The sequence below is a fragment of the Vibrio sp. RM-41-2B genome (genome assembly GCF_024744415.1).
In the GTDB taxonomy this organism is placed as follows: Bacteria; Pseudomonadota; Gammaproteobacteria; order Enterobacterales; family Vibrionaceae; genus Vibrio; species Vibrio diabolicus.
In genome coordinates this window covers 115,343-173,013 of record NZ_JAMQWD010000051.1, presented here as the reverse complement: position 1 = coordinate 173,013, position 57,671 = coordinate 115,343, and the positions used below count along the sequence as shown (strand labels likewise).

The following is a 57,671-nucleotide window of genomic DNA, read 5'->3' as shown; positions in this document are numbered from 1 at the left end:
CAAGAAGGCAAAGAGCTACAGCCATGGCAAGTTCAGGCGATGACGCACGCATGTCGCGATGCGAAAGAAGCGCTATTGAACGACAGCGAGCTGCAGTCAGTGCCAATCGTGGTACCAAGCCGCGGTTCTAAACTGCTTGGCGCAACGTTGAAGACAGAACTGACTCAAGAAGAAGTACAACAAACATTGGTTGACGGCTTTTTCCCTCAAGTTTCGATTACGGACCACCCTGTTCAACGTAACCGTGGCGCACTAACGCAAATGGGTCTGCCTTACGCACAAGATGCGGGTATTACTCGTCACATTGCAGCGTTCTTGTCTAAGCAAGCACACGCGCAAAGCGGTGGTGAATCAGCGCAAGCTCAAGATTTCAACCCATTTGCAAACATGCCAGGTATGCCAGGCGCGGATGCAGCGCAATCGGCTGACTTCATCAAGCCAACAGCAATCCTATTCAACGGTGGTGTGCTGAAATCAAAACTTCTAGCCACTCGTCTAGAAGACACGGTCAACGAATGGCTAATTGAAGCAGACGCAGAAATGGCGAAACGCCTAACAGGTGTGGATCTAGACCTTGCAGTTGCTAGCGGTGCGGCTTACTACGGCTCTGTGCGTCGTGGTCAAGGCGTTCGTATCCGCGGCGGTATTGCTTCGGCGTACTACGTGGGTATCGAAAGTGCGATGCCTGCGATTCCGGGCATGGCGCCTCCAATGGAAGCACTGTGTGTAGCACCATTTGGTATGGAAGAAGGCTCAAGCGTTGACGTACCAAGCCAAGAGTTTGGTTTGATCATCGGCCAGCCAGTTAACTTCCAATTCTTCGGCTCAACCGTTCGTCGTGACGACCTAGCAGGTACTCACCTTGACTACTGGGCACCAGAAGAGCTTGAAGAGCTACCAGAAATCCAAGTAACGCTGCCTGTATCTGAAGGTCGTCGTGAAGGTGAAGTGGTTCCAGTTACCCTAGCTTCTCGCGTAACAGAGCTTGGTACGCTTTACTTAGAAGCCATTGCCGCTGATAACGGGCAAAAATGGCATGTTGAGTTCGATGTGCGCGAAGACGCGAAAAGTGACTCAAACGAAGAACAATAATTAGAAGTCAAACGGCATCCAATCGGGTGCCGTTTTTAAATACACGAAGGTTTGGTTTTGTATGGCATCTCCTCGTTTCCTTGTTGGTATTGACCTCGGCACCACAAACACTGTGGTGGCCTACTGTGAAATCACCGACAACCTTGAACAATCCGAAGTATCCCTATTTGACATAGACCAACTGATTGGTCCGGGCGAAGTCGTTCGTAAACCACTTCTGCCCTCTTTCCGTTATCATCCAGCTGTAGGTCAAATCTCCCCTTCTGACCTCACTCTTCCTTGGGACAACGAACCTGTTGCTGGCGACATTAACAATGTCATCGTTGGTGAATGGGCTCGTGAATTAGGCGCGAAGGTGGAAGGACGTCAGGTATCCAGTGCAAAAAGCTGGCTATCGCACCAAGCGGTAAATCGTAGCTCAGACATTCTCCCTTGGGCTGGCGCGCAAGACGTAGATAAAGTCTCGCCCGTCATTGCCAGCGCAAGCTACCTTAACCACATTCGTCAAGCATGGAACTACCGACATCCTAGTAACAAGCTAGAAGACCAAGATGTGGTTGTGACCGTTCCAGCGTCGTTCGATGAAACCGCTCGTAAGCTCACGCTTGAAGCCGCAGAGTTGGCAGGTTTAAAGAAAATCGTCCTGCTCGAAGAGCCACAAGCCGTATGTTACGACTGGTACGCACGCCATCAGAAAACCGCAGCTGATGAGCTCAAAGGGTTACCGCTGATTCTGGTGTGCGATGTGGGCGGTGGTACCACCGACTTAAGCTTGATTGAAGCAAGTTTCTCTTCTCAAGATCAGCTAGCACTTGATCGTATTGGCGTTGGCGAGCACTTGATGCTGGGTGGTGACAACCTCGACCTAGCATTAGCGCACCTTGCGGAAAGCCGCCTTTCTCAGAATAAAGGGGAACAAAGTAAGAAGCTCACTGCAGCAAGCCTGACTAAACTGATTCAGCAAACGCGTAAAGCGAAAGAGAACCTGCTTTCAGCGAGCGCACCTGACGAAGTGAAGATCACCATGTTAGGTAGCGGCTCTAAGCTACTTGGGGGCACAAAGAGTATTGCTCTAAGCAAACAAGAAGTGCACCAAATCGCATTAGATGGCTTCTTCCCGCTTTCTGATTTCAGTGACGTACCAGACAAACGTCGTAGCGCGGTTGTCGAGTTTGGCCTTCCATACGTTGCTGACCCAGCGGTGAGCAAGCACGTTGCCGAGTTCTTAACTCAGCACCAGCAAGTCGCTCGTGCCGCTCTTGGCATTGAAGACGATAAACAAAACGCGATTCCAGTTGGCGTGTTGTTGAACGGAGGCGTGTTTAACAGTGATCTGGTGACTGAACGTGTCACCGCCCTACTTTCTGACTGGCGCGGCGCACCAGTTACGGTATTAGATAACCCACATCCAGATTGGTCTGTTGCATTAGGTGCTGTAGCATTTGGTAAAGCGCGTCGTGGCGCACAACTGAAAATTGGTGGTGGTGCAGCGCGTTCTTACTTCTTGCATCTTCAAGAAAAAAACAAAATGGGTAAAGCCCTCTGTTTACTTGCAAAAGGAACAGAAGAAGGCCATGAGATCCGTTTAAGCGGTCGTCGTTTCTCGCTCACTCTTGGAGAGCCAGTCCGCTTTAACCTGCTGACTTCTACCCACGATACCTTAACCAATAACACCGCCATTCAAAATGGCGTGATGGTTGATGTTGACCCAGACTTGTTTGCTCCGCTACCGCCTTACATCACGACACTTGAAGGTGAAGGCGCAGAGTTACAAGCTAACCAGAAAGAACGTGTCGAAGTGCAATTGGCTTGTCAACTAACAGAAGTTGGCACTCTTAAGATGGAGTGTGTCAGTGCAGAAGACGACAACAAACGTTGGGAGCTGGAATTCGAAGTTCGTAACAAGCAAACCGACGACAGTGAACAAGTTAAACTTCACCCTAAGTTGAACGAATGTAAGGAGCTGATCGCTCGCCTTTACAGCGGCAACAAGAAAAGCGCAGAAGGCAAAGAGATCAAAACCTTAGCCAAAGACCTTGAGAAGAAGCTCGGCAAACGTGACGAATGGGACTTCACCACACTCCGTCAACTTTTCGATACTTTTTCACAAGGTCGTAAGCGTCGCCGTCGTTCTGAACAGCACGAGAAAAACTGGCTTCGTTTGGCAGGTTTTGCACTGCGTCCAGGCTTTGGCGATCCAACAGACTCTTGGCGCATTGAGCAAGTTTGGGGCCTCTACCAACAAAACATTCAGTTCAAAAACCATCAAGGCTGGACAGACTGGTGGGTATTCTGGCGTCGTATTGCCGGTGGTTTAAGCCAAGAGCAGCAAGAGACCATCTTGGCGGACATTGCGAAATACCTACACCCTGGCGCGATGAAAAACCCACAGTCAGCTAAAGCGGCACAAGACATGGGTTATGAATCCATGGTTCGATTGGCGGCGTCGCTTGAACACCTAGAAGTCGAAGACAAAGTTCTATTGGCAACGTGGTTCTTGAGCAAAGCCATCAACCAAAACCAGTTTGAACAAGCGCACTGGTGGGCATTGGGACGCTTGGCATCGCGAACGCCACTTTATGGCAGCCAGCACAACGTCATTCCTCGTGAACAAGCGGAACAGTGGCTACCTAAATTACTGGAACAAAACTGGCAGAAAGAACCAATGATCGCTTTCGCAGCCGTAATGATTTGTCGTAAGACGGGAGACCGACTATTCGATATCTCTGACGACTACCGTGAGCAGGTCTTGGTTAAGTTGAAGCAAAGCAAGGTGCCTGAATCTTGGGTATCACTGGTTGAAGAAGTGAAAGAGCTCTCAGAAAGTGAGTCAAAACGTGTCTTCGGTGATGCTTTACCAAGCGGTTTAACGCTGGTTCATCATTAAATCCACTCTACACAAGAACACGAGTTAGACGTACAAAGCCCTTCCGACGAAGGGCTTTGTTGTATCGCATTCTTTTGGTTTTGGTCGTGTACAACGCGCTAATTCATTTCTGTCGTAATTACTACATCACGCGTTTCGTTATCCATATCACTAATACCGACCACCGACACTTCTCTGTCCGATAGAGTCTCAATTAAGCTGTCTTCTAATCCGCCATCAGCCAGCCAAGTATAAAATTTATCCGCGATACGCTCCGAACCTTCCCCGACAAACGTTAATGTGACCTTCTTCATTTGTGACACTCCATCAATTTACGATTCAGCCACTTAAGCGTAGTATGTTTCGCAAATATCGACATAAACTAGGACTAACTTCTTTTATGAGTATCGAAAAATTTGACGCGATTTATCAACGTGCTGCTGAGCGAAAAGGCGGAGAAGATCAGCTTGAAGCGCTATTGTCTCACCCATTAAGTAAAGAGGAATTAGCAGCGATTCCCGATGACCGTTGGCTCGCCGCTTTTTCGATGAAGGTGTTCCAAAGTGGGATTTCGTGGAGCGTGGTTCGCAATAAGTGGCCGAACTTCGAAGAAGTGTTCTTCGGATTTAAGATTGAGCCGCTATTGATGCTGTCTGACGAACAATGGGAAACCAAAGCAACGGACAAACGCATTATTCGCCACCTCACAAAAGTCATGTCGATTCCGGCCAACGCTCGCATGATCCACGAAGCAAGAATCGAATATGGCTCGTTCAGTAACATGATTGCTGAATGGCCTCGGGAAAAGATCACGGATCTATGGGGCTACTTGAAGAAGCATGGTAGTCGTTTGGGGGGAAATACAGGCCCTTACACTTTACGCCAAATGGGCGTGGACACTTTTATTCTGTCTAACGATGTCGAAGCTTATTTACGCAACTGCAAGATCATTGAAGGCGGCAAAGACACGAAAAAGTCCTTGGACTCTGCTAATAAAGCCTTTATTCAGTGGCAGCAAGAAAGTGGAAGAAGCTTGACCGAAATCAGTCAAATTATCGCGTTTAGTACTGGTGACAACCGAATTTAAACAAGCACTTTGTAGCTCTGGGGGCGAAATTCCGGCCCCCCTATAACGCATGATATTTGCACGAATTACTCTACTTTAGCTCTTACTGATATTACTACTTTCTCGATTCCTCCAAAAAATCCCTCCTTAAAGTGGCAAAATCCCCCTTCAAATCACAAAAAGTTATCATATCGACAAATTATTTTTCTTGTTCAATATTTTTATTTATCAAATATTTAATTACAAGTGCCCAGTTTTTAGGCACTAAATATTGATGACGCTCAATTGCATTGCGCTGACAAACTGACTAGGATACACGCCCTTCCTGAGTGAACTATCAGAAACTTGATCGAGGAATTTATTCAAATTTCTCAACACTTCGTGAGCACTCACAACAATTGCACTCACTTTATAGATTTAAGGATCAACAGATCCGTTAATACAAATTCGACAGCGCAATAGAGTGCTGACTAGAACAACCATGACGCGATGTCACATGAGTGACTATTTTCGTGGTTTTGTGCTGGAAGTTATTTATTACATCAAGGCTGGTTAAAAGGATGAGCCCCTTGAACGCATTTACTGGAGGACAAGAAATGCCAAAAGGTCTAATGCTGACTGACTTAGCCATCGCTGGCTTACTATTAATTGCAGCAAAAGTAATTCGTGTACATATGCCTTTACTACAACGCATGTACATTCCATCAGCTGTATTGGCTGGGTTATTTGGTCTTATTTTTGGCCCAGCTCTGCTTAACGTATTACCTTGGACAGATACCTTTACCGCAAACGCAAGCCTCTTAACTGCTGCACTTTTTTCTGCGTTGGGTTTAGCAACAGATGTCCCGTCACCAAAAGTGGTTGCTCAACGAGCAGGCTCATTGTGGGCGTTTAACCAAATTGCATCCGTGTCGCAATGGCTGTTTGCAGCAATGTTTGGTTTAGTACTTACCACCTTCTTTTGGCCTGAGATTAATCCTGGGTTTGGCGTAACCATGTCCGCTGGATTCATGGGCGGACATGGTTCAGCATCTGTAGTCGGTGAAATCTTCACGGGACTTGGTTGGGAAGATGGCTTCACGCTCGGTTTAACGTTCGCCACAGTTGGGATCTTTATTTCAATCTCTGTGGGCATGTTAATGCTTCAGTTTGCGTTGAAAATGGGCTGGATTCGTAGCTTTACGACATTCGACAGCATGGACGAACACGAACGCAAAGGCTTAGTGAAACCTGACGATCAAGAACCTGTGATGAAAGATACGATGTCATCATTGTCAGTCGATTCTTTCGCGATTCACGCGGCGCTGGTTGTAGTGGTAACCGCTTTCTCTTATGTAGCAGCCAACTACTTATCTTCTTTCCACGATAAGGTACAAATTCCGACTTTCGTTACTGGCTTTCTAGGCGGTATGTTAGTTCGAATTATCGCTAAGCAAACCAAGGCATCTCATTACCTATGTGACGGCGCATTCAAACACGCAGCGGGTATTAGTACGGATTACCTGATCATCTTTGGTATCTCAGCGATTAAGATCACGGTTCTAGCGCAGTATTTAATGCCAATGGTAGTGCTCGCAATTGGTGGTATCGCGTTCACGCTATGGCTTATCTTTTGGGTTGCACCTCGCATCATGGGAGATGACTGGTTTGAGAAAGGCATTTTCTCTTGGGGATGGTTAACAGGTACAGTCGCTATGGGTATCGCGTTATTACGCATTGTCGACCCCAAAATGCGCAGTAAAGTGTTAGACGACTATGCTATCGCTTATGTTCCAGGCTCAATTACGGACATTTTCATCATCTCGCTTATGCCAATCGCAATGTATAACGGCATGCACTGGCAAGCTTTAGGTGTTGGTCTAACCTATATTGCCGTTGTCTTATTTATTTGGCGATTTGTGTTTAAGCGCAGCGGTCAAGCCGTCGCAAACGAGTCTTAATTGCTCATTTCGGGAGGTATTTTATCCTCCCGAATTTAACTCTCTCCCCTTATTCGATAGCCGCCTCCTAACAGCATGCAACAAATAAGCAACTTGTTTTATATTTAAGATCTGCAAGCTTGGTCACCACTTCCCATCCTTTTTTAATACTTGACCTACGCATTTTTATATCAAAATAGCCGCCAAACTATTCATGACTCATGGAGAAAAGGCAGTGCATCGCTCTCAAGGATTTACCCTCATTGAACTCATTGTGTGCATCATTATCCTTGGTGTCGTTAGTGTTATTGCCCTTCCTAAATTTCTTGGTCTGCAAAAAGATGCCCGAGTGGCAGTACTATATGGCGCGAGGGAAGCGCTCATGACTGCAAACAACTTTGTGTACACTAAAGCCGTTATTCAATCTCAAGAGACGGTAGATGGCGGCAAACAATATAACATTGATCTAGATAATGACGGCAATAACGACCTAATTGGTTACTTTGGATTTATTAAGAATGTCATTCCCGCAAAAGAGTTGGCAGGTTTCGACCCTCAACTCACTATCAATACTTGGTACGGGGTAGACAGCCCGGACGAACCCTATTTCCTTATCGGCTTTGCAAACAAACCTGTTGGTCCAGACCATATGTGTTATGTCGAAGTTTACTACCCAGAAACTCCAGGTGGCCAAGTCAGCTACAAAATACAAACTGACGACTGCTAGTTCCCCTAGTGAGTGAAAGTGACAGTTGCACTTTTGGTGCTTTCATCGCTTTTAGCAGAATACTGGCCCCAAAATCCATTATTAACAACTATTTCACATAATGTTGTTTCATAGTTAGCTTGCAGCGAGAAAACAAGTAATTCGCGACCGCACGCGCCCGTAATCGAAACAATCTATCGTTTTTCCGACCACCAATAATTTGTGCTTGTAAACTCATCATTTCGCTCAATAATAGTTCTATAACAAATTCAATAATTTAAAGCGGGAGGCATGATGAGAATATTCTGGCAGTTACGTTGGTATTTCCAACAAAAGTGGAAGCATTATGTCGGATCGATTTTGCTTTTCGCTGTGATATCAACTCTACAACTTGTTCCTCCTAAAGCGGTCGGTATCATCGTTGATGGGGTCGTAGATAACACGTTAGATACAAATACGCTGATTCTGTGGCTCTTGGGACTCACTGCACTGATCTTTGCCATTTATGGATGCCGTATCTTATGGCGAATTTGGCTTTTCGGCGCAAGCTGGGAACTCGGAACCATTCTACGTAATCGTCTCTATAGGCACTTATCGACACAACCACCCCGATTTTTCGAACGTTATAAGACCGGTGATCTGATGGCGCGTGGTACTAATGATGTACGTAACATCGTAATGACAGCCGGCGAAGGGGTTTTAACGGCAGCCGATTCCTTGATCACGGGTATTGCAGTTTTAATCATCATGGTAACGCAAGTTAGCTGGAAGCTCACCGTTATGGCACTTCTTCCAATGCCGTTTCTTGCAATCATCATCTTTTTTATCGTCCGTATACTGCATCAACGTTTCCGCATTGCTCAGGAAGCCTTTTCTACCATGTCAGACATGACGCAAGAGTCACTTAACGGCGTGCGAATGTTGCGAGCTTTTGGGTTAGAGAATCAAGAACAACAGCGCTTTGACGATGTAGTCGATGATACCGGTCAGAAAAATATCGCCGTCGCTAGAGTCGACGCGAGATTTGATCCAGCTATCCAACTCACCATCGGCCTCTCTTTCCTTCTCAGTGTCGCTGCTGGTGCTTACCTTGTCGATAAGGGAGAGATCACGCTTGGTGATCTAACAGCCTTTACGATGTATTTAGGGTTAATGATATGGCCTATGCTGGCCTTCGCTTTCTTATTTAATATTTTAGAGCGAGGCTCCGCAGCATGGAATCGCCTACAAGAGATCTTTGATGAAACACCAGAGATTGTCAGTGGAAATAAACCATTAGAAGATAAACCACTGCCATTAAAAATTGATATCGATGCTTTCCACTGGTCCAGTGATTTACCACCAGCTTTAGCCGAAATAAAAATCGAACTTGAACCCGGTAAAATGTTGGGAGTAGCTGGCCCTGTCGGAAGCGGAAAATCAACCCTGCTAACGCTGCTTTTGCGTCAGCACGACCTAACAAACGGTTCAATTACATTCGGGGATGTTGAGATTAAAGATGCCCTACTTCCTCAGTGGCGCAACCGCTTTGCCGTGGTTAATCAAAGCCCGTTTCTATTTTCAAAATCTATCTTCGATAATATTGCCTTAGGTAACCCTAATGCAGAGAAAGAAGAAGTCTATAGAGCAGCAAAGTTAGCCTGTATCCATGATGATATAGAAAAGTTTCCTGAAGGCTATCAAACTGAAGTTGGCGAGAAAGGCATTACTCTCTCTGGAGGGCAAAAACAACGTATTGCGATAGCACGCGCTATGCTGTTGAATGCCCAAGTGTTGGTTTTGGACGATGCACTTTCCGCTGTTGATGGCCGAACCGAACATCAAATCCTTAAGAATTTGGAAACACACTACCGTGATCAAGCCCTAATCGTTATTGCACACCGCCTCACCGCATTGGAAGCAGCAGACGAGATCATTGTCTTGAATCACGGCCACATTACTGAACGTGGGCAACATAGCGCTTTATTAGCGCATCAGGGATGGTACGCCGAAATGTTCGAGTATCAGAAACTAGAGCAGGCGATGGAGGAATAATGAATGAACCAGACCAGTACGTTTAAACGGTTGATGTCTTACCCATTATCTCAACCAAAGCCAATGATTAAAGGACTTGCTTTACTGTTTATCGCAGCGTTAGCTAGCGCTGGCGGCCCTTGGTTGATTCAATATTTCATTGATGAGCACATCGCTAAAGGTGACTATTCACAGAATGTTCTGATTTCGCTAGCAGTAGGTTATATCGCTCTTCAGATTGTATCGGCAACATTCCAGTATTTTCAGTCATTGCAATTTAGCATTGTCGCGGCTAACACGATCAAAACGATTCGTAAGCAAGTATTTTCTGGCGTGATTAAGCAGCCGTTATCTGCGTTTGATTACACTCCTGCGGGGAAATTGGTATCGCGAATCACCAACGATACGGAATCTCTACAGCAATTTTATGAGCTCTTGATCGCGACCGTGGTGAAAAACGTGGTCATGATTGTGGTGATGCTTGGCGTTATGTTTTTCATGAGCTGGAAACTCACACTTGTTGTGCTTGTATTGCTACCGATCGTCATCGGCTTTATGTACTTATTTAAGCAGCTAAGTACAGAAAGCTACCGAAAGATGCGTGACCTATTGACTGATATAAATGCGAATCTGAGTGAATCCATTCAAGGGATGAGTGTCATTCAATTAATGCAACAAGAAGAGCGTTTTAATAAACAGTTCAACGAGCTAACCGCAGAGCACTTGGTGGCATCTAAACGAGTGATTCGGCTAAACGGCTATCTGCTAAGACCATTAATGGATTTGCTCGCAGGTCTTGCGTTGCTTTGCTTGGTTGCGATCTTTGGTTTTAATGGTATTGAGTTGATTGGTGTGGGGGTACTGTATGCATTTATCAGTTATCTTGCGCGAGTTACTGAACCACTAATTGAAATGACTCAGCAGCTTGCTCTACTTCAGCAAGCGTTAGTATCAAGCGAACGTGTGTTTGAATTGATTGATGTGAAAGAACAAACTTATGGGGACGATCATCAGCCATTAAGGTCAGGTGCTATCGAACTTAAAGACCTCACATTTAGCTACGATGGTAAACAGGACGTCCTAAAAGACATTTCGTTGAGAGCCAACCACCAAGACTTTATCGCGCTTGTCGGGCATACAGGAAGCGGTAAAAGCACATTAGCGTCACTGTTAATGGGCTTTTATCCAACGCAATGTGGTGAACTGCTCATCGATAGTCGTCCACTTAAAACACTAGGGAAAGACGTACTTCGCAAAGATGTGGCAATGGTTCAGCAAGATCCGCACATTCTCCCTGCTTCAGTCAGAGAAAACATCTCCCTCAGTCGGGCGGTTGATGATAATCAAATATGGGATGCGTTAGACAAGGTAGGTTTGGCAGAGCAAATTCACCGTTATCCTAATGGGCTAGACACGCAGTTAGGTCAAGGTGAAACCAATCTATCTGCTGGACAAAAACAGCTCTTAGCGTTAGCACGTGTGCTTGTGGTAAAACCTAAAATATTGATATTAGATGAAGCAACGGCCAATATTGACTCAGGAACAGAAGCTTTAATACAAAAGAGTTTGGCGGTACTCAGACAAGATATGACACTAGTCGTTATCGCTCATCGACTTTCAACTATTTTGGATGCGGACCAAATCATTGTTCTTCATCATGGGGAGTTAGTAGAGAAAGGTACACACAAAGCACTGTTGAAACAAAATGGTCGTTATGCCCAAATGTATCAGTTACAGCAAGCAAACCGACATTTACAGCAGATTGAAGAAGAAACCAAGCAACTCGAAGAAGCGGTGTAATTTTTATACCCATGCCTTCTTTTTATTTGGTAGGCATGGGCATAATCGGCCCAACTTCAAAAGTTAGCCTGATTAGCTTCCAATTTCTTCATAATGTGAACTAATTTTCTATTTCTTACCTATTATTGACATAACCCCTCGCTATATCACGCAAGGTCGTTGTAAAATCGTACGGTACTTCAGTCTGGTGCCCTTTGCACTAGACTGTTTTTCACTTTCTAAAAATGCATATTAATCTCATGACACAAGTCCATGGACAAAGATAAGTTTACTAACATCTATCGCTTGCCTGGTTCGATTCAAATTCGTATCGGTAAATGGCAAAAAACGTTCCGCGGCACCTCTGATTTAGTTTTACATCAGGCGCTAATGGAGCGTAATAAGCAATTTAAGAAGCCAGACTTTTTACCTAAAGGCTGGTGCGTCACTCCTATTGACGAAAAAGATATTACTGTCACGCACCACGGTAAATATATCCAAACCGTCATGCGCACAATGTTGGACAGAAAGGTCTCGTACAAGCGATTATTCCTATCTCGAATGAGTGCGGAAGAAGGTGAAAAAGTGCTCCACAATTACAAACTGGAGTGGGTAAGAAAACATAACCAGATCGCCAAAAAGTACAATCAAATTAAGAAGAAACAGTACATGAACTTTGCAAGAGAAGAAGAGGAAACCCTCTACCCTTCGATTCCAAAGGGTGAGTTTGACAAAACGTTATGGAACAAGCTCGTCGTATCATCGTTTGGTCCGCAGAAAAAGTACAAAAACCCACATTTTGTCCGCAAAGCCGATTTCTAAATAAACACCCCTACACTAGGGGTGTTTATTTATCCGTTAAATCACCAATCGTAAGTTAAACTTGCAATAAAATTTTGTCGATCACCATACCAACAAAAACCATCACATGTCGCTATGTACTCTTTATCAGTGATATTTTTGGCTGCGACTTGTAGCTTGTAATCTCCAATGCGATAGCTGACCGTCGCATCCATTAAAAAGTAACTTGGTACTTTTAGTCTCTCTTCATTATCTCCGTATGACTCACCTGTATAGCGCGCACCTAAGCCAACCGCAAAGCCATCAAAAGGTCCATCAAAGAAACGATAATGTGCCCAAGCTGATGATACGGTATTCGCCACTTGGGAAGGTGTTTTGCCAACCCATTCGTTATTAACGTCTTCTTTTATCTCAGCGTCAACATAGGCTATGTTTCCGATTAATGTTAAAGAAGGTGTCACATTGGCTACAGCTTCAAACTCAACGCCGTTATTTTCTATTTTTCCTATTTGCGTCAATTCACTCAAGTAGATACGAGCCAAGTTTTCTTTTGTTGCTCGATACGTTGCTATATTGAAATAGCCATCGAATGAATCCGGTTGGTATTTTACACCGATTTCAAATTGATCACCGCTTTCCGGTTTCGCTGGCTTACCATTGCTATCTTCTTGAATTATTGGGTCAAAGTACTGAGAGTAACTAAAGTATGGTGTGAAGCCAGAATCAGAAATATAAGCCGTTCCCACGCTAAACGTCCACTCTCCGTTGTCGACTTTCGTGCGCGCACCCGTGGTAACATTATGTACTTCGTTACTTGTATCGTCGTAACGCGCACCCAATAACATTGCCCATTTATCGTTAATCAGCATATGATCTTGAAAGTAGACACCGAGCTGTCGGTTCTCGATTTTCGTTCTTTGCTTATCGGTTTCGCTTAATGACTGTAGCGTATTCGGATCGAGTAACATTATATTATCCGAATAAGTGGAATTAAATACATTAAACCTAGGGTCAGGCAAAGCTCCCATTGGTGTGTTTAAGAGTGCATTACCATCAGCAACGATAGGATCATTAGCAAAGTCCTTACCATCGATACTGATCATTTGAAAATCTAAGCCCAACATCAAGTTATGCTCAACGCTTCCCCAATTTACTTGGTGCATCAAACGATTATCAATATTAAAAGCATCGGATGATCCATCTTCTGTTGAAGCGCCCCTAAGTATGGTCTTGCGTTCATTTGATGGATCTAAGATCGGCCCCAAACCAGGCACATCAGCCGAGTAAACGTACGAATACATTTGTCTCAACTTAACATCCATTTCACTGTAACGAGCTGCTTGAACAAATGAAGTGGTATCATTAAACGCATGAGAAAACTCATAGCCTAAAGACACCTGCTCACGCTCAAAGGTCTCCCAGTTAGGATTACCTATCGCTAAACTATCACTGATCTTTCCATTTTTGTTTGGCGTTAACGTTCCTTCAACTGGCAAAAATTGCAGATAAGGATCTGAGTCGTCTTTTTGATAGCTCGTTAGAAAGGTAATTTCAGACGTCTCATTAAATTTGTACGTCATTGATGGAGATAGAAGAATGCGCTCTGCTTCTACCCCACTAATTCTCGTCCCATTTTTTCTCGCTAACCCTTGAAAGCGGAAAGCTAACTGCTCACTCACCTCAGAGTTTACGTCAAGAGAAAGTTGTTTACGGTCTTCAGAACCGTACTCCAAAGATACAAGCCCTGAGCCTCCATCAAATTGAGGTCGCTTACTGACGACATTGATAACCCCACCAGGAGGGTTTTGCCCATAAAGAACAGACGCTGCACCACGTAACACTTCAACCCTTTCTAACGCAAACGGATCTATTTGCCAACTATAGAAACCAGAAGAATATAAACGGGTACCATCTTGATACAGCCCGCTGTTCGCCTGTTTAAAACCACGAATAATAAACCAATCTTGCTTGTTATCTTCGCCGAAATAATTAGTTTGAATACTTGGTGTGTACTGTAGCGCGTCAGAAATGCTAATAGAGGCACGATCATCCATTTGTTCTCGCGTAACAACAGATACCGCTCTTGGGGTTTCATTGATGGCAATATCAGTTTTCGTCGCTGCCCGACTCTTCGCTCCAAGATAACTAAAATCAGGACCAACTGCACTGTCTTGCTGCTGTCCAATCACAACTATATTTTCATCTTCCTGAGCCAAGACATTTGGCGTTGATAACGCTAATACAACCGCCATTGACGTTGGTGTCAGCATAAACTGCCGAGTCATATTATTCTCCTTTTTTGTCGGCAGCCAAACCAACCCTTCATGACTTCAGCGATCGCTGAAAGAAAAGCGAGTTACGGCATCGCCAGTTGTTTCCATAAAAGACAAACCAGAGGTTTTGCATAAAGCACTCGCATAGGTTGCGAATGCCACTGCGAGTGCTTATTTGTATAATTACTTTCTTGGTTGAGGCGTAGCTCGTATCTACAAACGACGTAATCCCCACATCAGATACAAACCGCCAATGAGAGACGCCATAAGCCCTGTTGGTACTTCTTGCGGGTAAAGAACTTGTCGTCCCAACCAATCGGCCAACAACATCACGCCGGAACCCAATATCGCGGCGCATAACATGTGTTGTGACGCTTTGTTAAAGCCAAATAAGCGAGCTAAATGCGGAGCCAGTAACCCAACAAAGCTAATCGGACCAACAACCAATGTCGCACTGACCGTGAGACAAGCAACTAAAAGCAGCAGTATCGCGCGCGAACGATCAACGCGAATCCCAAGTGCTTTAGAGGAAGCGGCGCCAACAGGAAGAATATCTAGCCATCTTACGCAGAGAAAACTCAACCCTATAAAGACAAGCGCAGATAAAGACAATGGGAGTAACGTTTCAACCGAAACATAGTAGGTAGACCCAGACAACCAAGCCAATGTTTGATAACTTCTTGGGTCACCAGTGGCTAGAATAAAGCTCTGTATTGCATTCATCAGTGCGGTAATAGCAATACCAGTCAACAAAATACGCTCCGGCTGAAAACCTGATTTACGGTTTAGCAGCACAATTACCAATACCGTCGCTAATGCACCTACAAGCCCGCCTAAAGAAAGAGTGAAAATTGACGAACCAAACCCAGTAAACATCGCGATAATCAACCCCATCGCTGTCCCTGAACTGATGCCGATCACTTCTGGACTGGCCATTGGGTTTCCACTTAGGCGTTGAATCATGGTTCCAGCAATCGCTAACATTGCCCCCGCAATTGCTGCTGCAAATAATCTAGGTGCGCGCCATTCCAAAAAAATCCAATTTTGGCTAGCAAATAAGTTTGTCCACCCTTCATTTTGCACAGCAACCGTGGCAAAAAGAACAACGGAAATTAACGTGCCGATCAACGCCAATGAGATCGCTTTAGGGTTTAGCTTGTAAACATGTTGACGGTGTCGAGTTAACACTGTTTGAGTATGGCCCTGCGTCTTTTGTGATAAGCGAGGTAACAACCATAACAGTAGCGGAGCGCCCAATGCAGCCGTTGCTGCTCCCGTTGGTATAAAACTCGCCATTAGCCCCGGCAGTTGCTGAATAACCAAATCGGTTAAAGTCAATAACATGGCACCAATCAGCATCGATACCCAAAGCTTATGCTGGATTTTATTGATACCTATCAATCGAGTAATCGCTGGTGCTGCTAACCCTATGAAACCGATGATTCCTACTGCAGAAACGACCCAAGAAGTGATTAGTACCGCAAGCCCAAGACAGACAAAGCGCAGTTTGGCTAGCGAGACACCTAAACTCTTGGCACCTTGCTCGGAGAGTTCTAACAGACTTAACGGCTTTGCAAACACAAATGCGATAACCGTAGCAAGTGCGATTCGAGGTGCAAGATACGAGAAATCACCCCATCCGCTCTGAACAAGCGAGCCCGCTCCCCATATCATTAATCCATTCAGCTTTTCGGTATTCATCATCAGAATAACCGTACTTAATGATGCAAAGTACAGGTTTATCACTAACCCAGAAACGACGACAACCGTTGGAGATAACGCTCGTCGCCATGACAACAGCATCACCAACCCCATCGATGTCACACCGCCGATGAGAGCAACCAAATTAGGTGCTATATCCAACATCCAAGGGGCAAATAGCGTAGCTAACATCAAAGCAAAACTTGAACCGCTCGCCACACCAAGTGTCGTGGGTGAAGCGAGAGGGTTACGCAGAACTTGCTGCATCAATACCCCAGCAACCGCTAATCCAGCACCAGATATAATCGTGGTGAAGACTCGAGGCCACCAGCTAAAGTGAAGTAAGACGGAATCGATAGATTGAAAGTTAGGTTTCCATAAACTGCTAAGAGCCAGTGAGAATGAACTTGCTTGATACAATTGGAAAGCACCAATAGAAAAGGTAAATGCCGAAAGTAACACCACAAGGCTTAAAGGCATGGCTTTCATTGTTCTAACTCCTCGACCTTACTCGCCGTAACTAACTCCGCGAACCGAAGCGCTGAAGGCATAGAACCAAAACTCCAAACAGGCGCGACTTGCATGACCTTCTCACCAGACTGTTGAACAACGTATTGCCAAAACGGATCTTGAGAGAGCTGCTTTTCGCCACCGTGAGGCAATGGCTCAACGATAACAATTTGGGCTCTTATACCTGCTAACTTATCGATGCCGACTAAGCTGAAGCCCCAGCTATTTGTCTCTTCGTTCCACGCATTACTCAGCCCAATCTTTTCGATAGCCTGAGAGTAAAGACTATTCTGACCAAAAACACGAACGTGCTTCGTATCCATAAACTGAATCATTAAAAGCGGCGGCTGGTCTTTGTTTATGCGCTGTTTTAATAAAGAGAAACGTTCTTCATATTTTTGTATAAGTGCCTCAGCTTTCGCTTCTCTTCCTAGCTCTTCACCAAACCTCCGAGTGAAACGAGTAAGTACCGACCAATCTGTAATCCCGCTTTCATATAAGTCAATCGTGGTAACGGGGGCGATATCGACTAAGCGATGCTTCATTGAGGAGAAGTACGGGGCAATAAAAATACGGTCAGGTCTGAGCTCGTAAATACGCTCTATATTGGGTTGAGTTCTTAACCCTACATCCTTAGTTTGAGGTGGTAACGGTGGCGATTTTACCCAAGCATCGTAATCTTGCCCTTGAGCGACGCCTACGGGCACGACCCCTAACGCCAACATCGTTTCAGTTTGTGTCCAATCAACCGACATCACCCGAGGTGACGCCTCAGCTACTGCTTGAAAGGAACTGACCAAAAGCGCACTAAGTGAGAGAGCGAAAGAGAAATGCTTAAGTCGAGTGTTTGTACTGCTCATTATTCAACCTCTAGCTTGGCATCGCCACCGGATAACCCGCAGGGTGGTCAGAGATCTTCATCTCTATCCCGTATATGTCCCTCAGCTTAGGTTCAGTAAACACCTGTTCAACATTGCCTTGTGCAATCAAATCACCTTGATGTAATGCAACGATATGATCGCAAAAGCGCGCTGCTAAGTTGATGTCGTGCAATACGATAATAACGCCCAAACCCAACTCTTTACTGAGTTTAGAGATGAGCTTCAACATATCGACTTGATGGCTAATATCTAACGCAGACAAAGGCTCATCAAGAAGCAAATACTCGGTTTTTTGCGCTAATAGCATGGCTAGCCACACTCGTTGGCGCTCCCCTCCAGATAGCGTATCAACTAAGCGATCTGCGTATTTTAGTGTTCCTGTCATCGCCATTGATTCTTCAACAATGTCATGATCTTTCTTGCTCAAACGACCAAGTAAACCATGCCATGGGTAACGACCAAATCCGACTAAATCGCGACCTAAAATACTGTCGGTCACCGGAAGATGCTGAGGCAAGTAGGCAATGTGTTGGGCGAATTTTTTCGCTGAGAGATCGTTAATGCTCGTTCCATGCAGAACCACGTCACCAGCGGTGTATGGCTGTTGCTGTGCCAGCAACTTTAACAATGTAGATTTTCCTGAACCATTGTGCCCAACAAGAGCGTATGTTTTTCCGGGTTCAAATGTCACATCAAACGCTTTTAGCAATGACTTGCCTTCAATCTCAAACTGGAGTGCTTTAGCTTCCAACATCCCTACTTCACCTAATAGCCATTCACAAATGAAAGCTAATCAACCGCTTTCATTCGTTCATCACGTTTGCCGTTCTTATTCAACAGAACGATTAATAAGGGAGGTTTTATATAACAACAAAGATACAAATGCAAACCGTTGTCATTATCATTACATCAACAAGATCATTGAGAGAATTACTAAGCGTTAATGATTATTCGTTGCGGATGACTTCATTAGCGGATTGTCGGCAGGTCAACGAGAGCAGCGGTCTACCACTGCCCTCGCATAAATTTGAATGAATACTGCGGCGCATGAAGAAATGAGAAATGCCGCAGTGAATAAATTAATGACGAGCGTCAGCGCCAAACTCTACTTCTTTATAGATATCGGCCAGCGACTTTTTACCTTGTTTGTCTTTGGCTGAACGCTTTTTCTTCGTTTGATAATGGTATTCTTGCTCCTGAAGTGCTTGTTCGTGCTCTTTTGCTGACTCAACAAACTCAGGATTTGCAAGTGCTTGTTGGCGTAAGCGGTTTACTCTTTCAAGGGTTTCCCACAACATACTTCACCTCCAAACCTACTACTGTATATAGAAACAGTATTGTTTAAATATTCCTCCTCGTCAACATTTCAACTTCGTTACTGCTCTTCACATTAACCCCAAGCCTGTATAGTGCTCCGGATATTTGTGGATGATTTGCTTTATATAACCTTGATGCTCTCGCAGAGCATTAACACATTCTCGAGATAACCACCCCTGATATACCCATTTTTCAAGTTCTAACAATGCGTATGGGATGGACCACGCTTGTCTGTACGGATGGTGCGTCGTCATAAAATCAAAGGCATTCGCGACAGCCGTAATTTGCGCGGCTATTGGTATATCGCCACTGGTTAAACCATACGGATAACCAGTACCATTTAAGTTTTCGTATTGATAAGTAACCATCTGCAAAAACAAAGTCACACTCGGGTGAACCGGATTTCCGATACGAGCCACTATGTCATCGGCCGAGTCGATGCAACGCTCAATATGTTGAATCAATATCGCCTCTTGTTCTTGAGTATAATTTGTTCGGCGACTAGCAATTTCAACTGGCAGCTGAATATCACTGAGCGCATGGAATTGAGCAAAAATACCAATATCTTCGACCATTTCATCATTCAGGTGATAACGATCCGCTAACTGCGTTGCGATGACTTGGCTGTAATACTTCATTCGTTTGGTATGCGCGTAAAACTCAGGGGAGTAGCCTGGCATCATACATTGCATTCGGTTCGCCAACGTTTCTATCGCGCTAACGACGTGGTCTTCTGATTCAACCGCAAATTGAATCATTTCGAAATAAGGTTTGAGACTATTCAACGCTTCTAAGCTAAACGCATTGGGCTGAGTGGAATTTAAAAACACAAAGCCTGTAAATGCTTTATTGTCGTAACAAGGAATCGCAACCGACGACTGGTATCCGTGTTTGAGTAAGGTTTGAACCCGAGGACAGTGATTAATATCGTGAAGGTCTTCGACGATCCGAGGAATCGCGTTTTTGGAGGCAATATTGAGGTGGTGGAGTTTACGGAATGCTGACTCATGGTGGGCTAAACACCAAGTGTCGAACTCACTTTCTGCAAATGATTTGAGCACATCTTGGTCTGGGTGATATTTAGCAAATGACACCCTATCAATACACGGCAAGTGCGCCTGCATCCTGCCCTTTAGCGTTTGCAGTTGCTCATTAAGCGGTTTTGCAAACGGGTAAAAACTCCGGTGCGCCATACTTCACCTCCACACCCAAGCAGAGAAACAAGAGAAGCTCTTTGTGTTGTAAATTCAATGGTATTTTGAGCGGTTTTCTCCACTTAAATTATCGATATACCACAACTTAAGTGTACGAAATAAAAGCACATTTCTACCAATTCTTTCACCGAATATCTTACGGTAATTTGATCCAGATTAAAAAAGCCAACGAGCGAAACTCGTTGGCTTAACAATACTGATTGATTACGATGGATTCAGTAACTAGAGGTTATTCAGAGAACGTTCTAAACAACTAGCCCAGAGCAGGAAGCACACCCAGCGTAATTAACAGCTGAGCTAATACGATACCTGTGCCAGCGATACCCGTTATCACTAATGCGCCTTGGCCACCAGCTACTCGGTACTCTCCTGTAAAATCATCCGATTTACGAACCTTGATCACCATAACCAGAGGTAAAAAGATGGCTAAAATCGCTAAGGCAATCGCTGCATAGCCCAAAGCCATAATAAAGCTTTGAGGGTAAAAAAGTGCGAAGCCCAGCGGTGGGGTAAACGTCACGAGTGCCGCAACCAAGCGATTAGGCTTATCGTTGCTCCCTTTGATGGTATCACCCAAAAATTCGAATAGACCCAAACTCACACCAAGAAATGACGTTAACAGTGCCAAATCAGCAAATACACCGACAATGTTGCCTAAGTTTGATTGGTGCACCGTCTGCGATAGTTGACCAATAAGGGCGCTCAACCCGCCGTTTTCAATAAGCGTACTTTGGCTAACCACACCCAATGTCACGATCTGCCAAAAGATGTAAATCACGAGCGGGATCGTCGAGCCAATAATAACGGCTTTGCGCAAAGAAGAAGTATCGCCATCTAAGTAATTCACAATTGCCGGAATGCTTCCGTGGAAACCAAACGAAGTAAAGATAACAGGAATCGCCGCTACAATAAGACCTTGCTCAATCGGCATACTCAATAAGTAAGATTCCGTAACGTTTGGAGCAAGAAAAGAAAGCACAGCAACCATCGCAACAAGTTTCATCGCGAACAACACGCGGTTAACTTTATCGACCGTACCTGTACCAACTGTCACAACTAAAGTCACAATCAAGGTAAAGATTATCGTTGATGTAGGCCCTGAAATATCAAGGTCAAACCATTGTGCAAGGCGGTCTCCGAACTGAGCACCACCGCCAGCGATGTACGCTGCACACAATGAGTAGAACAGAAACAACATCGCAAAACTTGCCACCCACTTGCCTTTTTGGCCCAGGATCTGTTTCGCTAAAGTATGAAGAGTTGCACTACTTTCTGCATGCTGATGAAGCTCAAGCATGAGTAAGGCAGTGAAAGCCATCAGAGCCCATAAACTGAGCATGATGATGATTGAAGTTGAAAAACCAATGCCGGCAGAGGCAAGTGGAAGGGCTAGCATGCCAGCACCTATTGTAGTTCCCGCGATAATTAGAGTACTACCGAATACTTTAGAACGACTCATTGTATATTTATCTTTACACTTTATTAGGAATTATCGGTATTAGATCGGGCAACGGCGTACCGAAACCAACACCATATTTGTAATGCTGTCGATATTGTAGGATCTTCAGCAGAAGATCAAGCAAAGTGTAAGGATAAAAAACCACAAGTGTAAATCAAAACTTACACAGTACTAATATCCAACAATAGCTGAGTACATTCTTCCCTGCTCATGAACTTAGGGACAGGGTAATTCCAGTGCGCCTCTTTCAGAATTAAATCTACAAGCGCATCAGCATCTTCGCGCTTAATGAGTGCACTTTTCTGCTTAATATCAATGCTTGCAAACAAAGACTCCACGTGCGTCAAAAAGTGTTGAGCACTCGCCTCACCTGACTGCCCTTCGGCCGTCAACGCATCGAGTTTTCTTAGTTGAGGCTCTATCTCTGATAATGAAAAGCGCAGCACAGGTAATAAGGCTAGTCCGTTTGCCATGCCATGAGGTATTCCATATTTCGCACCGAATGTGTGAGCAAACGCATGAACATAACCCAAACTCGCTTTCGTAAATGCTAAACCTGCATAGTAGGATGCCATGGCCATTTTATGTCGAGCTTCAACATCATCCCCTTGCGCTACGACCCGAGGAAGATGCTTAAAAATTAACTTAATGGCGGCAACAGAGTAAGCCCTAGTTTCTTGAGTAGCATTTCTCGACACATACGCCTCAATAGCGTGAGTTAATGCATCAACGCCAGTATCAGCCGTGATCTTAGGAGGTAAACCAATCATTAAGTTCGCATCTAAAGCTGCCATTAGTGGCACCAACTTTGGATCCATCAAAGGGGTTTTAATGTGTGAGGAGGGATCTGATACGACCGCGGCGATGGTGACCTCACTTCCTGTTCCTGCGGTCGTTGGAATAGCAAACAGAGGCGCTGGCATTCGCCATACTTTCAATAGTCCAGCTAACTTTTTTATTGGCCGTTTATTGGTAACTTTCGCAGCAATGACCTTTGCGCAGTCCATTGCCGAGCCACCACCCAAAGCTAATATGCCCTCACAATGAAAACGATGGTAAGCCTCTAGACCGCTTTCTACCTGATCATAGGTAGGATCGGGCTGCACTTTCGAGAAAACATCTAACTGTAAATCGAGTTGTGCTGCCGCCTTGAGCACCTTATCGACAATACCGACTTGGACTAACCCTTCGTCGGTAACTAATAAGACGCGCTTAAATCCCAGTTCGGTCATCGATTCTAATAGCTCATTCATCGAACCAGGGCCGGAAAACAAGGTTGGTCTCGGCATAGGAAGGATAAGAGCTGCTATTTTTAGCCCTGCGGTGTAAGTCCGATATAAGCGATGCTTCAACATACGAAATCCTTTTCATTTAGAGCTATCATTCTAGCTACTTTTATCACCTATGCTTACTTTGCAATCACACATTTTTTAATTAAGTCATTTCATCAACACATAAATGCCGCTGAGGGAGCAATACCGTTATCTTGATCTCCCCACACCACATGAGCTGTAGAGAAAATTATTTTTTATGATTTTCCATTAGCGTTACCTTAATAACTCACCCCTCTTCGGCTTTGCCGATCATAAAGTGGTTATTGAAGGTGCCTTATCATTCATACAAACTCAAAAATATGGATTCTACTTAATCACATAACGGTACGGTATATCAGTAATCTAATCCGAACATCACTTATAAAAATACAAATAAGAATGCGTTACATCATGATTTATTGTCGTTTTCAAATAAGTCAATAAAAGCAACAATAATCTTTCAAAACTAATACTTAGTTCAAATAACTGACTCTTAATCATGAGCTTCAGGTGATATTGTTATGCAACTAGGATTATTATCCGCCCCATAATTAAAACTACGTCTAAACGCCCACCTTTTTGGGGTCTATTCGCTGTCGTACCCAATTTTCCTATCACCTTCTGATTTGGGTTTCGCGTGGGCTAATTAGCAATGTCGGTATAAATCATGAATCATTCTTGCCATTCCCATACGGACACGGGCTTTGAAGTCGATCTAAAACAAGCACTTATCTGGGTTGCTCGAGCACTTGATTATGTCGGTGTTGACGATACTCACCACAGCCATCGTGTCGCTTATATCGCTTACCAATGTGCTCGCGTCATGGGTTGGGAGCCAGAAAAAGCGGAGTTTTGTTACTTCGCAGGTATGATCCACGACTGTGGAGTCTCCGAAACACAAGAACATAAAATGTTACTTGGAGAGCTGGTGCCACAAGACGTGAAAACACACTGCTTAAGAGGGTACCGAAGCCTCAAGCAATGTCGTTTGTTGCGCCAATTTGCGACACCAGTTCTTTACCACCATACACATTGGAGCGAACTAAAAGAGCTCGATTTACCGCCTTTTGAAAAAGAGGTGGCCGCCCTGCTCTACTTATCAGACCGCCTTGATTTTATGCGCTCAAAATACGTCATGAACTGCCACTGTGACATTGTCACGCTTCATGAAGAATTGATTGCTGAGTGCATCATGGCAAACGTTGGAACCTTGTTTAATCCAAGTATGGCCGAAGCAATGGTTAAACTCGTCATGACCGACGCGTTTTGGTTCGCGATGGAGTCGGAAAATATTGAAACCATAGGCCTAAATTTTAAAAGCATTGATTGGCTTCAAAAGCAATTAACCATCCAAGATATGAACAGTTTGGGAATGTTTATCGCTCAAATTGTCGATGCAAAGAGCCCGTTCACTTATCAACATTCACAAAAAGTAGCGGAATTATCTCGTTATCTAGCAATTAAGCTTGGGCTAAACGAGCACGACCAAGAAATGTTATATATTGCAGGGCTGGTGCATGATATTGGAAAGTTAAAAACACCAGATGAAATCCTTCACAAAGAAGGCTCTCTAAACAAGAGTACACACGCATTAAACGCCATACCATTGATACTCAGCTCGCATTGCATAAGGTCTTCCCTAACGCGAAAATAGCGGAGTGGGCTTCCAATCATCATGAACGTTTAGACGGGTCGGGCTATCCCTATCACAAAACAGGCGACGAGCTCGATGTACCATCGCGTATTATTGCTGTCGCGGATGTCTTCCAAGCCCTGTCTCAAGATCGCCCTTATCGAGGACGAATGACTCAAACACAGATCGCCGACATTATGGGTGAGCAAATAGCCAAAGAGGAGCTTTGCTCTGACGTTTATGCGGTATTAGAACGAAACATGACAGAATGTTACGAACTCTCAACCGACGTTTAATCAAAACAGGGGCGAACACACGCCCCCTTTTTTAGGATGATAAAACTAGGCAGATAAATAGCTACCTAGCAATATCAAGTAAATTATCTCGCACACCATTGATTCTGAACCAACCAGCGATACTAAAACGCTCGGCATTAGTTGGTAACACCTCATGTGGGAACTGCTCTGATAAGAATACGAACAAACGCCCTGAGCGTGGGGGAATGGTTGCAATTTTATTGTCATTCAAATCGTATACTACTAATTCACCCGCGTCTTCTTCCGTCCAGGATTCGTTCATATAAAAAACGGTCGTCAATCGACGGTTTTCGTTACCTTTGAAGCAATCTAAATGTTTTTGGTAGAAGTCCCCTTTCTCGTACTTGGCAAAATGAGCTTCGTACTCAAAAAGTCCAAGAAACAAGTGACGGTTCACTTCTTGGCGGATCTCTTCCATTTTATCCAAGTAAGAAGCAACAGCATGCCCCATATTTGGCGATAACCATTGAATCTTGTCACTTCGAATAGATTCAATACGAGTCACATCATCGTTACGACCAATACGTGCTTTTTTCCAATTGCTTGGAATGCAATCTCGCAGTTGAGCCACCTCTTGTTCAGAAAGAAAATCATCCCAGATGTAGTAGCCATTGGTTGCTAACGCATCGATCATTTTATTCATTATTTTCGTTCACTCGTGTTAGTTGGGCGCTCTATATAAAAAATCTGCGACACAACAACAAATGCGATTTTTTATCGAGACGACAATGAAGCAAAACGAGAATTAAAAATGACGATACAAGATACAAAAATGCCGCTCATGTGAGCGGCAATGTCGTTTGTTATTGACGAGCTTCTAATCTCGTTGCTCGAATTCGCAACGGACGAAGACGCTTAATGCTAGGACGCTGTTTGTTTTTTAGCTGGATATGACAAAGTTCCAGAATCAAACCAAATGCCATCGCAAAGTACACATAACCTTTATTGATATGAATTGCGAAGCCTTCTGCCATCAATAAGCCACCCAATAAAACCAGGAACAGCAATGCCAACGTTTTAAAGCCGGGATAGCGCGTCACCAGATTATTGATTTTTTCAGCAGTCATTACCATCACGATTGCAGACGAGACAATCGCCGCGACCATAAGCGGGACATCACTTGTCAAACCGACGGCGGTTATCACCGAGTCCATTGAGAATACCGCATCCACAGCAACAATCTGCAGCAGTACTACCGCTAATCCAGTACGAGCATGAGTCGAGTGGCCAGATTCATTGTGATTTAACCAGCTCCACAACTCTTTCAGGCTTTTTGCCAATAAGAATGCACCACCCGCGATCATGATCACGTCTCTTCCGGTAAACGCTTGGTTTGCGACGGAAAACAGTGGTTGAGTCAACTGCATAATCCAAGAGATAGAAAAAACCAATGCAATACGAGCAATAACAGCAAGGCCGATGCCAAGGTTTCTTGCCAGTTTACGTTGGTGCTGTGGCAATCTTTCACATAGGACGGAGATAAAAACGACGTTATCAACGCCTAAGACAACTTCAAGCGCAAACAAAGTGGCAAAAATCGCCCAAGCCTCTGGTTGCATGAAAAGTTCTAACATGAGTACGCCTCCAGTGATGGGAAGACATACGGTGAAGGGTTCTGTCGACTAAAGGGGTCGTCCATTAATTATTTATACCTCTGTTACTTAAGGATCTTGAGTAAATCACCAAACAATCAACAACACAATGGCTATTTTTAATAGGTAATGACGGCTTTTCATTCGTACACAAACTATTCAGCCCTCGCACTAGAAAGATAAATAAAATAGAAATTCTAAAATTGAAGAAAGGAAAACGCCAAAGACCTAACAAATCCAAGAGAGTTCTTTAATCTTACAAAGCTCAAATTATTTTTACGCAACACGTTAAATACATTGAGCTCAAAGCGAAAGATGCTCATTTACGAGATAAACAATAGTAAAAATTTGTTTCATCCTGATATACTGCCAAAAATCATAAGAAACCATGCTATTTATGGACTACATTGCTCTTTCACGCATTAGCCTAAAACATCTCACTGTATTGCATATGTTGTTAACCACTCACAGTGTTACGCTTGCCGCAGAGCGCCTGTGTGTAACACCTTCGAGCGTCAGTAAAACACTTGGGCAATTACGTGAAACGCTGAAAGATGATCTTTTCTATCGCGATGGTACTCGCTTGGTACCAACAGCATTTGCGCTGCACATTGGCCCCTCAATCCATGGCATACTCTCTAGCATGAATGGATTATTACATCAGGGCTCATTTAATCCAGCTTACTATCAGGGCAGTTTCTCATTAGCTATGCGTGAAAGTTCGTTTGAGCTTTTTGCGCCAGTTCTACAACATTTATCTCAGCAACTCGGTAATCACGCACATTTGAATGTGCATGCAAAAGAGGAAATGAGTTTCGATGCGTTGGTAAGAGGCCAAGTGGACTTTTTGCTGCTTCCACACGATCTTAGTCAGCCGCCCACGCAAAACAAAGACTTGGTATGGCAAACCATTCTGAAAGACGAAATGGTTTGTTTAATGGGACCATCAAATCCACTCTCTAAACAGCCTTTGTCTGTTGAAAGCTACCTCTGTGCAAGACACATTGGGATTCATGATAAAGATCTCTCACAACCTTATTTCGAGCAGAACCTCACACAAAGGCACTCGAAGCGAAACATGGCTATGCGTGTAGCGGATTTTGGCTCAGCTGCGGTGATGTGTCAGCACTCAGATTACTTGTTCACCTGTTCCAAACTTTGGGCAAGGGCGGCCATGCAAGCAAAAGGCTTGGTTGAACAATCCCTTCCATTCGATTATGGACAGGTAGCCTACAGCCTCGTTTGGAACAAAGCGAGCTTGAACGATCCGGCTTTAAAATGGCTACAAAAACAATTGCTCGATGCCTGTGCCATGCTAGACGCGTGCGATGCGTGAGTAAGATAACGAATCAAAACTGCATTACGTGAGTACAGTCGGCACTGCGATGGGGTTACTCACGTAACGTAAAAGTTCTGATTTTAAGCGTTCGATATCATGGCGAGAGCACGCATCCCAGGTTAGCGTCTCCCCCATGACTCCGTGATGTTGAAATGCATTTAAACGGATAAGCACCGATTCAGGTAAAGTACTCAAATAGCGCCCAATCGCTACGATTTCTATATCTAAATCACTTTTCCCTGGAATATGCAGTAACCGAACTTCATACAATTTTTCATGCTTTGCAAGGTACTGAAGCGTTTTGAATACACGATGATTATCACGCCCAGTTAGCCACTGGTGCGTCTCTGTCTGCCACGATTTCAAATCGATCATCGCACCGTCCAGAAAAGGAAGCACACGCTGCCAACCTGTCACTGATAAAGAGCCATTGCTGTCGATGAAACAAGAAAGGTGCTGTAACTCAGGATCTTGCTTCATCCCTTTAAACAGCTCAATAATGAAAGGAAGTTGTAAGGTAGATTCCCCACCGGATACTGTAACACCACTGATGAAAAAGCGATGCTTGCGTATCAAATCGAGCATTGTTACCACAGAGTAGTCAGTAATTTTTGGATTAGATTGGTTCTGACATATCTCTATACAATGATCGCAGTGGGTGCACTCCTCTTTAAGCCAAACAACGTTGTTGTTTTCGTCGAACTTCAGTGCGTCTGCCGGGCACTCACTCACACAATCACCACAGTGATTACAATGGTTTATTGTATGAGGGTTATGACAGTTCAAACACTGATAGTTACAACCCTGTAGAAAGATGACTAGACGATTTCCTGGCCCATCAACACAAGAGAAAGGAAGGATACGAGTGACTTTTGCCAAAAGGCTTCCACTTCGTCTAGACATCTTGTTCTTTCCTAAACCGACCTTTACGCCTGCGTGTAGGTCGGTGTCATTTCATGACTCACCACACGTGGTGAGCGTTCTAAAATCCCAGTATTTCTTGCCGCCTCTGCTCCCAGAAACGTCGTATTGGTTCTCGAACCTTCTGCATCATATTTTGCGATATCAGAAAGTTTGACCATGTATCCCGTAACGCGAATCAAATCATTTGAGGCCACATTCGCGGTAAACTCACGATAACCAGCATTTAACGCCCCTTTGCACAAATTGAACATCGCTTCTGGGTTTGATTTCACCGTTTCATCAATCGTCAAAATATCGCTGATACCTGCACGATAATACTGGTGATGCTCAGCTGTTGCTTGTACATAAGTGACAGGGTCTGGCTCCGTGCCATAAGGAAGACGCACACCTGGCGTAACGCCAAGATCTAAGCTAATACCACCTTGAGCATGTAAGAGCGCTTTGCCATCCAAACCATATTTCACTGGGGTTGACTCCACTAGTTTCGCCAGTGTGGCTGAAACATCATGAGCAAAGGCATTCGCACGTTCATCTTTTCCGTACTGCCCCGTTTGGCCTTCTTTTTCGAACAGAAGATTCACCGCTTCTGCCATACCATAAATGCCATACATTGGTGCGAAACGGGACTCTTCAATCAACCCTTCTTGCGTCAAAAATCCTTGAAAGAAATTGGACTTTTCATGCAAGTGCGTACTTCTAGCGTCCATCAACTCAACCATTAATTGATGGTATAAAGGCAAAACACTGTTTAAGAAGTCGTTACAATCCGATGCTCGTTCTGCAACTTCTTTTAGGTTCATTCGCACCAGCGTGTTTGAGCCACCAGCCAGTGGCAGTGAATTGTAGCAACTTACAATACCAAAACGTGAACCGCTGTAGGCTTTCGAGTGCACAGGGTAATTGGCAATATGAGGCTTACTACACTCGCAAATATTCTGCGTCGCTTGACGAAGTAAATCATCAGGCGTGACCGACTCGTCGTACATGAAAGTAAGATTTGGCGCAATCTGCTTGAGCTCGGCGTCCACTTTTAAAATAGTGCGACAAATAATGTTGTCTGTCGGTCCGACATTCACGTGCATAAACGCATCTGGCAATGTGCGATCCAACATGATCCAAAAATGTTTTAACTTTTTGTAAATTTGATTCTCTGTCAGGTCGCCTATGTAAGGCAGTAAGACATGATCCAACTGACCTAAATACACCGGAATATTCGTTACCGATGGAACATGATGGTAAATGATGGTGAGCATATTCAGCGCATCATCGAAATCGGCAGCTGGAAGCAACTCTAGATACTCAGAGCCTTGCGATAGGAACTTAGCGTAATCAGGCAGCACATAGCGTGGTTTGAAAGGTGCATGGCCTTCAAACATATCACAGATGATTCCTTCATCCATTGCTTGTCTTAGCGATGGGGAAATCGACATGTAAGGAATACATGCTTCCGCCTCCAAGGCCAAAAAGTTCGACTTTTGTTTTGGAGAAAGACGAACATCAGTCGCAATGTCTAGAAAACGTTGTTGTAGTTCAGAAAGGCTTTTCATCTGAGATGTCCCTGAAAAAGTAACCACAAACCCACAAGATAAAACATGGATTCTACCCCTAAAGAGTAACGTGATTTTACTCCGGCTTACCTGTTGCCACTAATGAAAATAAACAAAACGTCTATTTCCATAATGGAAATAAGCTAACGCTAAATTAGGTTATTGCAACTTACGCTATTGAAATAATCCAACCATGCACCGAACACGCGCTTTCTCATCGGTTTGCCGTCGACAACATGACGCCCGCGCTAATAAATACTCCGCCAGTCAGGCGATTGAACAACTTGGCTCTTCCAGCGACAAACAGCCAGTCTGAAGCTTTTACACCTAATAATGCATAAAATGTTAGCCAACTTAGCTCAAACACCACAAATGTAGATGCAAAAATCGCGTATTGAGCCAGCAAAGGCGCAGAGGGATCAATGAACTGAGGAAACAAAGCGGTAAAAAAGACAATCGCTTTCGGGTTACTAGCGCCAACAATAAAACCACTGGTGAACGCGCTGATCGTATTCGAGGAGCTTTGGACGGCTGCCGTTTTGTCAAAATCCGTTTGAGAAGAGCGCAGCGCTTGAATGCCTAACCAGATTAAATAAGCGGCACCACACCATTTGATGATATTGAAGACCAGCTCAGATGAGGCAATCACAACCCCTAACCCGGTAAAAGAAAGCGTTAATATAATAGTGATCGCTGATAAACTGCCTAGCGCAGTCATGAGGGCAATACGAAACCCACTACTCACACCTTTACTTAAACACAGCAATGAGCTTGGCCCAGGCGATGCAGTGAGCACCAAAATGGCCAGGGTGTAAAAAATCCATGTATCAATTTGCATTGGCATCCCTTCCCGCAAAAAGTTGAGGGTTATATCTCAATCTTTATTGAGATATTCCTAGCTCAGTTTCCATCCATGAAACTCGATTCTTTAATAACCACCTAGTCCCTACATAATTTAGAAACCATTAATAGATAGTTATGCAATCAAAATACGCTCTGCATGCAAGGTTGTAAAGCATGTTTATTTTTCTTAATCATAAAAAGGCTTGGGATCGATTTCTAACGATGACGGAGCGACTGCTCTTTCTATTTTGTGTAGGCTATTTTTCAAATCGACCATCGCCACATCGATATAACGCTGATATTTGCGTGAGTAAAAACACTTCACTTCTGGCTTTAAAGCTTGAGAGTCATTTGAGGACCAAACAATACCAACACGCCCATCACTCAACTCAACAATAGAGCCCACTGGGTACATCCCAACGCAATTAATGAACTTGTAGACTAGGTCTGCATCTAAATGAAATGGCGTTAAACTCAACAATATTTTAAACGCCTCTGCTGAGCTCATGCCTTTTTTGTAGCAGCGATCGGCCGTCAATGCATCGTAAATATCAACAATACAACTCATGCGGCCGTGAATCGGAATCTCATCGCCCTTCAAGCCTCTAGGGTAACCATTGCCATCTAACTTCTCATGATGCATCAAACAGACATCGCGACTCACATCACTAAGGCCCTTTACATGGAGAATAATCTCACCAGCGAACACTTGATGTAGCTTCATGTGTTCAAACTCTTCAGGTGTTAGCTTTGCTGGTTTATGCAAAATCTTGTCATCAACTTTAATTTTACCTACATCATGAATGATGCCACCAATAGCGAGCTGCTTTAATGTCTGCTTATCTAACCCCAAGTACTTACCAAATGATACTAAAAGGCAAGCCACATTGACGGAGTGTTCCAACAAGTAGGAGTCTTTTTTTCGGAGTGCAGAAACACATTGCAACGCATCTGAGTCGATAAAAACGCTTTCAATGACATCATCAGCCCAAGCTTCTACCTCATCAACTTCAATGATTTTGCCTTCAAAAGTTTGATTCAATAGTTTCTGCGCCAGATCTTTTGCTTCCGCAATTAGCTTTTTGGCTCGTTTATGTTGAACATCTCTCGAGCGATAAGCGCGTTGAACCTTCGAAAAGTCAGAGGACTTGGGCTCTCGCTCCTCTTCTACGGCAACAATGGATTCATCCACAGGCTTAAAGACACACTTCTGAGAAGATAATGTTTGATCTACCCAAACATACTTCACGCCGCTCGCGGTAAGCTTCTTAATGCCCTCTGGGCTAGATATCCGCCCTGCATTGGCTAAATTTACGCGCTTGTTGTGCTCTATCGCGGTAACAAACATACCAACGCCGACATCAACGAGCGCAATTTTGATTGAATTTTTTGGATCGTACTGCATAAAAAGAAAGCTTACTCGATATTAACGGCAGTATTATAAGAGATTTGATTAATTGGCGTGATAATAAATTAGAATTGATTACTATTAATGAGCATCCTGTCAATTAATAACCCATCGCGATCACTAAGCCCTTTTTGTTATTATGGTCTTTAGCCTAGCAAATATACAGATATGACACTCAAGAGCAGAACCTCTAACCGACACGTCTTAAAATAACTTGAGGATAATTATTCATAAATATTTATAGATTGCGGACAGCATCAATAACTGTATTTTATAAATGATTTTTACTGTTGACTATTTTTTATAAATGTCGATGATTAGCCGCCTAATCTTAGTATGTTATTAACCTAGTAGCGCATAAAATGATAGCCAAACAATTTGAACTGATACTTTTGTGATTGTAATGTACGCCAACAGATCAACTCTATGTTATCAAACCCCCACACTCATCTCTGATGCTAACACGCTCGAGGAGGAAATATCTTGACCACCATATTTGACCAACAAGCCTCAGATAGTGACCGAGAGTTCCTGAAAATCGTTGAAGAACGATTCATTCATATCTTCGACGTATTTAACGAAGGCCTCTTCTACATGGATGAGTTTGGTACCATGGTATTTTACAACAAAGGCTTCTATGAACAGCTCGGTATTAACGCTGGCCGAATCAGTTTAGAGCAATGGTTAGAGCTTGTTCATCCTCTTGATCGAGAAAGGCTGTCCACAAGGGTCGATGCGCACATCACGACCAACAATAAGAGGGTTACAACCACTTACCGAGTGCGTAAACCCAATGGACAATACGTCTGGATAGAAGGCGTAGCCATGACCAAAGAAACAGAACATGGCCATTACATGGTTGGCAGCCATCGCGATATTTCTGAGCGTAAGCTGATGGAAAGTTACATCCATCAAGTTGCATTTCATGACAACGCGTCAGGCATGGCTAACCGCGCCCATCTCTTGCTGGATATCGAGGACAGTGTACGTACCACCGATTCTTGCGCGTCTATTTGTTATATTCAGATCGAAGACATCAAATCTTACTTGAATCAATATGGCAGCGAACTGGTCGATGGATTAGTAGAGAAGTTGCTACAAACTCTCAGTCACTTGCCCTCTCCAAACAGCTCGGTGTATCGCGTGCATGATGATGACTTTGCGATTTTGATTCACGATGAGTGCTCAATAGAAGCGCTACAGAGTTACGCTGAAAGTTTAAAACAAACCTACCATGAAGCGGTGATTGAAGAAGGCCAATACCTAGGTAGCAACATTAGCATTGGTTTGTATCCTTGTATTGACCCTAGTCACTCCGCAGAGGAGATTTTACGTAAAGCGGCAAGAACTTGTCAGTACGCGAGCGAACAAAATAGAGACCGCGTCGCGGTCTACAGTGAGAAGACGCAGCATGCCGTTGATCGCTACTTCTTTATTGAGCAAGGTCTTAAAAGTGCGCTAGAAAAACAGACATTAAGTGTTAAGTTTCAGCCAATTATTGACGCCAAAAGCTCAAAAGTGGTGAGCTTCGAATCGCTAGTTCGCTGGCGTAGCAAAGAGTTTGGCGAAATTTATCCTGACGAATTCATCCCCGTCGCAGAGAACAAAGGATTGATCGTCGAACTAGGATATCAAGTATTTGCCAAAGCGTGTGAATTCATCAAAAACTACCGTGAACGTTACCAAAACCAAGTTCGTGTTAACGTGAACGTTTCTGTACTTCAGTTGATGAACAGCGAATTCCCTACGCGAATTAAAGCCATGGCGGATGAAGCTGGCGTTGACCCCGAGTCTATTGTTTTGGAGCTGACAGAAACGTTTATTTTGGATAATAACCAAACGGCTATTGCCCCTCTAAGCACGCTCAGGGAGTTAGGTTTTGCACTCTCGCTCGATGACTTTGGCTCTGGTTACAGTTCATTAAATAGCTTCTTCGACTTGCCGATGACACAAATCAAAATTGATAAGTCGATGGCATGGAAGACACTGACCAATCGCTCTTCTCAAGAGTATTTGAAGTTTCTTATCACTATGTGTCAGGAAAATAATATTGAAGTGGTGATAGAAGGCATCGAAGACGCAAAAATGTGTGACTTCTTTTCCGAGATGGGCGTCGATTATTTGCAAGGTTATTGGTTCTCTAAACCACTCTCTGTTGCCAGTGCCAGTCGCTATTCATTGAGCTAAACCGTTCTTCGGCGAAATAATCCCAGAATTAACGATATTCCGCACGGCCACGTTAAGCATGCTGAACTACTCACAGTAAATTTCAGACACTAACTGGCCGTGACGAAAACAACCTTAGAGAGCCTTGATTAACGTAGGCGCTCAAAAACAACACTCTGATCTAAGTGTTCGTGATATTGAGTGTAATCTAAGCCCATATCAAAGATATATTGAGTCACCAAGTTTCTAACGCACTCAATCAATTGGCTCGCTTGCCATGGCTTCTCAAAGTAGCGATCAATACCTGCGGAGTTAATCGCATTAATGGTATCCGTGTGCGTCGCCTGCCCCGTCAGAAGCACTTTACGTGTGCGAACAAAACGACTGTCTTTTGATACCTCTGTCAGTAGTTCCACTCCTGTTTTACCTGGCATGACATGATCGGAAATTATTAATGCGATCATCTCGCCTTCTGCATCAAGCTCATCCATCAGTTCTAGAACCTCACCTGCGGATTCGCAGTCTTCGATATTCAACCACTGATTTAACGGCTCTAAATCTTGTAGAACCGCGCTTAATACCTCTCGTTGGTCATCAACGCAAATTACATTAAGCTTCTCCATGTTCACCCTCTACTGGTAACTTGATTCTAAAAATTGTTTTTTCACTGTCGCTCTTTACCACAATAGAGCCGTTATATCCGGCGATAATGCGTTTCACAATCGACAGCCCTAATCCTAAACCAAACGACAACCCACCCTTTTTAGTGGTGAAGTTTGGCCGGAAAATTTTTCTGCGTGTCGCTTCATCGATTTCTGGTCCGTTGTTAGCAATCGTGACCAAAATTTTCCCCTTACTCTCTCGAGTATGTATTTCGATCCCCGGATCTTCAGTTTGACCAAGTGCATCACACGCATTCTTTAAAATATTGACCCAAACTTGGACGAGTTCGGTTTGAGAGCCGACAAAGTCCGGCAACTCCGCTGGACTAAAACGTACGCTCACGCGTCTTAAGTCACTTTGCAATAGGGCCAGCGCTCGATTGATTGAGTCATTAATATTAAACGCTTCATCCAAGTCGATATCCGTACGCCCCAATTGTTTCACTGAACGTACAATGCCAACAGTATGTTTAGAGGCAATACGCAAATCATGAAGGTCTCGCCCCATTTGCCAGAAACGTATCGCTTCTTCGGGTCTTTTTAACCAATGCTCCGACAGGAAATTATTTGGAACGGCACGAGCGAGATCACGCGCGAGATCCTTAGGTAAGCCGTAATATTTTTCGAAGTGACGCCCCCGCTTTCTCGCTTCGCTGGAAGAGACTTTCTGTCCTTGCATCAAACCAAAATCAAAAAACTGACTCGCTTCCGGATGAACTTCTTCAAGCAATTCCATGATGACCGACTCGAGTCGCTCAGATTTACTGCTTACCACACCAATAGCATTGTTCAACTCATGAGCAATACCCGCGGCAAGCTGTCCTAACGTTGTCATTTGCTCTGCGGTATGAAGCTTTTGCAACGCTTTTTCTTTAGCTAAGGCCTCTTGCATTGCACGCCGTTGACGCCGAGATAATTCGTTCACCATCACAGGCATAAATTGTGTCGTCAATGGTCCGTATGTCGCCTCTTCCACCGCGGGCGTATCACGCTGTATCCAAGCCAGTTCAACGTCGGTTTGAGCAATCACTGTCGAAGAGGCCGTCCATGTACCAGAAAAGAAACTATGTACGCCAATAAACGCACCTTGAGACGCAGAAAATACCTGAATTGGCTTCTTGTCGTCTTCCGCATAATAGCCAGCCAACTCTCCTGAAAGCACGTAGTACAACCGATCGTTGTAGCCAGCTTGCTCTATCAGTACCGATCCGGACAAAACCGTTAATCGGCGTTCAAGATGGTTAAAATAGCGTTGTACTAACGCATCTAGTTTCGTTTCGTACATGGGTTACCCAATATGCCCAACGGTATGTAAAATCCAAACCATAACAAAACTAAGTAATACACCAATCACGCCCAGCACTGCACCGATACGAGCCATTTGGCTGCTTTCGACATGCCCAGTAGCATGAGCTAACGCGTTTGGTGGCGTACTGATTGGTAACGACATACCGAGTGACGCGGCAAATGTCACGACTAAGATCAGCGTCACTTCTCCACCCAATGGCGTTAACGAAGTCATCGAGGTACCTAGCGCAGCCATAATCGGCATAAGCAAGTTTGCAGTGGCCGTATGCGACATAAAGTTTGCCATTAGCAAGCACATGAAAGCCGCACCAAACAAGACAACATATGGCGAGAACTGATCAAACGGAATGCTGTGTACCACCAGCTTCGCAAGCCCTGTTTTATCCAGAGCAAGACCCAGAGCGATACCACCTGACACCAACCAAAGCACGTCCCAAGAAATTTTCTTCAAATCTTCCTTGTTGATAATGCCCGTCAATGAGAATACCGCGACCGGAATTAATGCCACTGTGTAAGAGTTCATTCCATGTGCTGAACCCATCAACCAGAGAATAATCGTACCTGCGAAGGTGACATAGACAATCATCGCTTTTGGTGTTTTCAAAAACTTGCTCTTAATATTCAGATCGATGGTGGTTTGCTCAGCTTTATACAAAAAGCCAATCAGAAACCACGCTAGCGCCATCATCACAATGACGAATGGCACGCCAAATACCATCCATTCACCAAAGGTAATTAAGTTGTCACCAACCAAATATTTCAGCGCGATAGCATTCGGGGGCGTGCCGATTGGTGTACCAATACCACCAATGTTGGCGGCAACGGGAATACACAAGGCAAACGCAATTCGACCGGGATCTTTAGGCCCAAATACCGCAATCACAGGGGTTAGAATCGACAACATCATCGCTGTTGTTGCGGTGTTTGACATAAACATGGAAAAGACAGCGGTGATCAACATCAAACCCAACATAACGAACTTTGGGTTTTGCCCAAATGGTTTTAGCAACACGCGCGCTAAGTTGACATCCAGCCTGTACTTTGTCGCCGCCATAGCTAAGAAGAACCCGCCGAGAAACAGCATAATAATCGGGCTAGCGAAAGTCGCCATTATCTCGTTATATTGCAACAGCTCACCAAAATGTGGCTGCCCTTCTTGCAAGCGAAAAAGTACGATGCTTTTATTCGAAACAAGCAATAGTTCGAGCACAATGATAACGACCGAAGTGGCGTAGATTGGAATAGGTTCAAACACCCAGCAGAGTGCAGCAAGCAAGAAGATTGCGATCACTCTCTGCTGGACGATAGTAATGCCATCAAATGGGAATGCAGAGAGGGGCATTAACCAAATAAGCAATGGTATCAATGTTGGAATAATGTATTTGAGATAAGGGCGCATAGTACTACTTCTCTTCCTGAGATGGTTAGCCAGACACGATTGGCGTTTGGAACGCCATTACCCACCGCAATACCGAAGCTTTTAGGCTCTGACTAAGCCTTCAGAGACGAAAAATGCAGTAATGGCTTGTTCCAGAGAAGATTATGCACACTGTATTCAAACAAAACTTTGGTGCGAGATCAATGAACTTGTTTTCACATTGGAAAACATTTTATATCTGTGTTCAAGCTCACTAAATGCTCACGATTTCAGTGAAATATACTTTTCCATCATAAAGTTAGTTAAGGTTTCTCCCCTAACTTCAGCACGTTGCTGAACCTTAACTGTGAACCCCATTTTCTCGTAGAAAGGTCGTGCAGTGATACTCACCTCAGAGTACAGTCGCTCTATCCCCTGTACTTTCGCCTGTGAAAATAGAAAAGACATCAAATCACGACCAATACCTTGGCCTTGATATTCATGGTGACAAAAGAAATGGTCAATCAAGCCGTCACTTTGCAAATCACAATAGCCAACGACCTGCCCTTCTATTTCCGCGATATAGGGTTGAATAGCATCCATTGTGCGTTGCCATGAATTGAGATCAAAATCTGATGGGGCCCAAGCTGAAACTTGTGATTCGGTATAATCGCGACGATTAATGACTCGTACAGTGTGGTAAAAAAGTGTCCACAATATTGGAGCATCCTCTGTACGATAGCGACGTATTGAGAGCATCGGTTCAACCATTCCTATTCGATAAATACCAAGTATTAACGCAAAGTAATACTGGTGAATTCATCATTTTCAATACCAACCACTAAAGGCTTTTCAAGCTGATCGCTTTTCATCAATACGGTGGTATTTAGCTCTCGACTTGATCTGCGTATTTTGCTTTTTCTGATGATATGTATATTCACAATGTAATCGGAATATTCCTTCGTGACTCCTCCAGAAAACTCCACATGTTCACTTTCATTATCTTGAACCACATGAAATTTTCGATTTGCTTGAATATCAGCGCTGAGTGAAGAGTCACCATAGTTCAGTACAACGGACGTTGGTTCACTATCTTGATTGGCAAAACAGCCAAATGCGAACGTGCATAATGCAAGTATACTTTTTGATTTAAACATTGGTTATTCAATTTCTAGTTATTTTTCTGCCATTTGCATTACCAAACAGCACTCCTTCCGTAATCGCCCATTGTGCCACAGGTGTACGCAAGTCTCTAAATACAGTAAAAGGATGTACGATAAAATTCCGCTAAAAATGGGGAAATCACAATACATCTGAGGATAAACCAGCCTATTTAATCGCCACCAACAACACCCAAGCAATTGTTTTTATTGAATTTAAAAGTAATAAACAATGTAAGCAATATACGTACAAGCTCTTACTTTTTCATACGCAACTAAGCAAGTTAATAGAGAGAGACAATATTGTCTATGCCACATGTTACAAATCTGCTTACCTCATTATTACGTATGATCCGATATTGTGGCGCTAGCCTTCCCTTCTTTTTAACGAAGGGAAGATTTAACAATAAGGCTTGCACCTATTTTATAGCTAAAATCAATAAAGCATTTCCAACATCGGTTGGTCTAGGAGCGATCAATGAAAAACTCTCTCAGTTTTACTCATCTATTAAAAGTTGGCTTGATATCAATCGCAGCTTTGATGGGTGGATGCACTCAAGGAGATTGGCGTACCGCAAGCAGAGAACCTGCCGGTATCGCGCCTGACCCTTCCAATGTGAAACATGCCGTAATTGAGTTTTATGCCGCAGATGCATTTGGTTGGCGAGGCTGGTTTGCGGTGCACACTTGGTTTGCGATAAAGCCTGAAAATGCGAACGAATATACCGTGTATGAAGTGGTCGGGTGGCGCGTGAATCGTGGACAACCCGCTCTGTATCAATACCAAACGGGCACACCAGATCGCTACTGGTACGGTGCTAAGCCAGAAAAAATACTCTCAATACAAGGTGAAAAAGCCGATAAACTTATCCCAAAAATACAAAGCGTTATCAACCAATACCCGTGGGCTGAAGAATACACGTTGTTTCCAGGGCCAAATAGCAACACGTTCCCAGCTTGGGTGGGCAAGCAAATTCCGGAGTTAGAACTCGACTTGCCATTTAGAGCAATTGGTAGCGGCTACGCCAACGAGTAAAACAAAAACTTGGTAACTGGCGCGTTTTACGTTCAGCGCATAGCACTATACCTATTGTGCGTCTTCACCTAACTCGGTTCTATTTCTTCCGTTGCGCTTTGCTTTATACAGAGCGTTGTCAGCGTCTTTCATTACCGCTTCAATTGGCATATCGTTGCCTTTCCAGTGAGAAACACCAAGTGATACCGTCACCTTACCAACGACCAGGAAATCGTGTTTTTCTACGTTATGCCTAATCCGCTCAGCGACATCAACCGCGTGATGAACATCCGTCGCTTCAAGGAACATCATGAACTCTTCCCCACCGGAACGGCAAAGATGATCATTCGCTCGGGCTTGCTCTTTCATCAACTGAGCGAATTCTTTGAGTAGATTGTCACCCACATCATGACCATAGTTATCATTGACGCTCTTAAAATGATCAATATCCAAAGCTAAAATAGAAAAAGCGGTGTTTTCTTGCTTAAACAAGCCTAGAACTTTGTCTAAGCCGCGTCGATTTAACAACCCAGTCATCGCGTCTGTTAGCGTATCCAGTTGCAGCTTATCAATGGTTTTTGAAACGATACCAAACGCTTTGAGGAAACTGAGCTTCAAATGTGAAGCCTCAAAATACCAAGACTTAACCAGCTTCAAATCATCGATAGATGAAGAGTGTTCTTCCACTCCCCGAACAGCGCCAGCCAGTTGCCATAATGGTCTTGAAATAAGTAGAGAGAAGAACCAGATCAACAGCAGAGTTAATAAACCAATTGGAATCGATTTGAAAAATACACTCCACATCTGCTCATCTAGCACCATTAACGTCATTGATTTCGGGCGCTGAGCGACAATTCCCCACCCTGATGATTCAACTGGTGCATACCCTGCTAGCATTTCAACACCACGAGAGTTCACTATTTCTTTGTTACCACGCTGACCCATTGTCACGGCGTTAATTGCAATATTATCGTTGATCACTTCACCAACCCGCGATTTATCTGGGTGGTAGATCAGCGTATTGCTTTCGTCCACAACGTAAAGGAAAGAGCCATCTTTGTAAGCATGCTGGCTAAGTAATTCCGCAAGAATATTGTCCTTCTCTAAATAAATAGTACCGCCGATATAGCCTAAATATTCATTGGACTGAGAAAATATAGGGTATGAGATCGTTAACAGATAATTACCTGCGGGTGAGATGAATGGCTCAGTGACAACGGGCGCTTGAGCATTTAAAGATTGACGTTTTCTTTCACCAACAAGCTTTACACCTTTAACCTGAAGTGTCTCTGGTGATACAGAAATAATGACGCCTTTCGCATTAACGACAACCACAGAGTTGAATGATTTGGTTTGCTTTCTCAGCCTCTCCGCCTCTTCGTCAAGAAACTGAGCATCGTGCATCTTATCTTTTAGCAAGTTCGCACTGTATTTTAACTGCGACATTGAGCTTTCTATGAAAGAGTCCGTCATTTCTGACATTTTTTGCGCATAAACGCGGTTGGACTCTAACGTGTTATTGATGATGAGATCTCGTTGCACTCGATAGATCGAATAAAACGCATTGATCAAAGTGACAAGCACGCTGAAAACACACAGGATTACAATAAGGTTTCTAAGATTAAGTTTTTCTTTTCTTCTAAAGGACATTTGCCAACTGCCAGCTTCGATGGCTTTTTGTATGAATGAGCGTATAGGTTATATGAAATTGATTTAATTTTCAGGTAGGAAGTTGGGAGCAGTGTTAAATATTTTCTCACATAATAGAACGCAAAATGAGCTAATAAGAGAATTCAGTGACACAAAATAAATGCCGTGCCACTGTAATATCGCACAACTTTAAGCAAGCTCTGTGCTCGTCATTACCATTGTCTTTAATACATCGACAACAAGCTGATGATCATCTAACTGCGGTAAACCCGATACCGTCACAACCCCAATTAAACCAGAACCCATGATTCGAATTGGGAACGCGCCACCATGAGCACAATACTCACGCGCATCGAGATGTGGCTGATTTTCAAAATCACGCTGCTTTTGCTTATTGTATAGCGAGAGGTAGTAAGAGCTGCGACCATATCTCAATACTGAGTTTCGCTTTCTACGAACCCAATCCAAATGGTCAGCGCACGTTCCTGTCATCGCGTATTGAAATAGCGTTTGTCCAAAACCGTAGACCTCAATAGCCACAGCCGCGTCACAGGCTTCCGCCGCTTCTTTTAAAGCTAAACCAATAGACCACGCAACTTGATGGTTAAACTCTTTCAATTGAAGCTCATGCTCTTGTTGAGCGACGAGCTCAAGCGTTAAGCTCATGATTTCATCTGAATCGTTTTACCCGTTTTACTGCTTTCCAATGCCATCTCAATCAGAGCGATATTCTGTACTGCTTGAACGGCAGGAACCGGGTTATCAGTCCCCAAACGAATGGCATCTGCCACACCAACAAAATAAGCTTGATACGCACCTCTCTCCGTTTTGATGGTTTGCGCACCATCTTCGTCGTAGCGGACACCGTATAACGCCTCGTCCTCTTCTGACCAAGCATCGTTCTCCGGTAATCGACCTTCTTTTAAGTAACCTTCTTGAGGATCTAATCCGTATTTTTCATATTTAGCCTCAGTACCCAATACTTTATAACGCAGGTTTGGTTCTGGGCTGTATAAGTTTGAATGTAAATGCACAATATGGTCTGGGTAATGAAGCACTAAGTTGTAGTAATCAATCGTCGTCGCGCCCGGACGCATCATTCGACACTGTGCATCTATCGCATCTGGCAAACCAAATAACACCAAGGCCTGATCGAGAAGATGGGGAGCAAGATCGAATAAAATACCACCGCCATCTTGAGCCTGCTCTCGCCAGCGTTGACGAACTTCAGGACGGTAGCGATCAAAGTGCGACTCAAACAGCCTCACATCACCTAACTTACCTTGTTCGATAAGCGATTTAACGGTGAGAAAGTCGCCGTCCCAACGCCTATTATGAAAAACGCTCAGAACCAATCCTTTTTCTTCTGCTAAGGCGATCAACTCATTCCCATCTTCTATGCGCGTTACAAACGGCTTTTCGACAATGACATGTTTCCCATTGTTCAACGCGCGCTTTGCGAGCTCGTAGTGCACGTCATTTGGCGCAGTGATGATCACAAGCTCAGCGTCACTGTCATCGAGTAAAGTATTGGCATCAGCAAACCACTGAGCATCTGGCCAATCATTTGGGACCGCTTCCTGTTGACGAGAACTTATTGCGCTCAACGTCAAGTTTGGCAGTGCTTTAATGAAGGGTAAGTGGAAAGTTTTTGCTGAATATCCGTAACCAATCACGGCGGTCTTTACGGGATCGTAAGCCATACTAAGATTCCTTATTTCGGTGAAACAACAATACATTCAATATCATTGTGGTCGAGAAGTTGTTGAAAATCTGATTGAGGAGCATGATCGGTAATAACGATGTCGATCTTTGACAAATCACATACATGGTGAAAATTGTCGCTTCCAATTTTGCGGGATTCACAAACGACAATGACTTGTTGAGCTTGCTCTATCATGGTTTGTTTCATGGTTGCTTCTAGCTCATTATTTGTCGTCAACCCTCGGGATGACAACGCGCACACACCAATAAACGCCTTATTCACATGATATTGCTTCATTTGCTGTTCTGCTTGTGCCCCCAAGATCGCTCTGGCGTAGGGGTCAAAGTGTCCACCTAAGAAATGGACGTCCATTGATTCACTTTTTTCAGCAGCGATCAGTACGTCAATACTGTTGGTGACCACGTTGAGCTTATCTTCTTCATAACGTGCTTTTTCTACGTAAAGTGGGAGCAGAGATAAGATAGTACTGGTATCAATAACAAGGTGGTCACGCTCATCCAAAAGCTTAACAGCCGCTTGAGCAAGGCGATGTTTAGTGTCGCTAATTGCTCGACTGGAGTACGCCTCTGTAGAGGAAGATATCGGGGCAAGCATGACGCCACCTCGGATTCTTTGTAATCCCGGTAGTTGGCTCAACTTAACTAAATCTCGACGCGCTGAATCTCGCGAGATGCCAAAATACTCGCAGACTTCCGATAACGTTATTTTGTTTTGTAGCTCTAGCTTGGCTCTGAGCTCTATCAATCGCTCTTCTTGCGTCATTACTTAAATTCACTTAAGTGGTTTTAAGCAATAATGCCACACAGCAATCAAATAACCAATACGGACGCACGCAATATTTGCTTATGCTGATACCAAACAGAATTGTTAAGTTGAGGAGATGAAGAGCGTTTTGCTCATCACCCCCTATCACCAAATGTTTGGTGTAATGTTTACGTTGGCTGGGTCGCTACTTTTTCATCGCTTCTTTAAAAACTTGATTCCAATCTTGTTTCATATCGACAAACAGCCAACCTTGCTCTTCACCCACTTTAAATGATTTGTCTAATTTCCCCACGTGAGAGTCTTTATCATACGCCCATTCACGCTTGTCATCCGTGTGATGGATAACCGCTGAAAATCGTGGGCCAGACCCCGCTTTAGTCCACTCTAGCATTTGTAAGTCACCGTCAGAATTACCAAATGCCATCACCGGGCGCTTACCAATGAAGTTCTGAATCGTGACAGGCTTCACCGCTTTATCATTCACAAAATCAATTTCTGGCAAGCGTTGAATCGCTGGCTTTCCATCAACAACCTGATACTCCGCTTTTAATGTCGTCCCAACGATATTTTGCGTTGGGATCCCGTACACTTCTGGTGCCCAAACACGCATGAAATCAATGCCACCTCCAGAAATTATATAGGTCTGGTAGTCATTTGCTCTCAAATAGTCGAGTAACTCAAGCATCGGTTGATAAACCATTTCAGTGTATGGCTTTCCAGTCGTAGGATGCACGGCCGTTTTCATCCACTCCTTCACTTCTTGATGGAACTGATCAGTCGACATTCCGGAGTGAGTCGCCATAACAAGCTTCATCACACCTTCAAGGCCTTGCTTGCCAACCCCCTCCAAGTCACCTTTTATTGCCGAAGCAAAAGGTTCTGTTGTTTTCCAATCAGGATGCTCAGAGGCCATCTCTTTCACTTTATCGATCGCAAAAAACAGCTGTAGATAAACGGGTTTTTCTGCCCACAGCGTCCCGTCATTATCAAACGTAGCGATCCTTTGGCTTTCAGGAATATAAGCGTCCGAGCCTTGAGTCGTCGTTTTAGTAACAAACGCCACAATAGCTTGCTTCGCACCGGTGTTGTTCCATGACGGCAGAGGATCTTGCCCATCAGCAGCAATGCTATAGCTAGACAGAGCAAAACTTGTCGCAAGGACAATCACCTTTAACTTTATAGCCATTTTAATTCCTTATATTGAGGTACGGGATGCAAATCCAAATGAAAGTATAGTTCACGATTAACAAGCGCAATTCAGAGCAACATATGTAACGACACCAGAAAGTGACCTCGTAACTAGAAACACGCTTTAATTAAAGAAACTTACTGATAAAGTGTTGAGTTAGCTGGCGTCAACCTGCTCTGAAGTACTTTGACGTCCCTTTTTCTGATTAAGCTCATCAATCACGTAATCCGGAGCCACTTTCTTAAGTTCCGCTAAACACTGTTCAGACTTGGGGTTATCGTACCGAATGTAGATATCACACACTGCATAAAGCTGCTCCGGCGCGCCAGAGATCAAATAAGCTTTTTCAAAAGCGTGCACAGATTTTTTAAGATCTAACTCTTCTTGCAGAACACCATTTAAGTACCAAAAATAACTGTTGTTCTTCGCCATATTAGCGGCCTTTTCAATTTCGCTAGCGGCATCATGCTTCTCACCAAGTCTTACTAGCGCCAATGACTTCGAGTAATGCAAAGCAGCGTTATCAGGAAAAAGTGTGATTGCTTCATCAAGTACTTGGATAGCTTGTCGATCTTTTTGTTGCGCTCGAAAATTGTCCGCATAGCTTAACCAGACTTGCGGGTTACTTGGCATCAGCTTGGTTAGCTCTGGATAAATCAATGCCGCTTTGTCCCACTCTCGATGCCAACGATATACATCGGCAAGGAGTAATCTAGAAACGTTGTCAGTTTTCTGCGACAAGTAGGATGTTAAATCAGTCACCGCGCCTTCAAGTGACTGTTGCTGCTCCGAACTTAAACTGGCGTAATCTCGAACCAAGTTTATCGCTGCAGTAATTCGAACCATTGCATCGTCATCACTTAGCAACGGGGAAACCAGACGCCAGCGATGCTCTATCATATAGGGTTGAGCTCCTACAATTGCTGCTTCACGAATTCCAGCATCTGCATCTTTCAAACCACGAGCGACGGCAACCAAAGCGTTTTGGCTGGGGTAGTTGGCTAGTTCACGTAAAGCATCAATACGCTTTTCTGAAGACAACTTCTTGTTTTGTGCATCATAAGACAATTTTTCGACTTGCTGTGTTGGTGTAATTGGAGCTTCTTGAGATGCTATCTCAACGGGTGAAACTCTATCTGAATTGAGCGGAGGTTTATCTTGAGCCCAAGCGCCTTGGCTTAACGCTACACTCATCGTGAACGTTAAAAGTGACTTCGTAAAATGCGTTATCTTTTGCATTGATTAGACCTTACTTTTATAAAACTGGACCAGTTGAATCTTAGAACTTAGTGTCAAAAACAGGTTGATTAGACGCTTTCAGGTGCAAAGCCTTATCACTGTATTTGCCGTGTACCACAGGGTTGCCCATCGCTCGTAAAATGTACGCCATTGATTTGTCGACATGCGCAAAAAACTTCTTCCAACCTGCACATAGATAGTTAAGGCCGGGCTCACCTTCTCTGGTGCGAATAAAGCGGTTTTTAGGGCATTCTCCAAAGCATGCAAACTGATAATCGCAATTAACACACTGCTGAGGCAGTGTGCGACTTTTAGCAAACCCGAATTTCTGCTGGTCAGGGCTATAAGCGAGAGTATCGAGTTTTTCGCGGTGAATATTTCCGATCTTGTATTCCGGGTAAACATAGTGGTCACACGCAAAGACATCACCGTTTGGTTCCATTGCTAAACCTTTGCCACAGATTTCACCTAGCGTGCATAGTGGGTTTTTGCTTCCCATCCATGTTTCCAAACTCGCTTCAAAATACTGTACAAAAACGTTACCAATATCATGCACGACCCACTCATTGAATATCGCGATAAGGAAGTTACCCCATGCTTCATCCGCCACACAAAATGGCTCGACAACCGAATCCTTGTGGCCGGGAATCAGACGTTTATCACCTTGCATTAGTTGCTCATTGGGCTTCCAAGTTTGTGGCGCTGTTGTTCTGAAAGTTCTCTGCTCAACAATCGGAATAAACTGCATTTGAGGGGAACGTACTTCATCTCGTAAGAAGCGATACACTTCCAATGGGTTACGGCTGGTCAAGTTGTTCACACACGTGAGCGTTGCAAACTTCACTTCATGCTTATGTAATAGCTCAACGGCGTTCATCACTTGTTTAAATGTGCCTCTTCCCGCTCGATTTGTTCGGTAAGCGTTGTGCATCATCTCAGGGCCATCGATGCTTAAACCGACAAGAAAGTGGTTCGCTTTTAGAAACTCGCACCACTCATCATTAAGAAGCGTGCCATTAGTCTGAAGATCATTAGAGATCGTAATACCATGAGGGCGGTATTGATCTTGTAGTTCAACAATTCTTTTGAAGTAATCCAACCCCAGCATGGTCGGCTCTCCACCTTGCCAAGAGAAGATAATTTCAGGTGTGTTCTGCCCTTCTATGTATTGGCGGACATAGCTCTCTAAGGTTTCGTCATCCATTATTGGCGAGCACCCTTGCTTATATTCCAACAAATCTTGTTTGCTTAAGTAATAACAATAAGTGCAATCGATGTTGCAAGCAGCACCAATGGGCTTTGCCATCACATGTAAACGCTTAGATGCTTTTCCGTTGAACTGCGGCCCTTGAGTTATGTGCATTCATCACCTTCTTAGTTGCTAACCTGTCCCCAATGATGTCAAACCTAATCATCGAGTTAATCGCCTAGGGTGATGATAATGTTCAATTATTCTCGGCGCTTGTTATAGTGTGTATAACCGTTTGTTATGGTTTTGCTTGCTAGACTTTCAGACCAAAGTTGTTGACGGAGTTGCCGAATGAAGCATCCCAAAAGTAAGATTATTTCCTTTGTCTCAACCATGTCGGTCACGCTGATAATTAATGGCTGTGCAACAACCCCACCACACTCTCTCGCTCAGAAAATCGATCAAGATATGGTTCTTGTCGAAGGTGGGCAGTTTACGATGGGCGCAGATAATCCATCAGCCAAAAAGTCAGAGCGCCCAGCTCGCACTGTTAACGTTGATGGATTCTATTTGTCAAAATTCGAGGTAACTCAATCGCTCTTTGAAGCTGTCACAGGCTCCTCTCTGAGCTACTTTCGAGATCCAAATACACCCGTCAATAATATTAGTTGGCAACAAGCCAATTATTTCATTAAGAAATTGAATGAAAAAACGGGAGAGCATTACCGTCTACCAACAGAAGCAGAATGGGAGTTTGCCGCTAAAGGCGGAATTTTAAGTAAAGGCTTCACTTTTTCTGGATCAAACAATATTGACGATGTAGCTTGGTATGCGAATAACTCGCACAATCAGGCTCATAAGGTAGGTCAAAAGCAACCAAACGAGCTCGGGTTGTACGATATGACAGGTAACGTAGGCGAGTTTGTGATTGATGCTTTTGACGAAGGTTATTACAAAACAGCACCCAGTGATAATCCGGTAAACGCAAAAGAGGAAAAAGAAAGCCTTGCACACAAGTCTGTACGTGGCGGCAGCTTTGCTTATAACGCAGACGAATCTGAAAACTATCGCCGCGATTTTGCCAGCCAATCCGTCATTATGTCTGACATGGGCCTGAGACTAGCGAAAGACGTAGACTAAACTAAGTAGAGAAAGTGGCGCGATAAAGGCTCCACTTTTTACTATTGGTGTTTAATCTCTACAGATTCGCAATAGATGCTTTCAGCTGATCAATAGCCTGCTTAGGAGCATAATTACTCAGCTCTTTTAGACACCTATCGAAAGCAAAAGCGACAGCACCTTTTTTATGATTTCTCGCTAGAACTTCGCATTGAGCATATAAATGTTGAGGGTTCCCACCAACTTTAAACGCAGTCTGCAATGCCTTACTGGCTTCCAGAACTTCACTTTTTTCTAAAGCTAGACCATAAACATACCAGTAGTGAGCGTTAGTCTTTCCTAGTTCTGCGGCATGTTTAAGTAGAGCTTTGGCCTCATCTTCCTTGCCTTGGCGTAACAAAGAAAGACCGGCACTGTAAGGTAATGAGCTGGATTTAGGCTGAGCTTTCATCCCTTGTTGTAACACCGAGAGCGCAGCTTTTTCTTTCCCAAGGCGTCGATACAGGTCCGATAAATTCACGTAACTATTTTCGAAATAAGGCTCGATACTTATCGCTTCTTGGTATAACGCAATTGCCTTATCGATTTCGCCTAAGCTGCGGTATACATTTGCCAAATTGGTTCTGCCGAAACCACGATCGGTGTTAAACTTTTGAATGTCCATGTACTCTTCAAGCGGTGGTTGAATCCTATCTTTTTGTAACGGCGTCATTTGCGTATAGCTGGTCACTAATACCGAAGCCGCCTCCGCCCTCACTGAAAGTACGGGATCATCCAGCAGTGGTTCTAAAATTCGCCATCGATCATGAAACTCATAACCAGACGAGCCCGCGACTGCGCCGAGTCTAATCATTTCATTCTCATTTTTAACGGCCCTTGCGAGCGAAACAGTCGTATTTTGGTCAGTATTGCCGCCCATTCGCTCTAATGCAGAAGCTCGTATGATGTCTTTTAATGATGAATCCTGAGCAGAGTAAGCCAGAGCATTTGCCGCCCCTTTGTGCCCAATTGCATCGGCATAAAACGCGACAGCAAAGTGTTGTTGATTGCGGTATTGAGAGTGAGGAAACCATTCGGCTATCTGCGCATCCGCCCACTGGTTATTCTTATCCTCATGACAAGACGTACATACATTAGGCGTGTCGATGTGTTTACTCAAGTCAGGTCTAGGTACGTGCCAACTGTGGTCTCTACGAGGATCGACTTGCATATAAGTCGTTTCTGGCATGTGACAAGTCGTACATTGTGACGCTTTGGATCCCGCTTCATGGAAGGTGTGGTTTTCCGGGGTATATTCTGACGCAATATGACATTGTGAACATACCGCCTCTTCTGGGATGTTTAGCTTTGCCGAATGAGGATCGTGGCAATTGGTGCATGTTACGCCTTTTTCAGCCATTTCAGACTGAAGAAATGAACCATAAACATAGTCTTCATCGTAAATTTGGCCATCGTGGTAGTAGAGTTCTGGAGTGATCAGGCTTAATCGATATTTATCGAAAAATGAGCCTTGAATGTGATCACCAGTCTCATTTAACTGCGTTCGACGGCTGTGACATTGTGCGCACGTCTGAACTTGATTTGTTTCTGCGATTGCTTTTGGTTGTAACGTTCTGTGGCCCTCCTCAAATACCCACTCGGTTACCGCTTTAGATAAATTTCGGTCAAAACCATAGTGACTATCTGTATCGAAAGAGCCTCCTGTAGATGCGACCTTTTTCGCCAACTCGATGTGTCCACTTGCAGGGCCATGACACGCTTCACAACCAACATTGATCTCGGACCAAGACGTATTGTAGGTATTTTTGATTGCGTCATAGTTCTTCTTTACATTGGTCGAATGACAGTCTGCACACATGAAATTCCAATTTTGCCCAGTGTTAGTCCAGTAAAACTCATCTGTCGTTGTTGTCTCTGGATTGAGGTGAAACCAGCGCTGACCACTTTCCGATTTCGTCCTTGAATCCCACGCAAAAGGAATGAGCTGTACACGACCGTCTTCAAACTCCACCATATATTGCTGTAACGGTTCCCAGCCAAATGTGTAGCTAATTTTATAATCATGCCATTGACCATCAGGGCCTTGAATATTGACCCAATACTCCTCGCCTTGTCTAAAAAAACGGTTGGGTTGCCCATCATGCGTCACTGTGCGGTTATCAAAATCACCTTGAACAGATTCTGAGTTTGCATGTTTCATTGCCATATCGTGATGAGAGCCCTTCCAAGCCTCCACCTCTTGTTGGTGACATTCCGCGCACGTTTGCGTGCCGACATATTCCAACCCAAGATTCGTGGTATTTTGGGGGCTCTCTATCACTGATGCCTGGGAAAAAAACGAACCACTCACCATGACGATACCCAGAAATAGACACCGAAACCGACCTGCCCACTGACTCATAACTATCCTTAGTATTTAGATGGTGCAACTTGAATCAATATAGTCGCTAACCCCTTGGTTATACAAATAATTAGAAGTGAAAGGCCGTCAAAATGAGTGCTCCATTCTTTGTCCCCCGATTAGGGAGTATCTCGGTGTTTTTGCTGAAACCTTATTCGTCTCACCAGCAACCTGCTCTGGTGTTCATTAGTGACCCATCTCTATTTTTAAAACCTCCCCAAATCATCAGAATGACAAGTATTTTTATTTAGAAACAAATAGTTAAACACCCTCAATAACTTATAGTTATAAAGAGTATAAGAGGATTTTTCTATACACATCATTAACTTATGCAGCACCTAAGCACAAGGTTTACTTGTGCTTCTCGTTACTCTCAACCACCTGGAGTTTTTTATGGAAAACCAATTGAGAAAAATCGCAGTAGGCGTCGGACTGTTAGCAACGTCCAGCGCAGCGATGGCGGCAGACAAACCCAACATACTCGCAATTTTCGGTGACGATGTCGGTTACTGGAACATCAGCGCATATAACCAAGGTATGATGCGTTACAAAACCCCTAACATCGATCGTATCGCGAACGAAGGGGCTTTGTTTACAGACCATTACGGCCAACAATCTTGTACTGCCGGTCGAGCAGCATTCATTACTGGCGAAGAACCATTTCGCACTGGCTTGCTGACGATTGGTATGCCGGGTTCCAACCATGGGATTCCAGATTGGGCACCAACTATTGCTGACTTACTAAAAGACCAAGGTTATATGACAGCTCAGTTCGGCAAAAACCACTTGGGCGATCAAGATAAGCACCTACCTACCAATCATGGTTTTGATGAATTCTTTGGTAACTTGTACCACCTTAATGCAGAAGAAGAGCCCGAAACCTACTATTACCCTAAAGACCCAGAGTTCCGTAAAAGCTATGGTCCTCGTGGTGTAATTAAATCTTATGCCGACGGTAAGATTGAAGATACTGGCCCAATGACGCGTAAACGCATGGAACACGCGGACGAAGAGTTCCTCGAAAGCACTTTATCGTTTATGGAGAAAGCGGTTAAAGCAGATAAGCCTTTCTTCATCTGGCATAACTCTACGCGCATGCACGTGTGGACCCGATTACAAGAGAAGTACCGAGGTAAATCCGGTGTTAGCATTTACGCTGATGGCATGTTAGAGCATGACGATCAAGTCGGCGTATTGCTCGACAAACTCGATGAGTTAGGCGTTGCTGACAACACCATCGTTATTTATACAACAGATAACGGCGCAGAGACCATGACTTGGCCTGATGGGGGCGCAACCCCATTCCACGGTGAGAAAGGCACGACTTGGGAAGGCGGTATGCGTGTGCCTCAACTTGTGCGTTGGCCAGGTGTCATTAAGCCAGGAACGAAAATCAACGAAATGATGGCTCATCAAGACTGGTTGCCAACATTGTTAGCGGCAGCTGGCGTTCCTGACGTGAAAGAAAAGCTTGCTGAAGGTTACAAAGCAAATGGTAAAGACTGGCGTGTCCATATAGACGGCTACAACTTCATGCCATACTTCGAGGGAAAAGAAGAGAAAGGACCACGTGAGTCTCTGCTCTACTTCACCTCAAATGGTGAACTAAACGCAGTACGCTGGAATGACTGGAAACTTCACTTTGCAACTCTGGAAGGAAACCTAAGCGACGCCGTGCGATCTGTACCAAACTGGCCTAAGATCATTCACTTACGTGCTGACCCATTTGAAAAAGGTCCTAGCGAGTCACAAATGTATCTACGTTGGATGGCAGACAACATGTGGTTGTTTGTACCAATTCAAGACGTTGTTGGCGACTTCTTTAAAACGTTACCTGAATACCCAATGCAACGCGGTACAACTATGAACCCTGCTTCTTTAAATTACGACTCTTTGCAGATGCAAGAAAAGATGCAGCAGTTAGAAATGCTTCAACAGGAAGTGAATAAAGTTAAGTAATCTAATTAATCACTCTAGATTGCGTTACTGAGCCAGCAGCTCTGCTGTCTTATCTGTATCTCTACGGACACACTTAGCTCGGTAGTTTACTCCATGCAAAGCGGGCCTATATTGAGAACACAGAAAAACAAAAAAGGAGAGCAAACCTGCTCTCCTTTGTATTTTAACCGTGAATAAACTAAGCTACGTTAACCGATTTAGTTAAACTATTGCTCTGAAAGAATTCATCATGCAACGCACAAATCGCACGCTGATATTCTTTATCACCCACTACGAACTGAACGTTTACATTTCTCATTGATGAGTGAAGTGCAACTGGCGTTACTCCATTGTTCATCAAAGAAAGTACACCTTTCGCCAGTGTCTTGTTGGTGTCAATTTGAGAACCGATGGCTGAAATCAGCGCGACCATACGGCCTTTAATCGACGCATTCGGATAGCGTTTTTCAGCTTTATACAATACTTTGTTCAAGCTATCAGTACTGCCACCTAGATAGTAAGTAATAGAGTTCGCGTTCATCTCTTTACCAACTAAACTTACGCGAGCATCAGAGATAATTTCCATTAATTCGTAGCTAACGTTATCGGCTTTTCCCACCATCGCTTGGTCAAACAAATGCAGTGCAAACACTTTTTCTTTACCTGCGATAATTTCGACTTTGTCTTCTTCTGGGCGGTAGCTTGAAGAAATCAAAGTGCCTTCGTGTTCAGGTTCAAATGTATTTTTAATCTGTAGCTCAATACCACTCTCACGTAAACCTGCGGCTGCATTTGGGTGAATAGCTTCCATGCCAAGGTTAGCAAGTTGGTCTGCTACGTCATAGTTTGTACTACCAATTGGCAAAACTTTTTCAGGACCAACAACACGCGGGTCTGCAGAGCTCAAGTGATATTCTTTGTGAATTACCGCTAAATCCGCTTTTGTTATCGCTGCAATTCGGCTAAATGTCATCTCACTATAACCTCGGTCATAAGTGTGCATTAGGCCTTCCTTACAGTAAGCATAACCTGTAACGATTGGCAGTTCTTTTGACACATCGATATCAGCAAACGCATCACTGATCGATTCATCAAGGCTTCTTGGCGCTTGATTGTCCCAACCGGACAGGTCAACGAACTTAGCGTTAATACCCATATTTTTTAGTTTCAGTGCCGTGTTGTAAGCACTGTGCGCCTCACCGATAGACGACAGAAACTCTCGAATTTGAGGCAAATACTGACGTAGCGAAAACTGACCGTACTGACACGTTTCTAAAATGTTCGCAATACAGTTTTTTGCTTCAGCAATACGTGAGCGAATGAATTTATCTGCACGGATACGATTCATTGGGTCCGCGAAAATATTTTCATTTGTGAGCAGCATACGGCTTTCTACATATGCTAGCGCTTCTTCCCATTTGTCATCACGTTTCGCGATAAGCTGATAAACACCTGGCTTACTGGTTTTTTTACATTCGAGTAGCGCGTCGGTCATACCGCCGTATGCAGAGACAACAAAGATACGATTGTATGGCGATTTAGGACGAAGAATAATGTTGTCGAGAACAGCATCAAATGCTGTCATTGATGTACCGCCGATTTTTTCTACGGTAAATGTCATGATAAGCCTTTTTTGATTGGTAACTTTAAAAGAAAAAAGAAGAGATAGTTGATCGTGGGGTGACAAGCACCCCACCTCTATCTTTTAGTCAACGAGAGGATAAACACCGTTTTCATCGTGCACTTCAGCGCCGGTAATTGGTGGGTTGAATACGCACGCCATTACCATTTCTTTATTCTTATAAGCTCTCAAGTAGTGCTCATCGTGTTTATCAAGGATGTATAACGTACCCGGTTTAATCGGGTAAGTTTCTCCACCAACGACTTCAATTTCACCTTCACCGCTCATACAAAAAACCGATTCTAGGTGATTTTGATAGTGAATGTGTGTTTCAGTACCTTCATAAATCGTAGTAATGTGGAAAGAAAAACCCATGTTGTCATCTTTCAACAACATACGGACACTTTCCCAGTTATCTGAAACCACACGTCGCTCACTGTTGCGACACTCATCGAGTGTTCTGACGATCATAATTAATAATCCTTATTAAGATGCTTGTTTGAAATGTTTCGCAGCGATGGTTTCCACTGCACTTTCAAAGATGCTTAGTCCTTGGTCTAATTCTGACTCGCTAATCGTAAGTGGGCAGAAGAACTTAACGACTTCGTCGTCAGGGCCAGCTGTCTCAATTACCATTCCGTTTTCGAAACAGTTTTTCGCGATTTCAGATGCCATATCACCGTTGATACACTCAATACCAACCATCATGCCGCGACCTTTTTTCTGTACAAACATTTGTGGGAAGCGACGAACGCAGCGATCAATAACAGCACTTACTTTGTCTGAACACTGCTTGATGTGTGTTTCAAAATCATCATTTGCCCAATAAATTTCTAATGCTTTCGCCGCGGTAATAAATGCATGGTTGTTACCACGGAACGTGCCGTTATGCTCACCTGGCTTCCACTGGTCTAGCTCTGGTTTGAGTAGAACGACGGCCATTGGTAAACCGTAACCACCGATCGATTTCGATAGCGTCACGATATCTGGTTGAATACCTGACGGCTCAAAGCTAAAGAAAGTACCTGTACGTCCACAGCCAGCCTGAATGTCATCGACAATCACAAGAATGTCGTTGGCTTTACAGATTTTGCTCAAACGTTGTAACCACTCGTTTGAAGCAGCATTTAAACCACCCTCGCCCTGCACAGTTTCAAGAAGTACAGCGGCTGGTTTATCCATACCTGCAGAGTTGTCGTTTAGCATGGTTTCGAACAATGCTAGACCATCAACGCCAGCGTAACCTTCAAATGGAATACGAGTGACGTTACTTAAGCTAGAACCGTTACCTTGTCTGTGATGCTGGTTACCCGTTGCAGCCAGTGCGCCAGCTGTACAACCGTGGAAACCGTTGGTAAATGCAACAACGCTGTCGCGACCTTTTACTTTTTTCGCTAACTTAAGTGCTGCCTCAACGGCGTTAGTACCGGTTGGGCCAGTAAACTGAACTTTGTAGTCCAAGTGTCTTGGTTTAAGGATGTAAGTATCCAACGCTTCAAGAAACGATGCTTTCGCTTCTGAGTGCATATCCAAACCGTGAGTAATACCGTCCATCTCAATGTACTCAAGCAGTGCTTGCTTAAGTACTGGGTTGTTATGGCCGTAATTTAGAGATCCCGCTCCAGCAAGGAAGTCTAAGTATCGTTCACCTTGTTCTGTTTCCAGCCAGCAGCCTTTCGCTTTACGAAAAACGACTGGGAAATTGTTTGAATATGAGCGTACGTTGGATTCCTGCTTTTTGAAAATATCCATGATGAGACCGTTTTTAATTCCTATTGTTTGAGGATTATTTGAGAGGAATGCGATACAAATATTCTGTATCGTGTTTGCCTTTAAAGTGGGCTTCTTCATCCAAAAATGTGCTTACTTGGCCAGAGTTGCCGTTCATCGCATCTAACTTTTTGAACAATGCCCAAGAGGCTTTATTATCTTCCGTGATGGTAGTTTCTACCGATTTAACACCGCCCAATTCCTCTCGGGTGAGAAGTTCTTTCAACATGCGGAATGCTAAACCGTGACCTCTAAAGCGAGGTGAGACTGCAACTTGCCAGACAAATAAAACGTCTTGCTCGTCTGGTTTCTGATAACCGGAAATGAAACCTGCGATTTCGCCTTTTTGCTCAACCAAAATACTGGTTTTGCTGAAATGCGTAGACTGTAGGAAATTGCAATAAGATGAGTTCATGTCCAATGGAGGACAGTCTGCAATTAAGCTGTAAATGTCGTCACCATCAGAGATTTTAGGCTCACGAAAAATCCATTTTTTACTTGAGTCTTCTCCAATCTCTGGATAAAGAACCCAAGGTGCTGATGTGATCATGTGGAAATACATATCCTTTGAGGTCTAATTAAATTTCCTTTTTATTATGGGCATTCCTCGCGACTAAAAATCAAATAATCCGCCTTTTTATCGATATTTTTGTGATATAGATCACAAAAACATGCCATTTAACCAAATCTTAAAATAGTTCGAGGTCTAATTTATTAAAAAATCACTTAAAGAATAAGTATAAAAAACGAACAGAAAAAACAGTCCTCCATGGTCTTCATTTCTCAGCAAAAATTCAAAAATAAAAAAAAGCGGCATGCTTTCGCATGCCGCTTTATTCAAATATTTAACTGCTGATGTTGGTTATTTCGATTTCTTCTTAGA

General features: G+C 43.9%; 46 protein-coding genes and 1 pseudogene (2 of these 47 running past the window's edge). 14 read left to right on the top strand and 33 right to left on the bottom strand.

Going from position 1 to position 57,671, the window contains the following annotated elements; genetic code table 11:
* Positions 1-1,092, top strand: partial view of an Hsp70 family protein gene (locus NB463_RS21170; RefSeq protein ID WP_258431034.1) — the 3' portion only. It extends 864 nt beyond the left edge of the window; the window shows 1,092 of its 1,956 coding nt (coding positions 865-1,956); its start codon lies beyond the left edge, outside the window; its stop codon occupies positions 1,090-1,092.
* A 61-nt stretch (positions 1,093-1,153) separates the two neighbouring features.
* Positions 1,154-3,979, top strand: coding sequence for an Hsp70 family protein (locus tag NB463_RS21165; protein ID WP_258431033.1), 2,826 nt, complete (start codon positions 1,154-1,156; stop codon positions 3,977-3,979).
* Positions 3,980-4,077: 98 nt separating this feature from the next.
* Here NB463_RS21165 and NB463_RS21160 read toward each other — a convergent pair whose 3' ends face one another.
* A complete protein-coding gene (locus NB463_RS21160; RefSeq protein WP_005394200.1) occupies positions 4,078-4,272 on the bottom strand; it encodes a hypothetical protein in 195 nt (64 codons plus the stop codon).
* A gap of 86 nt (positions 4,273-4,358) precedes the next feature.
* On the opposite strand from NB463_RS21160, the gene NB463_RS21155 reads away from it, so the two are divergent.
* From NB463_RS21155 to NB463_RS21130, 6 genes are all read left to right on the top strand, one after another.
* Positions 4,359-5,045, top strand: coding sequence for a DNA-3-methyladenine glycosylase I (locus NB463_RS21155; RefSeq protein WP_012841859.1), 687 nt, complete (start codon positions 4,359-4,361; stop codon positions 5,043-5,045).
* Between the two features lie 575 nt (positions 5,046-5,620).
* Positions 5,621-6,964 carry a sodium/glutamate symporter gene (locus NB463_RS21150; protein ID WP_047008748.1) on the top strand — a complete coding sequence of 448 codons (1,344 nt, stop codon included), beginning with the start codon at positions 5,621-5,623 and terminating at the stop codon, positions 6,962-6,964.
* A gap of 193 nt (positions 6,965-7,157) precedes the next feature.
* A complete protein-coding gene (locus NB463_RS21145; protein WP_031780385.1) occupies positions 7,158-7,670 on the top strand; it encodes a prepilin-type N-terminal cleavage/methylation domain-containing protein in 513 nt (170 codons plus the stop codon).
* A gap of 273 nt (positions 7,671-7,943) precedes the next feature.
* Complete coding sequence (locus tag NB463_RS21140; protein WP_258431073.1) at positions 7,944-9,683, top strand: ABC transporter transmembrane domain-containing protein; 1,740 nt, start codon at positions 7,944-7,946, stop codon at positions 9,681-9,683.
* A 3-nt stretch (positions 9,684-9,686) separates the two neighbouring features.
* Positions 9,687-11,462 carry an ABC transporter transmembrane domain-containing protein gene (locus NB463_RS21135; protein ID WP_258431032.1) on the top strand — a complete coding sequence of 592 codons (1,776 nt, stop codon included), beginning with the start codon at positions 9,687-9,689 and terminating at the stop codon, positions 11,460-11,462.
* 252 nt (positions 11,463-11,714) lie between these two features.
* A complete protein-coding gene (locus NB463_RS21130; protein ID WP_005394187.1) occupies positions 11,715-12,263 on the top strand; it encodes an MSHA operon transcriptional regulator in 549 nt (182 codons plus the stop codon).
* 41 nt (positions 12,264-12,304) lie between these two features.
* Here the strand turns inward: NB463_RS21130 and NB463_RS21125 are convergent, their stop codons facing one another.
* From NB463_RS21125 to NB463_RS21090, 8 genes are all read right to left on the bottom strand, one after another.
* Positions 12,305-14,527: a TonB-dependent siderophore receptor gene (locus NB463_RS21125; protein WP_258431031.1), complete on the bottom strand. Its 2,223-nt coding sequence runs from the start codon at positions 14,525-14,527 to the stop codon at positions 12,305-12,307.
* Between the two features lie 201 nt (positions 14,528-14,728).
* Positions 14,729-16,705: a Fe(3+)-hydroxamate ABC transporter permease FhuB gene (fhuB, locus tag NB463_RS21120; protein WP_257082517.1), complete on the bottom strand. Its 1,977-nt coding sequence runs from the start codon at positions 16,703-16,705 to the stop codon at positions 14,729-14,731.
* Positions 16,702-17,586 (bottom strand): ABC transporter substrate-binding protein, encoded by an 885-nt coding sequence (locus tag NB463_RS21115; RefSeq protein ID WP_258431030.1) that lies wholly within the window; start codon positions 17,584-17,586, stop codon positions 16,702-16,704. Before NB463_RS21115 ends, fhuB begins: the two co-directional genes overlap by 4 nt.
* Positions 17,587-17,596: 10 nt before the next feature.
* Complete coding sequence (locus NB463_RS21110) at positions 17,597-18,361, bottom strand: ABC transporter ATP-binding protein (protein WP_005394180.1); 765 nt, start codon at positions 18,359-18,361, stop codon at positions 17,597-17,599.
* A 325-nt stretch (positions 18,362-18,686) separates the two neighbouring features.
* Positions 18,687-18,905 (bottom strand): hypothetical protein, encoded by a 219-nt coding sequence (locus tag NB463_RS21105; RefSeq protein ID WP_005377723.1) that lies wholly within the window; start codon positions 18,903-18,905, stop codon positions 18,687-18,689.
* Positions 18,906-18,992: 87 nt separating this feature from the next.
* Positions 18,993-20,117 (bottom strand): HD-GYP domain-containing protein, encoded by a 1,125-nt coding sequence (locus tag NB463_RS21100; protein WP_104971656.1) that lies wholly within the window; start codon positions 20,115-20,117, stop codon positions 18,993-18,995.
* A 274-nt stretch (positions 20,118-20,391) separates the two neighbouring features.
* Positions 20,392-21,597, bottom strand: a complete 1,206-nt coding sequence (locus NB463_RS21095) for an aromatic amino acid transport family protein (RefSeq protein ID WP_258431029.1) — start codon at positions 21,595-21,597, stop codon at positions 20,392-20,394.
* A gap of 161 nt (positions 21,598-21,758) precedes the next feature.
* Positions 21,759-22,952: an iron-containing alcohol dehydrogenase gene (locus NB463_RS21090; RefSeq protein WP_257897403.1), complete on the bottom strand. Its 1,194-nt coding sequence runs from the start codon at positions 22,950-22,952 to the stop codon at positions 21,759-21,761.
* Positions 22,953-23,577: 625 nt separating this feature from the next.
* Here NB463_RS21090 and NB463_RS21085 point away from each other — a divergent pair.
* A pseudogene (locus NB463_RS21085) lies at positions 23,578-24,839 on the top strand (HD domain-containing phosphohydrolase).
* A 61-nt stretch (positions 24,840-24,900) separates the two neighbouring features.
* Here the strand turns inward: NB463_RS21085 and NB463_RS21080 are convergent.
* Together NB463_RS21080 and NB463_RS21075 are read right to left on the bottom strand one after the other, a co-directional pair.
* Complete coding sequence (locus NB463_RS21080; RefSeq protein WP_005394168.1) at positions 24,901-25,503, bottom strand: 2OG-Fe(II) oxygenase; 603 nt, start codon at positions 25,501-25,503, stop codon at positions 24,901-24,903.
* A gap of 160 nt (positions 25,504-25,663) precedes the next feature.
* Positions 25,664-26,434 carry a TerC family protein gene (locus NB463_RS21075; RefSeq protein WP_085343871.1) on the bottom strand — a complete coding sequence of 257 codons (771 nt, stop codon included), beginning with the start codon at positions 26,432-26,434 and terminating at the stop codon, positions 25,664-25,666.
* Positions 26,435-26,849: 415 nt separating this feature from the next.
* Between NB463_RS21075 and NB463_RS21070 the strand changes: the two genes are divergently transcribed.
* On the top strand, positions 26,850-27,788 hold the full coding sequence (locus tag NB463_RS21070; RefSeq protein ID WP_047008735.1) for a LysR family transcriptional regulator: 939 nt from the start codon (positions 26,850-26,852) through the stop codon (positions 27,786-27,788).
* A gap of 24 nt (positions 27,789-27,812) precedes the next feature.
* Here NB463_RS21070 and NB463_RS21065 read toward each other — a convergent pair whose 3' ends face one another.
* From NB463_RS21065 to NB463_RS21050, 4 genes are all read right to left on the bottom strand, one after another.
* A complete protein-coding gene (locus NB463_RS21065) occupies positions 27,813-28,694 on the bottom strand; it encodes a YjjW family glycine radical enzyme activase (protein WP_258431028.1) in 882 nt (293 codons plus the stop codon).
* 23 nt (positions 28,695-28,717) lie between these two features.
* Entirely contained in the window at positions 28,718-30,262 is a 1,545-nt protein-coding gene (locus tag NB463_RS21060) for a YjjI family glycine radical enzyme (protein WP_258431027.1), read from the bottom strand.
* Between the two features lie 214 nt (positions 30,263-30,476).
* Positions 30,477-31,100 carry a LysE family translocator gene (locus NB463_RS21055; RefSeq protein ID WP_104971648.1) on the bottom strand — a complete coding sequence of 208 codons (624 nt, stop codon included), beginning with the start codon at positions 31,098-31,100 and terminating at the stop codon, positions 30,477-30,479.
* Between the two features lie 192 nt (positions 31,101-31,292).
* Entirely contained in the window at positions 31,293-32,510 is a 1,218-nt protein-coding gene (locus tag NB463_RS21050) for an HD-GYP domain-containing protein (protein WP_258431026.1), read from the bottom strand.
* Between the two features lie 486 nt (positions 32,511-32,996).
* Here NB463_RS21050 and NB463_RS21045 point away from each other — a divergent pair, with 486 nt between their 5' ends.
* On the top strand, positions 32,997-34,700 hold the full coding sequence (locus tag NB463_RS21045) for a putative bifunctional diguanylate cyclase/phosphodiesterase (protein WP_104974149.1): 1,704 nt from the start codon (positions 32,997-32,999) through the stop codon (positions 34,698-34,700).
* Positions 34,701-34,828: 128 nt separating this feature from the next.
* Here the strand turns inward: NB463_RS21045 and NB463_RS21040 are convergent, their stop codons facing one another.
* The 5 genes from NB463_RS21040 to NB463_RS21020 form a co-directional block, all read right to left on the bottom strand.
* Positions 34,829-35,302, bottom strand: a complete 474-nt coding sequence (locus tag NB463_RS21040) for a response regulator (RefSeq protein WP_258431963.1) — start codon at positions 35,300-35,302, stop codon at positions 34,829-34,831.
* Positions 35,289-36,626 carry a sensor histidine kinase gene (locus tag NB463_RS21035; RefSeq protein WP_005394159.1) on the bottom strand — a complete coding sequence of 446 codons (1,338 nt, stop codon included), beginning with the start codon at positions 36,624-36,626 and terminating at the stop codon, positions 35,289-35,291. Before NB463_RS21035 ends, NB463_RS21040 begins: the two co-directional genes overlap by 14 nt.
* Before the next feature lie 3 nt (positions 36,627-36,629).
* Positions 36,630-38,048, bottom strand: a complete 1,419-nt coding sequence (locus NB463_RS21030; RefSeq protein WP_047008727.1) for an SLC13 family permease — start codon at positions 38,046-38,048, stop codon at positions 36,630-36,632.
* A 240-nt stretch (positions 38,049-38,288) separates the two neighbouring features.
* Positions 38,289-38,765, bottom strand: coding sequence for a GNAT family N-acetyltransferase (locus tag NB463_RS21025; RefSeq protein WP_048626344.1), 477 nt, complete (start codon positions 38,763-38,765; stop codon positions 38,289-38,291).
* A 35-nt stretch (positions 38,766-38,800) separates the two neighbouring features.
* Positions 38,801-39,163: a hypothetical protein gene (locus NB463_RS21020; RefSeq protein ID WP_258431960.1), complete on the bottom strand. Its 363-nt coding sequence runs from the start codon at positions 39,161-39,163 to the stop codon at positions 38,801-38,803.
* A gap of 481 nt (positions 39,164-39,644) precedes the next feature.
* Between NB463_RS21020 and NB463_RS21015 the strand changes: the two genes are divergently transcribed.
* Positions 39,645-40,202: a DUF3750 domain-containing protein gene (locus NB463_RS21015; protein WP_012841873.1), complete on the top strand. Its 558-nt coding sequence runs from the start codon at positions 39,645-39,647 to the stop codon at positions 40,200-40,202.
* A gap of 51 nt (positions 40,203-40,253) precedes the next feature.
* On the opposite strand, the gene NB463_RS21010 is transcribed toward NB463_RS21015, so the two are convergent.
* The 7 genes from NB463_RS21010 to NB463_RS20980 all read right to left on the bottom strand — a co-directional run bounded on the left by NB463_RS21010 (position 40,254) and on the right by NB463_RS20980 (position 48,113).
* A complete protein-coding gene (locus NB463_RS21010; protein ID WP_139060273.1) occupies positions 40,254-41,831 on the bottom strand; it encodes a sensor domain-containing diguanylate cyclase in 1,578 nt (525 codons plus the stop codon).
* A gap of 189 nt (positions 41,832-42,020) precedes the next feature.
* Positions 42,021-42,497, bottom strand: coding sequence for a heme-degrading domain-containing protein (locus tag NB463_RS21005; RefSeq protein WP_005393342.1), 477 nt, complete (start codon positions 42,495-42,497; stop codon positions 42,021-42,023).
* Entirely contained in the window at positions 42,494-43,534 is a 1,041-nt protein-coding gene (locus tag NB463_RS21000) for an oxidoreductase (protein WP_258431959.1), read from the bottom strand. Before NB463_RS21000 ends, NB463_RS21005 begins: the two co-directional genes overlap by 4 nt.
* 11 nt (positions 43,535-43,545) lie before the next feature.
* Complete coding sequence (locus NB463_RS20995) at positions 43,546-44,319, bottom strand: DeoR/GlpR family DNA-binding transcription regulator (RefSeq protein ID WP_258431958.1); 774 nt, start codon at positions 44,317-44,319, stop codon at positions 43,546-43,548.
* Positions 44,320-44,506: 187 nt separating this feature from the next.
* A complete protein-coding gene (locus NB463_RS20990) occupies positions 44,507-45,508 on the bottom strand; it encodes an HAD family hydrolase (protein WP_258431957.1) in 1,002 nt (333 codons plus the stop codon).
* A 159-nt stretch (positions 45,509-45,667) separates the two neighbouring features.
* The gene (locus NB463_RS20985) at positions 45,668-46,750 is read right to left on the bottom strand and encodes a tetratricopeptide repeat protein (RefSeq protein ID WP_258431956.1); all 1,083 of its coding nucleotides are present in this window, start codon (positions 46,748-46,750) and stop codon (positions 45,668-45,670) included.
* 40 nt (positions 46,751-46,790) lie between these two features.
* Entirely contained in the window at positions 46,791-48,113 is a 1,323-nt protein-coding gene (locus tag NB463_RS20980; RefSeq protein ID WP_258431955.1) for an anaerobic sulfatase maturase, read from the bottom strand.
* 177 nt (positions 48,114-48,290) lie between these two features.
* Between NB463_RS20980 and NB463_RS20975 the strand changes: the two genes are divergently transcribed.
* Positions 48,291-49,079, top strand: coding sequence for a formylglycine-generating enzyme family protein (locus NB463_RS20975; RefSeq protein WP_053807351.1), 789 nt, complete (start codon positions 48,291-48,293; stop codon positions 49,077-49,079).
* Between the two features lie 58 nt (positions 49,080-49,137).
* Here NB463_RS20975 and NB463_RS20970 read toward each other — a convergent pair whose 3' ends face one another.
* Entirely contained in the window at positions 49,138-51,459 is a 2,322-nt protein-coding gene (locus tag NB463_RS20970; RefSeq protein ID WP_258431954.1) for a multiheme c-type cytochrome, read from the bottom strand.
* A 393-nt stretch (positions 51,460-51,852) separates the two neighbouring features.
* Here NB463_RS20970 and NB463_RS20965 point away from each other — a divergent pair, with 393 nt between their 5' ends.
* The gene (locus tag NB463_RS20965; protein WP_258431953.1) at positions 51,853-53,418 is read left to right on the top strand and encodes an arylsulfatase; all 1,566 of its coding nucleotides are present in this window, start codon (positions 51,853-51,855) and stop codon (positions 53,416-53,418) included.
* Between the two features lie 178 nt (positions 53,419-53,596).
* On the opposite strand, the gene NB463_RS20960 is transcribed toward NB463_RS20965, so the two are convergent.
* The 5 genes from NB463_RS20960 to NB463_RS20940 all read right to left on the bottom strand — a co-directional run.
* Positions 53,597-55,018: an aspartate kinase gene (locus tag NB463_RS20960; RefSeq protein ID WP_005393366.1), complete on the bottom strand. Its 1,422-nt coding sequence runs from the start codon at positions 55,016-55,018 to the stop codon at positions 53,597-53,599.
* Between the two features lie 84 nt (positions 55,019-55,102).
* On the bottom strand, positions 55,103-55,489 hold the full coding sequence (locus NB463_RS20955; protein ID WP_005393369.1) for an ectoine synthase: 387 nt from the start codon (positions 55,487-55,489) through the stop codon (positions 55,103-55,105).
* A gap of 15 nt (positions 55,490-55,504) precedes the next feature.
* Positions 55,505-56,770 carry a diaminobutyrate--2-oxoglutarate transaminase gene (ectB, locus tag NB463_RS20950; RefSeq protein ID WP_258431952.1) on the bottom strand — a complete coding sequence of 422 codons (1,266 nt, stop codon included), beginning with the start codon at positions 56,768-56,770 and terminating at the stop codon, positions 55,505-55,507.
* Positions 56,771-56,804: 34 nt separating this feature from the next.
* Positions 56,805-57,338, bottom strand: coding sequence for a diaminobutyrate acetyltransferase (ectA, locus tag NB463_RS20945; protein WP_005393379.1), 534 nt, complete (start codon positions 57,336-57,338; stop codon positions 56,805-56,807).
* 312 nt (positions 57,339-57,650) lie between these two features.
* On the bottom strand, positions 57,651-57,671 hold the final stretch of the coding sequence (locus NB463_RS20940; RefSeq protein ID WP_005393381.1) for a BCCT family transporter. The gene runs 1,641 nt beyond the window's last position; the window shows 21 of its 1,662 coding nt (coding positions 1,642-1,662); its start codon lies beyond the right edge, outside the window; the stop codon is at positions 57,651-57,653.

Coding starts and splice junctions, on each gene's coding strand:
- NB463_RS20955 (WP_005393369.1), bottom strand. CDS start 55,489: ATGATCGTCAGAACACTCGATGAGTGTCGCAACAGTGAGCGACGTGTG.
- NB463_RS21115 (WP_258431030.1), bottom strand. CDS start 17,586: ATGAGCAGTACAAACACTCGACTTAAGCATTTCTCTTTCGCTCTCTCA.
- NB463_RS20960 (WP_005393366.1), bottom strand. CDS start 55,018: ATGACATTTACCGTAGAAAAAATCGGCGGTACATCAATGACAGCATTT.
- NB463_RS21105 (WP_005377723.1), bottom strand. CDS start 18,905: ATGTTGTGGGAAACCCTTGAAAGAGTAAACCGCTTACGCCAACAAGCA.
- NB463_RS21005 (WP_005393342.1), bottom strand. CDS start 42,497: ATGAGCTTAACGCTTGAGCTCGTCGCTCAACAAGAGCATGAGCTTCAA.
- NB463_RS21145 (WP_031780385.1), top strand. CDS start 7,158: ATGACTCATGGAGAAAAGGCAGTGCATCGCTCTCAAGGATTTACCCTC.
- NB463_RS21100 (WP_104971656.1), bottom strand. CDS start 20,117: ATGGCGCACCGGAGTTTTTACCCGTTTGCAAAACCGCTTAATGAGCAA.
- NB463_RS21080 (WP_005394168.1), bottom strand. CDS start 25,503: ATGAATAAAATGATCGATGCGTTAGCAACCAATGGCTACTACATCTGG.
- ectB (WP_258431952.1), bottom strand. CDS start 56,770: ATGGATATTTTCAAAAAGCAGGAATCCAACGTACGCTCATATTCAAAC.
- NB463_RS21060 (WP_258431027.1), bottom strand. CDS start 30,262: ATGAAAAGCCTTTCTGAACTACAACAACGTTTTCTAGACATTGCGACT.
- NB463_RS20985 (WP_258431956.1), bottom strand. CDS start 46,750: ATGCAAAAGATAACGCATTTTACGAAGTCACTTTTAACGTTCACGATG.
- NB463_RS21130 (WP_005394187.1), top strand. CDS start 11,715: ATGGACAAAGATAAGTTTACTAACATCTATCGCTTGCCTGGTTCGATT.
- NB463_RS21165 (WP_258431033.1), top strand. CDS start 1,154: ATGGCATCTCCTCGTTTCCTTGTTGGTATTGACCTCGGCACCACAAAC.
- NB463_RS20975 (WP_053807351.1), top strand. CDS start 48,291: ATGAAGCATCCCAAAAGTAAGATTATTTCCTTTGTCTCAACCATGTCG.
- NB463_RS20970 (WP_258431954.1), bottom strand. CDS start 51,459: ATGAGTCAGTGGGCAGGTCGGTTTCGGTGTCTATTTCTGGGTATCGTC.
- NB463_RS21000 (WP_258431959.1), bottom strand. CDS start 43,534: ATGGCTTACGATCCCGTAAAGACCGCCGTGATTGGTTACGGATATTCA.
- NB463_RS21055 (WP_104971648.1), bottom strand. CDS start 31,100: ATGCAAATTGATACATGGATTTTTTACACCCTGGCCATTTTGGTGCTC.
- NB463_RS21125 (WP_258431031.1), bottom strand. CDS start 14,527: ATGACTCGGCAGTTTATGCTGACACCAACGTCAATGGCGGTTGTATTA.
- NB463_RS21110 (WP_005394180.1), bottom strand. CDS start 18,361: ATGTTGGAAGCTAAAGCACTCCAGTTTGAGATTGAAGGCAAGTCATTG.
- NB463_RS21140 (WP_258431073.1), top strand. CDS start 7,944: ATGAGAATATTCTGGCAGTTACGTTGGTATTTCCAACAAAAGTGGAAG.
- NB463_RS21150 (WP_047008748.1), top strand. CDS start 5,621: ATGCCAAAAGGTCTAATGCTGACTGACTTAGCCATCGCTGGCTTACTA.
- fhuB (WP_257082517.1), bottom strand. CDS start 16,705: ATGAAAGCCATGCCTTTAAGCCTTGTGGTGTTACTTTCGGCATTTACC.
- NB463_RS21155 (WP_012841859.1), top strand. CDS start 4,359: ATGAGTATCGAAAAATTTGACGCGATTTATCAACGTGCTGCTGAGCGA.
- NB463_RS21030 (WP_047008727.1), bottom strand. CDS start 38,048: ATGCGCCCTTATCTCAAATACATTATTCCAACATTGATACCATTGCTT.
- NB463_RS21010 (WP_139060273.1), bottom strand. CDS start 41,831: ATGTCCTTTAGAAGAAAAGAAAAACTTAATCTTAGAAACCTTATTGTA.
- NB463_RS21095 (WP_258431029.1), bottom strand. CDS start 21,597: ATGAGTCGTTCTAAAGTATTCGGTAGTACTCTAATTATCGCGGGAACT.
- ectA (WP_005393379.1), bottom strand. CDS start 57,338: ATGATCACATCAGCACCTTGGGTTCTTTATCCAGAGATTGGAGAAGAC.
- NB463_RS20965 (WP_258431953.1), top strand. CDS start 51,853: ATGGAAAACCAATTGAGAAAAATCGCAGTAGGCGTCGGACTGTTAGCA.
- NB463_RS21090 (WP_257897403.1), bottom strand. CDS start 22,952: ATGTTGAAGCATCGCTTATATCGGACTTACACCGCAGGGCTAAAAATA.
- NB463_RS21035 (WP_005394159.1), bottom strand. CDS start 36,626: ATGTACGAAACGAAACTAGATGCGTTAGTACAACGCTATTTTAACCAT.
- NB463_RS20990 (WP_258431957.1), bottom strand. CDS start 45,508: ATGGCTATAAAGTTAAAGGTGATTGTCCTTGCGACAAGTTTTGCTCTG.
- NB463_RS21075 (WP_085343871.1), bottom strand. CDS start 26,434: ATGTTAGAACTTTTCATGCAACCAGAGGCTTGGGCGATTTTTGCCACT.
- NB463_RS21160 (WP_005394200.1), bottom strand. CDS start 4,272: ATGAAGAAGGTCACATTAACGTTTGTCGGGGAAGGTTCGGAGCGTATC.
- NB463_RS21015 (WP_012841873.1), top strand. CDS start 39,645: ATGAAAAACTCTCTCAGTTTTACTCATCTATTAAAAGTTGGCTTGATA.
- NB463_RS21020 (WP_258431960.1), bottom strand. CDS start 39,163: ATGTTTAAATCAAAAAGTATACTTGCATTATGCACGTTCGCATTTGGC.
- NB463_RS21050 (WP_258431026.1), bottom strand. CDS start 32,510: ATGCAGTACGATCCAAAAAATTCAATCAAAATTGCGCTCGTTGATGTC.
- NB463_RS21065 (WP_258431028.1), bottom strand. CDS start 28,694: ATGTCTAGACGAAGTGGAAGCCTTTTGGCAAAAGTCACTCGTATCCTT.
- NB463_RS21040 (WP_258431963.1), bottom strand. CDS start 35,302: ATGGAGAAGCTTAATGTAATTTGCGTTGATGACCAACGAGAGGTATTA.
- NB463_RS21135 (WP_258431032.1), top strand. CDS start 9,687: ATGAACCAGACCAGTACGTTTAAACGGTTGATGTCTTACCCATTATCT.
- NB463_RS20980 (WP_258431955.1), bottom strand. CDS start 48,113: ATGCACATAACTCAAGGGCCGCAGTTCAACGGAAAAGCATCTAAGCGT.
- NB463_RS21070 (WP_047008735.1), top strand. CDS start 26,850: ATGGACTACATTGCTCTTTCACGCATTAGCCTAAAACATCTCACTGTA.
- NB463_RS20995 (WP_258431958.1), bottom strand. CDS start 44,319: ATGACGCAAGAAGAGCGATTGATAGAGCTCAGAGCCAAGCTAGAGCTA.
- NB463_RS21025 (WP_048626344.1), bottom strand. CDS start 38,765: ATGCTCTCAATACGTCGCTATCGTACAGAGGATGCTCCAATATTGTGG.